This is a genomic window from Sporosarcina luteola, from assembly GCF_007991495.1.
In the GTDB taxonomy this organism is placed as follows: Bacteria; Bacillota; Bacilli; order Bacillales_A; family Planococcaceae; genus Sporosarcina; species Sporosarcina luteola.
Genome location: NZ_BJYL01000024.1, coordinates 1 through 55,924, shown reverse-complemented (window position 1 = coordinate 55,924; position 55,924 = coordinate 1). Strand labels below are relative to the sequence as shown.

Here is a 55,924-nt window from a genome sequence, read left to right as displayed (position 1 = left end):
AATCGACTCGGGAGCATTTTCAAAATCCTTCGCAGGATGAAGTAATTCATTTTTTACGGAAGGTGCTATTGGTTTTTCGGGATAAACATATTTTTTAGTGTAATTCACTAGTTGTTCGAACTCATCCATTTCTTGCATATCCTCAGCACCGTATTCTCGTAAAAAGGCATTAGTGTCACAACCTAAACATTGTGTAATAAAATAGTCTTCGAACCATTGATAATCCCATTCTCCAAAATCAAGATTGGACCTTGAGTGTTTATATATATACTTATGATTCGTTTCCTGCTTGCACATCCTACAGTACAATTTTTGACCGATTTTTTTATCTGACATTAATATCCCCCCTCATATTTCCATAATTCGACAAAGAGGAAGGATATCCTTCTATAGGCAAAAAAATACACCTACTCAGCAGGTGTTTCGAAGTCTTTTCCAGTAATCTGTTTGAATTGTGCAGGAGAAATTTCCCCGAATGGATTTGAATCAGTTTTCACAACCAATCTTAATTGATCAACTGTTACCCATTTTTGGTTAAATGCAAGTTGCCAGAATGCCATTATTAAGCGCCTCCTTTCAGTTGAAGGATATCAATTTTAAGCAGTGCTACTTGTTGGCCGAGGCTATTAATCAATAAGTCTTTTTGCACGTTCTTGATTTTTTCTTGGGCTAGTTCTATTCCCAGTGCATCCAGTGAAACGGGTATGATCTCTTGGTTTTCCCTCTCTTCTTTAATCTTACTAAGAGGTTTTTCGTTTACGATTTTCAATCAAACGCACCTCCAAATCCTTCTAGCCGCACTTGTTGGGAAGCTGTGCCTTTTTCAAGCGTGAACCGGATGTTGATTCCCCACTCTTCTGCCGTCTTTTCAGTGTTTGTAAATGTGTAACCACGCTTATTCATAGCCATGCCTGTAATGTCTTCCCACGTCGGTTCGGAGTCAAAAGCATTATTACAAGCTTCGATTTTGATTGTTGACCCGATCGGTACGTATACATCGGGAGTGACTAAAATTCGAGATGCAGCAATATCCGTGACAAATGGATTTTTTAATTCCAATAGAATCGTATCTTCATTTCTTGTAAACGTGAAAGTCCGGATTGATTTAGCTCCGATCGTATCAACTGCTTCGATAGTTAACGAGTGCTGCTGAAGCTGTAACGGAATCCACATTTCGATTGGGATTTCTAGTGTGTAATCAGTATTTGGAGTGGCTTCAAACGTTCGGATAACTTGGCCATTTATTTTTTCGGTGACTGTGATTGCTTGTCCTTCTAAATCATTAACTTGATATGGGATTGAAGGAGATTCCATCAATGTACCAAGATCACGGTCGTTATCAGAAATGACAGGTGGTCGATTGTGAATGACTCTGAATTTGCGTTCTGCAACGGTTGAAATACCGCCTTGTCCATCCTCAGCCCAGACTTTTAACGTGTGATCAACATGTTCTGCCAATTCAACAGTTAGTGGTGTATCGCCATCAAATATTTTCTTGTCGCTGTAGGTAAACAGTTTAGAAAATGGAATTGGCATTGAACCGTTTGAAATAGCAGAATTTAGATTCCTGATAGTCCCATTATTGAATTGGGCTTTAATGGTGACGGTATTATTCGATTCAGTATCTAGTGCGCTACCATCAACAAGGATTTCATTTTGCCCTACGGCTTCTGATAAGGTTAAATTATTTGCTGTGTTCAGTGTTAGAGTTGGGATTGTGTTATGCCCTATTGTAAAGACGAGAGAATCACGATAACTGGAATACGAAGTCCCATCGAAAGCACGGACCCTGAATTCAATTTTGTCTATTGTTTTATCTGTGGTTAAAGTGAGTGCTCTAGTCAGGCTATTATTATTAGCTATAGACACCCAAGACTGCGCTACACCGTTTTGATAATATCGATACTCGGGATAGTAAGTAATTAAATTTCCTTCCGCATCAGTGGATGCACCCCAAGTCACCGTAATGTTAGCGCCGCCCTTTAATACTCCAATTGGTTGCGTGAAGCTGCCTGGTGTCGTGGGTGCCGTGTTTATTATCTCAGCTTCCAAAAAGACATTAACATTAGTACTCACACTAAAGTTTGCAGACCCTGCTTCCCTATCAGTTCCGATAAAGGGGTTGAATTCTACGTATCCTAGATGAGCGCCGGTTGTACGTTCTACCTTGACCCTGTACCTATACTTATCGCTGTATTGTGATACATTGCTTCTCGAAGGTAGCCCGCTGAAGGCTGCGCTAGAGTGTTGGCTACCGTCGGACCAGTAAAAGCCTACACTAAGATTGCCCGAAGCTGATATGTTTACAGCGGTTCTGACTGTTGTTGTTACAATGGTTACATTTGAAGCTAGCTGTCCTAATCGTTCCCATGCCATAAATCAAGTCACCCCCTTATATAATCTCTACGCTGTAGGTCTTGAAGTCACCGAGTCGTACTTTGGTTTTCTCTAATGTTCTATTCATCTCAAACCACCAACCTTTTATTCAAACTGTCATAAACCCCACGACTAACAACCACATCAACTAACGTGTTTAGATCCTCGGTAAATTGGTTCGACGTGAAATTGTTCGAATAGGACTGTTCCAAGTTCGTCAACCGCAACCCGATTTTAGAAATATCCTCCGAGTTTTTTTCGGTCCTCTCACTTGTCACATTAAAACGAAGGACGAACTCATTAAATTCCTCACGGGACACATAGCCGGTGTTTGAAATGTTCGCAGTTATGTTAGCCGCATTCGCAACGATGACAATAATCTCAAATTCATTATTAATTACTGTGGTTCCACCGTCAGCTGGTAGAAAGTCCGCTTCTCTCGCCAAAGCAATTGCAAAGAGGATTTCTCCTAAGTCCGGATCTTGTGCAAATAATCCAATTTCCCGCACATAAAAGCCTTCATCTAGACCTTCATTCGTGATAGCCGAGTGAACCTTACATTGCCCCGATTCGACTTGAATACCAGTTATCCATAAGTCTTGAATAGGATTAAGCAAGGACTCAATATCCTCAAGGTTTTGCTCTCCGTGGTTGCCGTCCCCTATAGCCACTTTCGTAAAATTGAGGACGACTCCACTTTCAGCCTTCGCCTGCAGGTCACGACCTTTCTTGGTCAGGACCATGCCTGTAAACTCCGCCATTGTCACACCTCCGATTTGATAATTGTTCTTGTACGCATAGAAATAAATCCAGCATAGTATTTGGTCTGCTGGATGGATGGCATTTTAAACGCCGCTGGACGTATTTGGATTTTGTTTCGGGTTGAGATGATGCCGCCGAAGTATAGATTGGATTCTAAGGAGCGCTTGATAAGTATTTCTTCTAATGTAGATCGTCTATTTTTTGTGGAGTTTACAATATCTACAATTTTATTTAAGTCCTTTTCTGTCTTGAAGGATTCGTTAATTTCGATACGGAAGAAGAAAGGGTTACCCCCGTATTCAAACCATTCCGAGACGCGGCCTTCCAAACCCACATTAGCCAATGCTTTCTCGACAGCGCCTGCAGTACCTTTTACCATGTGCAGCAACATTGAGCTGTCGATGATTTCTTGTTTCAATTCAGGAGGTAGATTTTTATCATAGAAGTCAACATGCAAATCAACAGCAAGAGCATCCAAAACTTCATTGTCCTGAATGCCACTGCTACTATGGAAAACCAGCTTATCTGCTAGTGAATAAATTGAGTGCGTTGATTTATCTACAGCCTGTGCTGCAGCTTTAATATCCTCGTCATCCCTCAAATTAATTGGTAGGAGTTGATGCAATTCGGAGTTTGAAAGATTAATCATCTTCCATCCCTCCAAATACAAGATTTACGTTCTTATCTCTTGCGACCTGGCTATCGGTAATAACTGTATCGATTGGCAACGTGACGTCCACGCGCTTCGCCCCAGCTTTTCGTAATTTGAATACGAGCTCAGATGGGTTAATGTCTCTCCCTATCTTTGATTTCTGCCAAAAAAGATATTCATTGAAAGCTACTTCGATTTCGTCTCGAACTGTGGAAGGATCCGTCACCGAGCTTGGAATGTAATAGGTAGCATGAGCGTCATATTCAACAATTGACGGTGCTTGAGGTTTTACAAAGTCGGTCAACGGACGAATATCTTTTGTGAAGTAATTGTATAAGCCATCTAAAAAGGATTTTGTAGGAAGTTCGCCGTTTTCCAGCAATACTATTAGATTGACTACCCCCGTACCTTTTTCGCTGTAGACTTTAATGTCGCTAATCAATGAGCTGTAAGCTAAAGCGTGATAAATATACGCCGCTTCGGGACCGGCCACGCTAAATCCTTCCGGGGCCATGTGAACCCGTTCCCGGAAACTATCATCATCCTCACGATCTACTCCCCCCTGAGAAGTATCGATATTGACCGCTGATATTAAAAATGGCTGTTGCTCGACCATACTATTGATTTGACCAGGTGCGTAGCCATTTCCTACAGATCCCGGAACTTCGCAAACTGCTGGCACGATAATTTCCGTTTCACCGGGCGCCATCACATGATCAGTCTCTGTACGGAAGAAAATACCGTCAGGAGGCATGAATCTTTGTCCCGCTGAAATGATACGGGCAACCGGGGAGCTCAATGACGCAGTCACTTTCATACGTGTCCGTGCGGGCTTATCCTCTTCGCGATACGTTTTCACTTTTGCGCCCAAATGGTCCAGCTTTTCATTCCTCGCATATTTGACGAAGTTTTGTTTGGCCGTGTCGTTGATTTTCTGCCTCAGCTGAATTTCCCTCAATGCCTGGGTGTATAAAAAAATGCGTATTTTGTCTCCTGGATAGAGTTTTTTAACCTCGCCAGTATCCTCAAAATACGCCCTTTGATAATCTTCTACTATTTCATTGATAATTTGTTCCGGATTAATCTCTACAAAATCAAAATCCGGCAATTCACTCAGCTTCAATTCGTAACACCACCCTCGGGATAAGCTTGCCTTCCTCATTTCCGCTAAAATCTACATGATCAACAACTGCACGGGGCTCGTACTTCCTTACCTTTGTTACTGCTTCGACTACATACATGCTTTTCGCCTCATCCATTGGCATATCAAGCAAATCAACGGACATTCCAAACGATCTGTCGAAAGGGACGCTTCCTTCGGGTGTCGTCAAAATGACGTTCACGTTGTCCAACACCTCTTTCACGTCTACATCAGTCGAGCCATCGGCGATGGCGATCTGTACATTACTAAGATTCAACACTGAGCTACAACTCCTCGATGTATTCTTCGAGCGTGATATCGACCTTACAGCTGTAAAGTTCACCACGATTAAATACGACATCCCACGCTTGCGATACGGATTCAACTGTCCACTTATCCATACCTAACGCTCTTGTCCCAATAACAAGAGGAAAAGCAAGTCCAGCTCGCGACATACGCAGCCACTTTTCAGCTTCTTCTCTCGGCTTTACACCGTGTGCTGCTGAAAGTTGGATTGTAAATGAAATGGTGTCTAATTCAGCACCAAGAAATTCTTTTGCAGGCTTTTTCCCGATGATTGCATGCTTTTCTGACCGCACAGTAGAATCCCTTTTAAAGTCTTGGAATGTGAGAATTCTTTTATCATTCGTTACGAATTTTACTTTTCCAAAATAACCAATCATGACGATTCACCGCTCGTAATTACGCCGCCAACATACAAGTCGCCACGAATAACAACATTTTTTGCATTTACAATCGTCAGCTCCTTGTTCCGATAATCGTATTGAACAGAAAGGTCCTCATCAAATTTTTTCACGTAAACTTCCTGATCTGGAATGGGAGGCGTGTTCCCGTCATGATAATACCGGCCCAGACAAAAACCTTGTTCTGTCCCGTTCGGCAAAAATAAAAAGAGCGCACTATCCCCTACTCTGGGGAAGTTTTGCTCCGCACACATTAACGCTATGTCAGTCGATACGTCGTCGTCACGATCGGGGAAAGTTGCTCGAACTGTTCCCTCATGCGCATTAATTCCATCGATAATGCCTGTGCGGATCACATCGTTAATATCCATTTAATAACCCCCTGTCAGCACCTTGTGCAGTTCCAAGGTAGTTTTATAGCCCGATAAAGAATGAGATGCCTTCTCGACATAATATTTCCCGCTGAAACTGCCGAAGCCTTCCAACTCAATCGTGGAAGAAGCCAATATCCTTGTATCTCCTACAATTTCAAGCGTCGCTTTCATTTCCTTACGATTTAGCTTGCGCAATGTTGCTTTGGCAAGCCTTTGTGCTTCGTCAAGGTTCGCAACACGTTTATTGATTTTATAAATACGGTCTTCGTCTTTATTGATATTTTTTGGAGCAAATAAGTATTGAATCGTTTTCTTTTTCTTTGCGTCGAAATATTTAAGCTGGACGCCAGCATATGCAGTATTCGTTTCAGTCGATTTGAATGAATAGTTGAGAACCGTGCTGTCACTTTCATGAAAGGTTGCAATTGGCTTTTTTTGCTCGTATTCAGATTCCTTGAATATGATTATTTTCATGTCAGTAACTTTTAAGGAGAAACCTTCATCCCCACAGGCTTTCTGTAAAAATGCAGAGTCTTCTTCATCCTTCTGTTGTCGGTCCTTGAAAACCGGATTATCTTTGCTGTCATAAAAAAGTTGAAGTCCATATCGCTTAGCAATGTCTGCTCCCATCGCTTTAAGGGTGATCCCCTTCCAGGACTTACTACGTTTTAAGTCCATGAAATTCCGATTCTTGGGGATGGAAATACCCTTTAAACTAATGACAGACGGACGGCCACGGTATTCAGGTTCATCCACCACGAAAAAACCGCAAGGCAATTTCTTTTTCTCGCCATCTTTTCTCCAATTCACCGTGATAATGCTTGCTACAAAAGTATCGCCCTTTTGAAACATCCAGTTCGAAATCCACTTTCTTTTGACGTCGGAAATTTCTACAGCCACATCATCGGCGCTTCCGCCTGCATTGTCCGTATAAGTAAAAGACAGAAGATCCTTGCCAAGATCTTCTGTAATGTCAACGCCGTTATATTCCAATGCAATATAAGCTCTTCTCGCCTTCAATTCGACACCCTCTTCCAGGGTGGTAGGCTGTCAAATTGTTCAACGGTATCTATTTCTGGAACTAGCAATAGCACACCGGAGGAAAACATGATTACGTCCACTACATCAGGGTTAGCCTTCATCAACATATCCGTATGAAACTCAGAGCCGTAAACTTTTTTTGACAAGATATCCCATGTATCTCCTTGAACAGTCGCATACGTCATGAAACCACTCCTTTACGCGAACGATAATCTATCATTATCTTCCTCTTTTTCACGGATCAAGCGATTGAAATCTCGCTTACTATCACTATCTACCTTTTCGACTTCTTCTTTGGATGTGCTTCCATGGAAATGATAAGAAGGGCTGTACACATATTGATTGCTGGAATTTCCATTGCCCTTTTGCGGATTATGCAAAGCATTTAATTTAGACAAAGGAAGTACTGCTTCCTGCTCAGCACCCTCACCGATCATAGCAAGAGTAGGGCCTGTGGTTATTCCACCCTTTGCTAACATCGGGATTTTGGATAAGTTAAAGCCGAACGACTCTCCACCAATTAACGGAACCCAATCGGGAACTTTGAAACTCAGTTTGTTCACGCCGCCTATCATCGCGTTAGCAGCTGCAACCAAACCATTAATCGCTCCGCGTCCAGCTGCAGTAACGCCATCGAATAAGCCCTTTACAAGACCAGTGGCTCCGGACACTACATTTTGTACGATGGTCTTCAAGTAATTGAAGGGTGTAGCCATGACTGTTTGCAGATTCATAAAAATAGAATAAATGTTAGTCTGCAAAGTTAATATAAATCCTTTGACAGAAGTTATAAACCCGCTTATTCTACTGACTGTTCCGCTTACAACGGTCGAAATGATATTACTTATATAGCCAAAAACATTGGAAAACAAGTTTCTGACAGCCGAAACAATCGACATGAAAATATTGACTCCGAATGTCCTTGCCGTTTGAAAAACCGTTATAAAGTTGGTAACGGCATTACGCGCGACTCCAACTATTTTGCCGATTGAACTAGCAATCGTACGGAGTATTCCAATACCGATTTGATAAAACTTGTCCATGAATAGGTGGTAATAATATTGGACATTCGTTGCCAATTTGGGACCAAGACCTTTGAAGAAGCCTATAATGGACTTAACGACTGTAGCAACGCCTTTCACGAGTCGCCCCATCATCAGGAGGTTCCATAGATTCCAAAGGAATTCAATCGCCCCTCCTAAGAGTCTTTTTACCCCTTCCCAAAGCCCTTTCCAGTTTCCGGTAAAAAGCGAAGAGAAAATTTTCACGAGCCCCAAGATGATATTTAGTCCACCACGAATGACACCCTTCACGTTCTCCCAAATCATTTTCACTATAAAAAGCACAACCGGAGCTAAAAACTTAAAAAAGCCACCGATTACTTTGGCGACATTCTTTACTGCCTGTATAATTTCCGCTCCGTTTTCATTCCAGAATTCAGCTATTCTGCCTACTACATCCTTCACAACGCCGATTACTGCACTTAATCCCGCTTTTATATATGGAGCAACTAACGTTGATATTTCTCGTACCTTGTCGCTATATGCCTTAAAGCCGTCTGCCGCTTTCGAAACGAATGGACCGACTTTCGAAAAAACGTTTCGAATTGAAGTAAACACAATGGGTGCATATTCTGCGATTTGGGAAAAGGCGAGCTTGAAGTTTTGTTTGACTGTTTGAATCAATTTGATGACAGTATCAGTCTGTTCTTTTGAAAGCCCCATGCTTCGGAATGAAAGAATCCCTTTGATTGTACCGGCGCCACCCTTGAACGTATTAAATATTCCACTAATGGCTTTTCCAGTTGTTTTAGCTGCTTTTACAATTCCAGAGAATGCTGGCTTTGCCATTTCAACTGCCTTAAAAACAACTGGAGGGAGCTTTGAAAAGGTCTTGCCAAACCATGCCATAGCTGCCTGAATGTGAGGCTTTGCAGGCTCCATGATCGTTGCCATTGTAGAGGATATTGAAGATTTCAAACTGTCGACGGATCCTGTCCAGTTCTTTTTTGTTTGTTCCATAATTCCAGACATTGCAGCAGTCTCTCCCGCAATGCCTTTTGTCCCCTCTTGCATGCCTTTTACGAGCATATCAATGGCTTGTCCGGATTCAAACATTCCTTTAGATATTTGCTTCTTTAATTTATCAACAGAAGTCCCGGTCTGATTGGCCATAATCTTTAACGCTGGTATTCCAGCATCCATCAACCGATTTATTTCTCCAAGGCTTAGAGTTCCAGATACTTGCATTGCACCAAAGGCACTCGCGATCTGTCTAAGCCCCTCAGACCCTTTACCACTAGCTGCTGCCGCATCTCCAATAGCCTGCATCGTTGGAACGACTTTTTTTGCATCCATACCGAAGGCAATCAAGTTCCTCGCTGTTTCAGCCAAGTCAGGAAAAGCAAAAGGTGTTGTCTTGGCGAATGCCAGAACCTCATCCAAAAATACTTTCGCCTTTTTTGCATCGCCCATCATAACGGTCAAAGAAGTTTGAGCATTTTCAATAGCGGATAATCGATTCATACCAGATGCCGCGAGTGCTCCACCTGATAATAAACCGAGTGCCCCAGCGTATTGTTTTACCATTCCTATCGCACTCTGAAATGGAGCAATTATTCCAGAAGCTACATTGCGTGAAACGCTTCTCGTCATATTACCAACCGCAGGTGCAACGCTTCCCACAGCACCAGTTAGTGAACCCATCGTTCGTGTAAGAGTACCGGTGGTCCGTGTTAGGGTGCCGGAATTACGATTCAGTTGATTCATATTTTTGTTCGCACTGGCAAAAGCAGTTCGAAGGGAAGAGTCCATTTTAGCGCCAAGTCGAAACGCTATTTCATAGCTTTTTTGATTCATGGGACTTGTTCACCTCCGCGATTTCGTCAATGACCATCCGCAAATCTTTTGGCATCAATCTTTCGAAATAGTCGATGCTCGTAAAGGTAGACACAGAAAGACGGACGCACACTTTTCGCAGTGTACGTCCGTCCGTTTGTTTGAGATATTTATTGTTTTCTCGTTTTATTGTGCCTACGCGTTGAAGAAACCCATAACGACACGCTTCACTTTTACACCTTCCACTGCAGGCAACTGCTGGAAGAATTCAACGGGCTTGCCAGTTGCCTTAGCCGCCAAGATACATGCATATCCTGTTGTCATCTCATTCATGACTGCGAATTGGCCAGATTCGCCAAACTGACCATCAGCTCGAATTAAGTCGCCTGTTGTCAAATTTTCTAAATTCGAGAGGTCGACCTCTGTATGCTCGTTTCCTTCAAATGTATATGGCTTTTTAAATTGGATTAAATACTCATTAGATTGTGGCATCTGAATTCCTCCTGTTAAATGGCATTTCGGACGTCTTCAAGTAGATCGTCACCATCGACGATATAAATCGAGTTCAATTTATCCAACTCAAGCAACGTCCTGCCACTTTCTTCGATTTTGATATATAGAATTTCAATAGTTGCTGCTGTTTCTGTTGGCGTACCGACGCCGACTTTTCCCAGACTTAACGATTTAGGGATTCCTCGAATCGTAATTTTCAAGGGGCGAATACTTGTCTTTCCTCCCGTAACGTCATAACTTTGTTGAGCAGCACGCAAGACAATGGTTTGCCCGCGATTTTTCAAGAACTGGAATGACGAATCACTTATCGTTCTGAAAGATACTTCGATTGTTTGCGAGCTGAAATGACCAGGGGTTGTTGATTCGTATTCCCCTGCAATTCCAGCCCCTGACACTGTTTCTGTCATCGCTTCAAAGTCGGGAAGAGTAATTTCATTTGATACCCCTACTAACTTATCGGCATCATTATAGACGTTGAAGTTAACTACTTTTTCTGGAATAGTACCGGTCAAATTACTCACCTCCAAATAGTGCATTTGTTAAGATTGTTGGGTCGAATTCCAAGACGTTCACGATATATTCAGCAGGCGTAAAGAACGCTACCTTTTGAATGAATTGAATGCGTCCGTTCAAAAGGTCGGTCACTGGGTTGTCTTCTTGTCGGAACTCGATTACCGCCCCCGCAATTTGCCCCCGCGCTTTAAATCCATTTGCTCTGATATTTTCGCTATCAACGATGGATTCAATCAATCTGAAGTTTGTTGGGTCATCTACTTTGTTAAAGTACGTTTGAATGAAGGTATTTCCCCACCAGTTGAACATGCGCCGAATCGGAATGAAACGATCCTTCACGTCTGACGTGCTTGGATATGCAGCTGTATTATTGCCCCATAACCTCCAACCATTAATGTTAATGGCCGTCACAATCCCTGAACCATTCAGGAAGTTCCCTTGAGGCTGATCTAGGTAGAGACTAGTTCCGTCTGCTAACACCGTACCGGTGATTGGAAGACGTTTATTCGATGGCGACACAAACGGCACATCGTCGTTTTGGGCATCAGTAAAAGCCATCAATGCCGCAGTTAAAGCGCTCAGCCAGTATGTTTTATCACCGATTTTCGCTTTCGGGAAGCATACAGTAGAATCTTTGCTTGTGTAGCTGTTTTCGCTTTTCCACGAAGGCGCGTCTTGATAACTTTTCACTTCGCTACTATCAATGTCTAAGACATTATGAGCATTGAAGCTAGAATTGATAGAACGCGTTTTTGCGTCAATAACTGCGCCGATAACCGGCTTATGCGACCATCCTGGGGCCAAGATCAATCCCGGAACAATATTTAACATAGGGTACACTTGATTAATAACTTCAAGACCCTCATACGTACCTGAAGAAATGTCATACCCACCGATAATGTCATTTTCCGTCACCATTGATGAGTCGATTTTCTTGTAAGAGACAGTGATAGATCCAGTAGAAAGATTCTCTCTCAACATCGTAATGGCAACATAGCCGTCACGATCAAAGCCAGTCAGGTAGTCACTACCAAATACTAGGTCCTCAGAAGCCGATTTCACGGTGATCGTTTTAAGCAAGATTCCTTTTTCTTTTATGAGGGCTTCACTGTTTACAATCGACACAGAAGCGTCAGGTACTTCTGTGAAGTGTCTTGAAGGATCCAACACGTTAATCAAAATGATGGGTGCAATGTTGAAAACACGGAAGGATGCATCCATCGACTGACAAAGTGTGAATTTTTCCCAATCATCGTCATATCCCATTTTCTCTACTGCTTCTTTCCAGTTGTAAATGATTACTGGTTTGTTTACAGCTGCAGAAGGATTCTCGGTTAAATTGACTGGAGCCGTGCCAACAATAACCTGGACACCGGCATCAGATTGGATCGGAGGGATAATGGATGTTGCGTTTTCTTGTATATTAATACCATGGTTATAACTCATAGCCTATTCCCCCTTTCTTGAAAATAATTTGTTACTGATTGATATAACTGAAAGTCTCTGGAACCAACTTTACCGAGGTTCACACGAGTTTCTGCCAATTTGGAAACCGGTTTAAATAAATGCATCAGCGCAGGGCAATCCTTTCCAGCTTCCTTGGCCTGTTTTGGGATGCCGTTTTTAAAAACAGCATACTGTGGTAAGGAGCCTGCTGGAAAAGACGGTCCACAATACACCAAAGGCTCTTCAGGAACTTTTTGTTCCGTCAGAGCCTTTTCGACCATTTCTTTTGTTACTTTTTCACTCATTTTCATATCATTGCCTCCACATCATCACGCTCAACGCGTGGAATAGTCCAATACGTTTCTCCCCAAGCGAAGAAAAAGGGGTAATTCTCTTGATCGCTATAATGCCATTTGGGGGTGTCTTGCAATTCAAAACGTTCATCGATCATAGGATTTCTTACGAGTTCCTGATTGACCCTCTCCGCAATATTGACAGCATCCTTATAGCCTTGGTTATCGTCACTATCGTCATGGGTAGCAACGATAAAGAGGATTTTTGCTTGTCCTGATTCCCATTCATCCAGATAGACAACTACACATGGATAATTCGTGTTGTCTGGATTACGGGATGTGGATTTCACTTTCCTTGGTAGATGCTGCTCAAATACAGGAATTTTTTTCAGCTTCTCTTCTTGCGACGATAGTAGTCTTCCATCGAGCACCGATTCAATTTTCGCTTTTAAAGCCGACTGCAAAAACAAAGGAATCATCGTTTATTCCTCCCCATGTCCAAAATGCGACTGATTTCATGCTGTAGGCGCCGTTCAAATGTGTCACGGCCATCCTGTTCGATTTTGTCGCGAATGTCTTTACGACCGAGCATTTGTGGCACTGAGGGACCGAATAATCGACGAATCGGGAGTCTCGACTTCTTGATTCTCATAAATAACTTAGGCCCACTGATATCAGCCATGAACGCCCCAGGCACTTTGCTACCACCACTCTTTTTCACCGCTACAGTTAAAGGTGTTTTTCTGTTTGGATTGATTGTCCTAGGTGATACCTTGAATTTATCGAGTCCGATCAAGCTGCCTTTAGAAACGACTCCCGAGCTAAGGGATCCTCTTGTGGCCCGAATTTTGGATAACGTGGCATTGATATCCCCTGCCTTAATGTGATAATCTTTTCGAATCTCTTTTCTCACATTCGTATTGATATTGGACATACCACGATTCAGAGCATTAGAAATCGCGTTAGGAGCTCGCTTGTCGAATTCGCCAAGACGCAATTGCACATAACGGACTGTTGCTTGATCTATTTCAACGACAACTCTCATCCGCTAATCAACTCCACAGTGATCGTAAATAGTCCGGCATCTTCTTGGACATCTGTAATACGCCACTTAACGCCATCAATAACAGCTGTGTTGTCTGGCCGAGGATAAAATGACAACTGTGATTTTTCTACATAAAAAAGGAGCTCCTCGTTATGAAGCTCCCCTTCCAATCCTTTTGCTAATTGTCGCTCTTTCATTTTATCGGCATCTGGGACAACTATGACCGATTCTCCCTCAATAATGGCTGGTTCACCAAATTCATCTGGATTGACGAATGTTTTAAGGTCGTCCTCAATCAAGTCCTTGAAATTCATATCACTCACCATCTTCGAGCAATAATTCTACCTTGCCCTGTTTAATAACAGCTTCCATGACCTTTTCTTTTGTATCCTTAGCGTCAAACTGGACGCCTGCATTCTTGGCTGCTCGTTTCAGTTCGTCGGCATTATAGTTCGCATCAAGGTCGTCACGCAGCTCCTTGAAAAGTTCCGGATCCACATCAACTTCCTGAACTACTTCAACGACATCAGAAAAGGTTTCAACCCGTTCAGCTGATTTCAAGAGTAATAGTCTCTCTTTCTCGCTATCAGAAAGACCATTGACGATGTCGCCAGGCTTATACACCATTCCGCTATGACGGATTGTTTCTAATGCTCTAATCGGCATATTCATTCACCTCACAACACCTTTGCAACAAACCACGAATCAACTTCACGTGGAATTGGCAAAGGACGGGATTGTAAAGCTAAAAACTGACGGTCGGGACGTTTTTCGACCCATTGATCTGGAACACGCTTCGCTTCATATGTTACGAAAGCACCGCTATCTTTATCAATGAGAGTAATAGCACCGTACGCCATAGTGTAATTTGCGCGAGAAGACAACAATGTTACTGTCCCTTCCGGAACTATTGGCTTTGTGACAGGGTTGTTCTCATCAGTAAAATCATCCAAGAAATACTCATTGTATTCGTAGATATCGAGTCCTAACCCCGTTAATGTACCGATATACGAAACGCCATCAGGTAATTCACGTGCTGTTCGGACTTCCCCGACTGTCAGGTTTCGAATGTTCAACAACTTTTGAACTGTTTCATTTCTAATAAAAGCATCAGATACGTCCGAAGACATGACAACCATATCCGGATTCAGCATACCTTTGATCTGAACTTGTCGAATCCAACGCTTCAAATCTTTAATAGGATCGGCCGACGGGTCATTCCATCTATCTGTCCCGGAAAGTGTTTCCTTGTTTGAAAAGCCGAATTCGATTACATGATCAAGTCCTTCGCCAATTACTTCAATTTGGCCTGTAAAGAGCGCCTGAGCACACATAGCCTCTTCTCTCCGCGTAATCATGTCATCAAGTTCCGCAAGATCACGGACAAGTTTCTCCCCGGCTCGCTGTTGCGGAGTTTTACCAGAATAGATATGTTCGCCTGCAGTTCTTTTCATAAGATCAAATGCCGTCGTCACTTTGTCCGGAGCGACAAGTGGAGGCTTGAACGTCATCGTTTGATAGCCTGAATTCTCTACGACCTTTCCTCCGATTTTCGGGTGCACGAAAGGAGCAAGTTTTCGGTTCCCCTTTACGAAATCCACATCAACCAAATCAGTTGTAGATATTTCTGTATTCTTGAAAAAAGTATCCCGTAGGAATGTTTTAGGTGTAACCATCCGCTCTACGAGAGCGAGCATAGTACGTGGTTCTTGAAGATTAATAGCCATCAGTATGCCTCCTCAGCTTTAACAACATCATTTAAATAGATTCCGATTTTTCCAAGTGATTGATCGTACGCATTAAAATCTGCATCGTCTGGGAGAATCACTTTGTGCTTGTTAAACTCTCCAGCTGCATAGTAAACTGACTTTTTCGCAGTCCCCCCGGTAGCAATGGCATCTGCCATAATACCAAACGCTTTAGATGCGTCCGATGGTTCTGTAGGCGCTACCGCTTGCCCCTGAGCATTCAGTTCAAATACTTGCCCAAGAGACAACTCTTGATTTGGAGCAACAACGATTTCCCGAGTCACTACATGCGACTGAAATCCCGCCAATAAGTTTTCATACGGTTGTACAATTTCCATTTCACTTACCTCCCATTCCCATGCTATTTAGTAGATTGTCAGCAAAATCCTCGACTGTTTCACCAGCTGCAGGAGTTGCTTCCGGTGTAGGTGTGATATTTCCTAGATTTGCAGCATCTTTTCGGATGGCATTTTGCATCTGAGCGCCCTTTTCTTTTTGCGCTTTAAGAATTTCCATTGCAGTATCCGCAGCTGTTGCACCCGTTTCAAATTTGGCTTTATTGATAATTTCTTCATTGCCCGGCGAAGAGATATCCTCAATTTCTTGAATTCGTTTCCGCTCAGCTGATACTCCATCTTCTTTTCCAAGATTAAAAACCTGATTGTATAAATCAGGGTTTTGGGCTTTCAATTCTTCAATAGTCATTTTGCTCTTCACTTCACTTTCATCTTTTTTGTTTTGTTGAGTCGCACTGTTTACGACAGCAGTCGTTTTATCATTCGCCAACTGTTCGCGAACCTTGTTAATTACCTCCTGTGGAAGTACGCCGTTAATTAATTCTGGGCGTTCGGTGCTAGCAACAGCGCCTACTTCGTTTTCAAACATGATTGAGTCAATGAAGCCTGACTCTTTAGCTTCCTGAGCAGTCATCCATGTTTCAGCATCCATCAACATTTTCAATTCATCAGATCTTTTCCCAGTCTTTACGGTATAGGCATTCATAATGGACTGGTTAACCTTCTGGAGAAAGTCGCTTGTGTGGTCCATTTCACGATAATCTCCCCAAGTGGAGGTAGACGCGTTGTGGATCATTAACTGACCAGTTGGCGACATTTCAATTGTTGAACCGGCCATTGCAATAACACTGGCCGCACTTGCCGCTACGCCAACAATTTCAACTTTTACTTTCCCTGAGAACTTTTTCAGCTCTGTGTAAATTTCCGAGGCACTAAATACTGATCCGCCTCCACTATTTATGACAACTGTCAATTCATTCACATTGTTACGAATTGCACTGTCGATGGTCTTTGATACTTTATCAGGACTTGTTGCAGGAATGCCGAACCAGTCATAAACCCTTTGGTCGCCATCTGAAATTATTGGTCCTTTAATCGCTATTTTCATCTGTTTCCACCTCCTCTCCAATGTCAGTTGGACCCTCTTTACTTGGTTTACCTAAGCCGCTTTCCCTGCGTGCATTTTCTTCACGGATCCGTTGAGGATGATTACGCCAAAAATCCCCGCCGGTCAATTCAGAAGTTTCACGAGCACGAGTTGAGAAACCTTCATCGACTCTCATAACTGCCGCTTTAACTTCCTTCAATGGATCCAGCTGTCCTTGAGAAGGTCCGTTCCATTCAGCACCCGTATATGCTTTCCTGATAATCGGATCATCAAAAAAGCCCGGCGCATCGATGCGTCCGAGCAATATGGCTTCCGTGAGCCATTCTTCATATACAGGTTGGCAAAAGCGAGCAGCCATCCACGCCCGTCGCTTTCGGAACATCTTCCACGCTTCGAGAAGTGCTGCACGAGACGCCGAGTAACTTGCTGTGAAGTGTTTGAGCAATAATTCATAAGGAACTTCCAAGGCCGAACCGATTTGACGACAAACCGCCTTAACGAATCCATCGAATGATGAATTATTCCGCATAGGATTTGCCTGTTCTATCGATTCGTTTTCCCCTAATGAGATAATTGCACCCGCTGCCAACTCATAGCTGTTTTCATCTTCGTCATCGACACGTTGTCCATCCGGAATCACTTCGCCATATGGAGGTTCGTTAGGGTTTTCGCTTTTAATGAAAACCGTGTACATGCTTGAAACAAGTGCTGCCATTAGTTCGGCTTCTGAATACCTTCCAAGCTGTTTTACAGATTCGATGACCGGTGATAACAACGGAACTCCACGGCGCTGTTCTGGGCGTTCTGCCTCCATCAGGTGTAATACATTTTGCCTTCCCGATTCCTTGCCGAATTTTTCAACTCGCATCCATTTCTTTTCCCCAAAAGTTTTGGCTAAAGGGTGAAATTGGGCAATATGATAATGCGTTACCTCACCGTAGGCGCCAACCTCTACACCGTTGATAATCTTATCGGTGGTGTTCCCCTGGGGACTGCACACTCTATCAGCTTCCAAGAGGCTTATGCTAAGTTGATACGGCATATTCGGCTTTTCCATAAAAGGAAGGGTAACAAACGTTTCTCCTGACATTAAAAAAGAGAGGAATGCAATTTGTTGAAGATCATAAAAATTATTCATTCGCATTGCGTCACAGAATATGGATTCTGACCACAACTCAAATTCTCGCTCCACTTGCGTTTCCCATGCATCTGCTTCCAGCTGACTCATACCTAACACTTCATAATCAATTTGTGCATTTAGACGTAGGCCAGCACCGACAACGTTTGTGTTAATCGTTTTCAAAGCACCTGTAGCAATCGGGGTGTTCATGTACAGGTCACGAGAACGCTCACGTAAAACCGTCAGATTGTCGTCGATATCTTCCTTGGTTGAACCACCACTAAACATCCAACCGACCATACTTTTCTTCGTCCGGCTTGCCCCGCTATTCGAATATCCCGAGTTGATTATGTTCAGTTTTTGCCTTGCGACATGTCGCTTTAATGCCCTCTCCGGTGAAAATACCGAAACAAGGCGATCTGATAGATTCAATCCTTAAGCACCTCACAAGTCACGCGGAACGATTCTCGTTACGCGCCTTTGTCGTTTGCCTTGCACCTTCAAAAGTTCTTTTTGCCAAAATCGTATCTGTTCACGTATTTGATATAAATTGGCCCGATCAAGGCGACGGGAACCGATTTGATATGCCTGTCCTGTGGCAACTGCTGCTTCCGCGTCCAACCACAATTTAAGCCGTTCCTTTACAAATTCTTCGGTGAACAAGACCATCCCTCATTTCTAAATTCCCTTTGATACGACTCTTCGCCGTCTTGGTTTGCGTATCGGAGCCTGAGTTTTCGTGAAGGAAGCACCCGCCTTCCGCTTTTCATGCAATGCGTCCATCATCGGGTTGAGTATTCGAACCGCTGCCATTGCATAGTTCCTCAAGTCTAACGGCTCGTTTCGGACACTATTTTTCTTCACCCATTCAATCTTTGGTTGACCTCTGACATATCGGATACGACGTTTCTCTGAGGTCAATCCTTTGAAATACATTTCATCGTATCCCCGGTCTTCGTTCGTTGGGAAATGACAGTAGCCCGGCTTCCCTTCAAAATCAACCTTTAACCGAGATATGATCGTTTCTTTCCCATCGTCTACACCGATACTAAAAAGTGCTGCACGCTCCCTGTTATTCCGAGTCGCCTTTCCTATGAATGGGACGCCCGTTCCACCCTTACCTTTAATGGCAAAGATGCGACGATGCTCTCGCGCTTTACAGAAACGATAGACTTCTTGAGTGTAATGTCCCCCGGAGTCAACGCAAACGGCTGATATGATAACTCTACCGCCATCTTCGTACTCCCATTCCTTCTGTAAAAACTCGTCCAATGTCTCCCATACTTCACTTTGTCCTGGGTCCCCATAAAACGTTTGGTAGGTGATTCCGTATGAAATGTCATCCATACCCCATCCAACCACTTCAACCTCAAGACGATCATTCTGGACGTCCACACCTGCCGTCAATACGAGTACATCATCAGGCACGTCGGCGTGATAACGAATCCGTCGTTTGAGCAGCGCTCCAATATCCTCTTCTTCGTGCTGCTCTTCCCAAGTTTCGCCAAGCGTTGTATTTGTCCAAGTTTTAAGCATTTCAGGACCTTTTTTCTTAGCTTCTTTAAATTCACGGATAATATTTGCCCAAGATTCCCACGGGGAAGCGAGAGCATTCAAATGAAACCCACGTTTGTTGGATTCTTGTCTTGCTGTCCATTTGCCTGGACGTGCTTTCCATTCCCGTTCTTCATGTAGTTCTCTACAGTGGATGCATTCCATCCCTATCGGTTCGAATTTAATTCGGGCCCATTCGTATGGTTGGAATAACCCGCAGGAAGGGCAGGAAACGAACCACTGCTCCTTCGTACTATCTTCATACTCGGCTTCGATTCGCGAAGCATCCTTGACTGTAGGCGTTGAAACTGAGACCTTCTTACGATTCCAGAATGTCTTCGTCCGTTTATGAGCTAGGGATAGAGGATCTCCTTCCGCACCGGCTGAAATTGGGAACCTATCGACCTCATCCGCCAGCACCACCCTCACCGGACGACTCGCCAATCCAGCTGGCGAGTTGGCGCCAACAATCGTTATATGTCCCCCAGGAAACTTTTTGTGGAGGAGTGTGTTATCCCCATGCCTTGACCTAGCATCACTGATTTTATTCGTCAGTGCCGGAGTGTCACGAATCATTGGCGCGATTCGGTCTTTGGAATACGCTTGCGCCATCTCCAAAGTAGGTTGCAGTAGAAGCATCGGATAAGGGTCATGATCTATGAAATAGCCAATTATATTGTTGATGATCTCTGATTTGCCGACCTGCGCAGACGACATGACGACGACACTTTCAACATCCGGGTCATTCACCGAATCCATAATCTCACGCTGGTATGGGGCACGATCCGTTCTCCATTGCCCAGGTTCTGCCGATGACTCTTGGGAAAGCTTCCTGTATTTATCGGCCCATTCACTGACTTTCAGCTTGGGAGGAGGGGCAAGTATTTTTACGATTTTTGAAAATAACTTCGCAGTCTTCTTACGACTTTCAAGCAACTCTTCAAGACCATAGAGCTCCAAGTCCAAGCCATCAAGATTCTTGGTCATCCCCCTCCACCTCTTCTGCTACTTCCTTGAATGAGGAAGGTTCATAATTGGAAAGTTCGATCAACGCCTCATGCACTTGAGCTTCAATAATCTTTTCGATATCGGCAACCTCCAGATCAGCCAAAGTGGGAGCAATTTTAGATGGTAATGAAAGCATGCGAGCTCGAAAGGAGGCGAGCATGTTGTTCATGACTTTCTCCACTTCAACCGCGCTATGCATCATGCCTTTAATATGAGCAAGCTCAATTTCAGCTTTTTCCCGTTTGGCTTTTTCGTGCAGGTACCTTTCATATTCGAGCGATTCCGTTACATCGTTTTCATCCATTTGACTCTGGGCCATTCTGAGATGCGTGATGTACTTATTGACTGTATCAACAACGTCAAATCTTCCATGTCCAACACGGCCGATAATCCCCTCTTCAACAAATTGACGGACACGGCGATCCGTAACGCCGAACATTTTAGCAACAGCCTGCGTATTCACCACAACACCGTCAATTTTTTTGCTCATTCAACCGCATCCTTTCATTCGTTTGGAAGGAAGATGCCTTCCGTGCAAATTTGTGACTAGACTAACCTCGGGGTCGTATGCACCCGCAAGACTAAATTGCGTCTCAGAAGGACCCAATTCAGACAGTTGTATTTGTGTGAACAATTTAAACAATTCATTGATACCGCGCTTGTTGCTTGTCGCGTCAGCGTTTACAACAAAGAAGAGACGAACTGATCATGTCAGCTCGCCTCTCATGTACCTACTCATAACACACTATCATCATACCACCTTGAAACGAACATAGACTCCCAGAATCCTCCCAAGATACTCCCAAAATCCTCCCACGTCGTCCGTATCCTCACCCCCTATGGGCTTAACATAATACATATTGTGTTACTCCTACTTTTTGTCCGCGAAGCTATGCTGTGCATGGTTTGGTTGGCTATATTGTTTTTGAGCTTTACGTTACCTCATTATGTAAATGTCTTTATTCAACTAAAGCGTTTTTTAAATGGTCCGCGAAAAAACTAACCCCAAATTTCCGATATACATTAAAACGCCCATAAAAAGTGGTAGCCGAAAAAAAGATGCCATAAAAAAGACCCCTCATTTTTCAATGGGGGTAAATTTAGTAATCGATATTTTTCATTGTCTTGTCTATCGCATCTTGATTAACGCCAATATATTTCAATGTTATATATGGGGATGAGTGGCCGAAAATATCCTGCAGCATGGCCACGTCTTTTTCTTTCTGGTAAATGTGATACCCGAAAGTCTTTCGCATCGTATGAGTCCCGACCTCTTTTATACCCAGCTCGCCAGCAGCTTCCTTCAATATTTCATATGCGCGTACACGAGTGATTGGTTTGTTTCTTCCTTCACGTGATTTGAATAAATAGTCATTATCCTTTTTGCCTTCGATATACTTGTCCAATGCACGGCGCAGTTTAGGATGGATAAGAATTCGTTTTGTCTTATCTGTCTTTTGCTCTTTAAGAGAGATGTATTGCGTACCTCTTACGTGCTTGACTCTAAGGGTCAGGATGTCGCTTATACGAAGACCGGTATATATCCCGGTAAGCCACATAATCTTATCTCTCTCGTTTTTCTCCTCAAGGTACTCGGTGAGGTCGTGTATTTTTTCTTTATCACGAACGGGTTGAACGAATTTCATTGCCTCTCCTCCGAATCGATATACTTTTCAATTCGAAGGGAAAGGGCCAATTTATAAAGAGCTTGATTGCGGATTCGATAGAAGCTGCTCTCGCTAATATTCAACACTGAGCAAATATCATAATTGTACATAGGCTCCATCTGTAAATATTTAAAGGCTATCAATTTACGTTCCATTTTGGTTAGTCTACGCATCCCCATTGCAATCCAGTTGAAAAACTTCTCTCTTTTTACATCTGCATCAACGTTTTCAATTGCTGCATCCTCGACTACAGATTTCTTCACATTCGAGTAATTGGGCATTTCCAATGTGTAATGAGCAGTTAAAGATGGCATTTTCTCCTCTGGAACTGTCAACATATATGTTCGATATTGCCTTAGTTTTTCTTCAACAGCTTTTTGCGTTGCAACGCTATCGATCTGCGATAAATTGTCTTGAACTGCCATAATCATCTACCCCTCCCGATTTGGCGAATAGCTCCACCCTTTTTTCTTCCGTAAGTCGGCCGATTCGTACCCATCAATTCTCTCAGATCCCGGTCTGACAACTTCTCAGGTTTTCTTCTCCAAGACTTCCCACTTTCCAGTTTCACTTCTGTGTTATGATCCTTGAAAAAACCTTTTTCTTTTAGTTGATCTTGTAACGTCCTCATTTCATCACTCCTTTTTTGAAATAAAAAAGAGGACAACAAATGACACAGCGTATTGCTGTTATCAAATGCTGTCCTCTGGTTGGCCAGTGGGACAATTTTATAGTTGTTTTAATTCTTGAATTTTATTTTGTAATATCTTAATCATATATTCATTCTTGTAGATTTGCTCTCTTATTTCTTTATCATTCCCAAAAAAAGGTATAAGAGTTTGCCATAATATAAATCCAAATAAGACTACTAAAATTAGTATAATAAACACCAAAACAATATAATAGACTGCCATTTCAAATACAGAGCTTAAATCGTTAATCCTATACAAAAAATCATACATTATTGGTAATCCTTGATTTGTAAAAAAACTTGTAAGTATTACAACAACAACCCCAATAAAAATTCCTCTATACCCAAAGTATGTTAATTCCTTTTGCTCAGCCTCAAGGTGAAACATTGCCTCTTTTAGTACTTTTTGTTCACATTCTGTTTCTTTAGATAATAAATTGATTAATATATCCAATTCTTTCACAGCTTGATGCCTCAAGTGTAGTTTCTGTTCATGTTTTTTTATGTGGCGTTTAAATTCCTTTTTTCGTATTTTATTTTCTTTTTTCTTTTTCAACTTATTTCTCCTATGCATTACAATCAATTGTTGTCCTCCGGTTATCGAGTGGATGGTTATTTATTTAACTTTTGGGCATCTTTTGATCTGCTGTGATAATCCTCTTTGTGGGCGTCCCAATCGTTCATTAATATATACATGTAGTGGTCTACATCTATTCCATCATTTTCGAATCCTAGATCTCTTCTCATTTCTAAAACTAACTCAGCTAATATAAATTGAAATCTTGCTTGCTCATTCGGGCCACCAGCCTGAACGAGTTTAGAATATCTCCTGTACTCAACAAACTTATCTAACGTTCTTTCGCTTGCAAAAAAGATTAAATCCTTAGTGAATGCCTCCATAGCTTTTGTTGCATCTCTCTCTATCTTTGCAGCACCTTTTTGGTACTTTACGCTGTTTAACAAGTTATAAAGAATTCCTGTAAACTCTGTGAATTTTTCTATCTTTCTAAGATGTAGATTTCCTTCTGTTATCTTTAATTTCTCTACCTCTTTACTAAGCTCACTTTTATATAACTCCAAATTTTTACTATGCACCTGTTCAGGTATTTTCTTAACATAAGATATCAATAAGCCAACAAATAACAAAAATAATATTTGCAAGAACGCAATTAAATACGTCAAAATGCCTCCCCCTATTCCCGTCGCATGCGCCAACTTCCCTTGTGTATAAAATATTCTTCATAATTCCTCGATAAATCTTTCACTAAAAGAACTTGATTCTTTTTTCGTCAAGTATATAAATACTTTAAACAACTTTGTGAAATATTCGCGATTGGTTTCCAAGTCTGCGTTATCTTCATATTCGCCTTTATCATTAGTAACTTTGAAACTTATTTCTGGAACTGGTTTCCTATTAAATTCAATTTTTATCGAATCAGTATCGTCCAGAATGCCATCTTCCATGCCTGAAACAGTCCCTGAAATATATATAGTATTTTCGATTTGCGCGTTTAAGATGCTGATCAAGTCGAAATACACTTCCACATCATCTATATCAGGAATCCTATATTGGTGTTCTATTTTATTTCTAATCTTATTAAACCTGTTAATAACTCTTGATTTGATAATTCCAGTATCTTTTAAAAAACTTAATTGTTTGTCTAAACCAAGATTATTTTTTTGAACATATTTAGTAAATCCAAATATATGAAAAAAAATATCCAATTGACAATTTAAAGCTCTTTTCAGATGCAATATACAATTTATTTTCACCCTTACATTTGAAGGGTCTTTTAATACAAGTTCTAACTCTTGTTCTGCAAAACTTAAATAGTCAGCAGGGAACAGTTCGAATTTTGGTAGCGCATCTTTAAAGTTTATAGCTTCTAAATAGTCTTTCTCTCTTTCTAATCTAGACTGCAGGTGTCCCTTTAATACCTGTAGTTTCTCATTCAAAAATCTTCCCCTTCTTCCTTTTTCATTCTTTTTACTTGGCCTTGGTGAGTTACTATTCTGTATTCACCATACTCTGGAAGTGCTCGAATTTTCGCCTTTCCATCACATATGACTACAACGCATCGTTTAGGTAAGTCTATTATACCTAATCCTAATAATGTTGCATCTGAACTAATCATAATATCTTTATCCACCAGGACCCCTCCTATGGTATGATGTATGTGTGCTGGCAGGAGGAATCCTGTCTTTTTTTATTTTATGCCGTTTAAGTAATTGAAACGTGCGGCTGCATCATCACGATTAGCATGATCGCTATCCGTCATAAAACTACCATCTGGAGTATAAAACCCGACTGTAAACAATCCCGGTTCTGACTGAATATAAACCCATACTGTACTCACTACCCCTCTCCCCTTTCGTTGACTTCTTCCCAAGTCATTATTTTTACCAATCCATCAAAAAGATTCAGTATTTCATTCTTGCCTTGTGTATTTTCATACAGATAATCAAATCCATGGAGCGAAAAGTGAACACGACTCATAAGTTCCGACGGAGTATGCCCGCTGGTGATCCGCAGCCAATGAAACCCCGGACTCAGCTGGCAAAGGATCAACTCTTTCTTGTCATCTAATAAATCATCAAAGGATAATTGATTCAAAATCAGTCCTCCTCCGCATTTTGGACGTACTGTTGATTAATCACTTTCCAAAATATAGTCTTCGTAAGTGTCGTAATAGTTCTGCATGCTTGCGCCAAGTACATAATCATGTAGGCAGTCAATATGAACCAAATCTTTAGACCCGAAGGCGTCCGTGATAACAACTTCATCCTTCTTTTTGAAATTTTTATTACAGCTCATGCATTTCTCCATTTTGCATCCTCCTTGTTCAACCGTTCTTGTCAACTCTTCTCTTCACTCCATGATTTAACAATTCGCATACTCAGCTCCATGTCCGACACCTTGCGTCTTTCCTCTTTCAATCGCTCTTCGGCTCGCTGTGCCCTATCGTTCAATGAGCGTATAGTTTGGACGTTCCTTTGTAAGGCTTCCTCTTGCCATGCGACCTTTTCCAATATAGGTTCTACTAAATTTTTTAACCGAGTAGTCCTAATTGATTTCTGTGCCTTTATCAAGTCACGAATATTATCCTCTGGCCGTTTATGAATCATTCCCGACCTTCGCACATCGACTCCTCCAACTCTTTCAATTTTCTAAGATAGAAATCTGCCTTATTCAAGTCCTCCACGCCGTTCTTCTTATGGAAGCGACTGATGTATTTCAGTACATTCATACGGTAGAATCCCCGACGTTCTTCCTTCGAAAAATTTTCCTCAGCATATTTGATTACATCAATGTTACCGGTGTGGTAGTAGGATGGGCGAATGGCATTTTCTTTTGGCGTGACAATTGGTTTTGGCATCGGTGGTCCATACTCAAAGTTTGGTTTCGTCATGATCTCCTCTCCACTCCTCCATGTAGAAAGGGGGATTCCCTCCCCCTTTCACTTAAGCTACAATCATAACCTTCTTCGTTTCTACCAAATCGGCAAGGTGTTCAGCGAAGTATTCCTTTATGCTGTGCATCGCATTCAATTCCCACGCGCCTCCATCTGCCTCGAATAAACCGACTTGTCCACCTTCTTTTAATCGTAAAATGAAGTTGGATTCGGGCTGGGTAACTTCTACAAATGTTCTGAACGGTTTGAGTGAAACGGGATTCGGTACGTTTTCAATTCCAACCGTCGCGATTCCTTGCTTCGCTGTTACGCGCTGTGTAACACCGTCGTCACTTTGAGCAATAGAATTTTCTTCGACGATTGAGCTGATTACTTTTAAAACTTTTTCTCTCCATTCATTCGGTACGAAACAGGCCTGCAGCATGATGTTAAAGGCTTCTCTGGACATGAAACGTTCGAAAGTAATTTCAGGCAACATTGCTTTTGCCTCGATGTAAGTCCGGCGATCATTAACGTCATTCAGAGCGTCAAACACATTTACACGCGTAGGAGATTCAACATGGATCATAACTGGGCGCTCGTGGTCGAAATTGGAGCGAATGTAATCTACCAACCCTGAAAGACTTTGAATTCGGATTGATTTAACGTCCTCTTCGACATTTAGACGGTGCAAGCTTCGGGTGGAATATGTATTCCCGTTCGCCTCCACAATTTCCGGTCTCTTTAGATCGAGTAAATACTGAACAAATTCTTTTAACATTTTCACTACCTCTTCCTATGTTTTATTTAAAGTTAACGACTTTATTGTCGGTAGCTTTTGGTGTTGGTGTTTCTTCAACTTTTTGCCCTCGATCGTCTAACGCTTCACCGTTTTCGCCCATATACATTTGACCAGGGATGCCACTTTTCAGCTCGGCGCCAGTTGCTTTCCCGTCTGTATCCGTGTCGATAATGAGCGATGTGCCGATTGGTTGAGATGGAACGATTGTCGATTTGATTTCCACGGACACGTCTGCCAGATTACGATGTTCATTTGGCTTCAAGGAAACTACCATTGACACTTTCCGAACTTTTTTAGCGTCCGTATTAGGATCGGCAATGTTTTCGAGAACTTTTTGCAGCTCGATATTGAATTTTTCCGCTGGCCCACCTTGTGCAAAACTGTTAAAGTCGATGATTTTTTTCATGGTATTCACTCCTCCGTTTATTGTGCTGCAGCTCTTTTGATTGCAAGCATTGATTTCAAAGTTTCATAGTTTAATTGTTCAATAGGTCGGTTTTCCGAATTGTTGTGGATGTTCATTTTCTTCAATTGCTCGATCAAATATCTCTCACGTGCTTTCAAGTAATCCCGCCCTTTCGGTATTTATTTCAATGTGTGATATTCATATAGTTCGATTAGCTGCTTGTCCGATAAACTATCAAAATAAGACGGTGGATATTTAGTCTTTTGATTGATTACAGCGATAAGTTTCTCACGCTCTTCGTCGCTCATGCACTCACCCCCATTCGGTAAAGCACTTTTGTGTTCGCCTCGGCATGTCCAACATAAGCTGGAAATTGCACGACGTTCTTTCGATATTCATACAAGTTTGTCTGTTGCCCTGTATCGGCTATATCCATAGTCGGAATCATGAGCCGATCAGACCGAGTGACCTTCCGGGGTTTTTCGCGGAACAAATCGGCATACAGCCGATAGGCATCCAATGAATTCTCAGCAAGTATGAAGGAGTACCATTTTTCGTTGCTCGTCTGAATGACAAACAGTTTGATACGCCCGATGCTAAGCACATTCCTCTCCACCATGCTATAGATAGCGGATTCGTCATAGTGGATTGCATCCAGCTTCTCGCTATCGTCTTCCAGCTGCACCAAGTTTTCGCTGAGCGCCCAATAAATACGGTGGGCAAGATTCAAACCATCAGTTTCAATGGCAAAGTCGAACATTTCCCGAACTGTGACCATCATGATTGGCTGGTCCTTGCGTTCCAATCGATGTCATACAACTTGCCGGTTTCTTTTACATAGGCAACTGTCACCGTTCCAGTCGGTCCGTTTCGATGCTTTGCAATAATGATTTCCAGCATGTTCTGATTTTCGGTTTCTTTGTCGTAGTAATCATCCCGATATAGAAAAGCAACAACGTCAGCATCTTGTTCGATATTTCCTGAATCCCGTAAATCTGAAAGCAAAGGACGCTTATCTTGACGACTTTCTACTCCGCGATTGAGTTGAGAAAGACAAATGACAGGACAACCAAATTCTTTCGCCATCCCTTTAAGGTCATAGCTAATTTGCCCAATCTGCTGTGTCGAATTTTCCCGTGGGTTATCAGGTCGAATCAACTGCAGGTAGTCGATGAAGATGATCGGTTTTTTTCCGGGATTAGCATGAATGATTTTCCGAGCTTGTGCCTTTATCTGTCCCACGCTGAGGGCGCTCCGGTCATCAATATGTATATCCGCATCCCCTAAAATACCAATCGATGTCGGCCAGTCCTTTTTCTGCTTATCATCAAAGTATCTATACGGATCACGCATCCTCAGCCGGTTATAACCACCGGAAGATGCAATCAGTCTTCGAATCATCAGCTTTCTACTCATTTCAAGCGAGAAGATGATTGGCAAGTAACCGGACCAACCGGCGCTTAAAGCCATGTGATTCAGCGTATCGGTCTTACCCATCGATGGCCTAGCAGCCAAAATGGTCATTTCCGATGGCTGAAAGCCGTTAAGCATTTGGTCAAGATCTTTAAGTCCAGCAGGGACTCCAGGTTCAATTGCTGTAGGCTGAAATGGCATTTCAAACAATTCGACTAAATCGTCTTTTATAGATGTATTAAGCTCTGAGGTGTTTTCGGTTTGTAGCTCATCGAATGTCTTTTGGATATCTGCAATGGACCAACCTTCTACTTGCGCCTGTTGGAGCACTCGCCCCTTCTCCCTTTCCTTCCAAGCGTTTACAACAATTTCCCGGTATTCATCGAACCGTACCGGACTAGCGAAATTTCGTAAATCTGCTAAGTAGTTCGCTCCACCAAGCTCGCTCGGTTCGGCTATCGTCATGATCGTTATGTAATCGACCGGACGGTTCTCAGCAATTAGGCGTTTCATCCCTGAAAATATGTTCTTGTGAATTCTTGAATCAAAGAAGTCCTCTCGGATGCCACTATCGCCAATCAAGTAGTTTTCTTTCAGCATCGTGCCGATCAGGCTTTTTTCCGCAAGTTCTATTCCGCTCAATTGAATTCCCCTTTCTCAAAGTCCAGCACCGGAGGCTGGTATGTTGCTGGTTTAGGAACAGGTTTAGCTGCCGGTACTTCGTTAAGATAGTTTTCAAAATTCGTAGGCGAAAACAATGTTGACGGACGCAGATAACTGCTCATTTGTTGGTCGTTCAGCCATTGCTTTGCCTTTACGTCGATGACTGTCTTGAAGTCTTCCAGCGCATGTCCTTCTGACAGTCGGGCATTGATTAGCCGTTGTGTCGCCTTCGAACGTGATGAAAAGTTCTTTCCTGTTTTGAAATTCAGGTGATTGATAATTTGAGAAGCAGTGTCGAGAGCCTTATCGACATTATCTGTCTTAACTCTCTTAATCTCTTTGGTTATTGCTGGGGGCATTTTGCCCTCATCACACGGTGCATTTTGCCCCTCTCCATCGGTGCGTTTTGCGCCCATCGACGGTGCATTTTGCCCTGTCGGTACATGGCATTTAGAATAATCGATTCGATACCATTTGGTCTTGTCCATTTTCATCTTGTTAAAGGCTGACGTCGAAATGACGTAACCCTCTTTTTCCAGTTTCCTGATGGCTCTTTTGATAGTGTCTGCTGACCAGAAAGGAAACTCTTCTTGCCATTCGTCATACGTTTTATAAATCCATTTATGACCATCTTTCATATTGTTTGATATAAGAGAGCGAAAGTGCAGTTGTTGTAGAATAATTGCCTCATTCAGCCCGATTCTCTTCGCCAAAGACGGCAATACTTGCAACGGTGGTTCATTGATTAATAGATTCATTGTTAATACCTCCCCATGATGAAACGAAGGTCAAGGCATCCTGCAACTGGGACTGCTTAATGTCACGATAGGAATCAACCTCGTATCGCTCACGGATCTCCGAATAGATAGCCCGAAACATAACAGGTCTTGCTCCAGCTTCTCGTTTGGACAACTGGTAAACCCGTTCGCCGACCGCGTTACGAAGTCGTCGCTGTTCTCCTGAGTGTAATGTTGCGTTTTGTAGTTGCTTCTCCAAAACAATCAACCTACTTTCAAATTGATTGAATACCTTTACGATATGGGGTGGTATAAGGGCAGGCGTCATATTGTCGTCTGCCTGCATTCCCCTCACACGTTCTGCAAGACTGTAATAATTGTCAATGAGTAGTCGATAGGCATCCCATGCCCGATCTGTGTTGAGCGATTTAGCATGCATCCATGCCCCTTGTTCTGTCCAGAGATATAAGACGGATACATATTTAAGGTTGGCGTCTTCCGGACGTCCAGCTTTGAATGCTCTCAATTCATCACCTGCAAGAACGTAATAATGGCTGCCGAGCTGATATCGCTCCTGATTACGTTGGAAATTACGCGTAAGTATCTTGTTGTTCGTATCGAATGAATCAGCAAGCTGACTCGTAGTGAGTACACGCTTAGCATCGTGCTCGATCACTTGCAGCTGTTGCATTCTTCTCTCTCCTTCCCTTGACTTTTCTCCTCTGATCACGGATAATCAGAGGAGAACATTTGTTTTATTGTTGACTCATTCGCATGCCAGTGCGGATGGGTTTTTTATTTGCCCTAGATCAACCTGTATAAATTCAACTGGAACAGGAATTGGTCGGAACCACCCCTCAGGTAAATAATCTTCGATGAGATGCAAATCCTCCCTTTTTACGAATGTGTGAAAATGAACCCCTTCTATTTCCGTTTTTAATTCAAGCGGACGATCATCACTTTGGCGTTTAAGAACATCAAAAGTTGAGAAGTTCTTAAGGAAAAACTCAAGCCTGCAAAGGTTTTCCACTTCACCTCCAACCGGGAAAATACGAGTTGATATTATCCCGCCCTCCATGTCATCCATAACCGATACGAGTTGCTGTGTTAGATCGATAAGCTCGTCTAAGTGATTCATTCGAATCTCTCCTTTGAATATTTATTGATGGAATCCCATCCAGAAGCCCAGGATGCCGTGGGGTGATGAACGAAAAGGAGAAATGCGGTTTGGTAATGGAATCGTTCACTCCTGGACTTCTGGACGGAATCCGATTCCGTCCTTTATTCAGTTGGTATTATTATTATTTTGTGGTATGATTGTTCTAACGTGTTATCTCTCAGCTGATTGACAGGCCAATGTCATTCGGCTTTTTTTATTGCCTTCTTTCATTCAAATCCCTCCAAGTAAATAACTGATAAAACCTCCAACTGCTTTTGTTAACATGTCTACTAATAATGAGATATCGACTCCATTGATAAATGCCAGGCCTGCTTCTAAAGAGGTTGTATTTGACATTTTTATCTGTATGACTTGGAGCCACCGGATAAAGTCCTCCGTTGCCAAGGTCATTTCGTTGCGTTCGACTTTTGATATGGTGCTTCTTGAGATATTGACTAACGGGGACATTTCCTCTTGTGTGAGTCCAGCGTTTTTTCGCGTTGCCCGCAAGAGTTGTCCAACATTCACGCTTATCCCCCCTAAATGTTCAAAATCTGAACATGTTCAAACAATGAACAGTATTTTTCTAATAAGCTGGTAAAATAGTTAATAGAAGATAGATGACTTCCTTCTATAAAGCCCCGTTACGAAACCCTTCCAACCTGATAGGATTTTCTCCGGATCTTGTCATTAACGATCTTCAACTCTCCACCTAGCTTTGCCAGCAGTCCAATACGGAATTTTTCAACATCTGTGGATGGACTGTTGGTAATTGCCTTCATTTCAATGTTCATTCTTGCAACCAACAGTCTTCTTTCTTCTCTATCTTTTGCGAGCATCTTCTCACTACCTTTCAAAGTTTTACGAACTGATACGGACTTCATATGGAGCCAACGCGTCAGTGACCTCTTTCCAAAGCACACGCAATGTTTTTGTCCCATCCCCCCACGCCTTCAGTAGCTCCAGCGCAGTATCTGGTTCCGATTTCGCTAACTCCGCTAATTTGACTGGTAAATAGGCGTTCATTTCAAGCAACTCTCTCTGAATCACCGGCTTCCCCTCCCTTCTATCCTCCCTTCCTATGAATGTGGTACGATTTTCATAGGAAGGAGGTGGAATCATGCTAAAAGTACAAGAATTACAAGCCATGGATTATTTGTTGAAGTGGTTGCTAGACCAAGACCGGTTTCCTTACAATGACAAAATGCTCAAATTAGTTATTGAATTGAATGGTACTTACTGGTACGGAGACTTCATCACTTATTCAAATGGTGTTGTGAAACAACCATTCATCGATAATGCTGGTGATGTTGAACCGGTGCACTTGTATGCAACCTCTCAAAATGCTACAAGTGTCTTAAAGAAAATTAGAGATACCTTTCAGTTAGAAGCCTCAAGATACTCTTGGACAAATCCATTTACAAAAATTGATGACCTGTCATTACTATTCAACACCTTGGTAAAACTCGTGAAAATGGCAGAAATTGAACAAGATGACTCACCAATTTATCCGTGCCTTCTAAACGCTAAATCATTAGAAGGAAGATTGGAGCTGCCCTTCATCAATCTAGATAATGAAACAATCAAAGTCGTTTCAATTATCGAATTGTAAGTGGAGAGATGAGGCTCATTACAACTTCATTCGTTCGGATCGATAATCCAGATCCATCCGAATGAAACCTAACATGGCGTATGCGTCTGTATACGTCATGTCCTTCTCCTTGAAAAGTTCAATGATTTGGTCTGAAATTTTCTGGGCCTCCTCAAAACTGCATTCACTCCAAAGACCTGCATTCTCATAAGCATTTTCCAAGCATGCAACATTTGGTGGAAATTTCTTTGCAAGAAACTCTTTTACTGATTGCTTTTCCATCCCTCTCACCTCCTATCCAACCTGCATATTTACCTTTTCGGTAACTTTGTTTGTAAAAAAAAGCTCTTGGATTGGAATATCAAGTAGGTCAGATACTTTGGCTATATCTTCAACACTGAATTTCCTATCCCCTTTTTCTTTTCGAAAGTAAGCATTCGGGGCTTCGTATCCGAGTAAATTAGACATTTCTTCTGTAGAAATACCTCTTTTGATTCTCGTATTTCGAATCAACTCAATGTTGACGATGTTTGTCTTTTTCATTTTTCTAACCCCCTCACAATTACCGTTCCGGTAACTTTAATCTCAATATACATTACCTTTTCGGTAATGTCAACAATTATAATTACCTTTTTGGTAACTATGTAGTTTTACCATTTTGGTAATGCTAAAATACAGATAAATTCCATATGTAAAGGTGGAAGCTATGAGTATATTAGGCGAAAGAATTAAAAAACTAAGAGAACGTGAAGGTATACAACAAATCGATTTTGCTAAGAAAATCGGCGTTTCCAATGTTGTGCTTTCCAGATACGAATCTGGCGAGAGGAAACCTGACTATGATATCTTGCAAAAAATCGCAGACTTCTTTTGTGTGACAACAGATTATTTATTAGGTAGAACTGATGCGCCTAATATCAAACCAGTTTTTGTCGCTGGTCAAGAGATAAATTTATCCGAAGATGAACTAATTCTTTTCAATGAACTAAAAAAACACCCGATCATGTTTCATGATTTGGCGTCAGATCCGGAGAAGAAGGTTAAGGAACTGATTAAGCTATATAAGATGAAGCAGATGTTTTTGGAAGATGATGAAGAAGAGTACGGGGATGGGTTTGGTGAGTTGGAAGATTGATAAGAGCTTTAGGAAGTTGGTGAGGTATTGACTATTCCAGTCAAAGAATTTTATTTGTATGGTTCTGATATACAAAACATCGGTTCGAACGTTTCATCTGCTCGTTTAAAGAAGGAGTTCACTCAATTACAACTTGCGCAACGCCTTGGCTATAAATCGGCTAGCTTCATATCGAGGCTTGAACTATGGGAAACGGAAAAATTAAGCCACAAACAACTCGAACAAATAGCCGACTGTCTTGACGTTCCAGTAAGGGATTTGCTGCAAGTTAGATATTAAAAAAATTCGCGGTAAAAGCCGCGTTTGTTTTTACCAATAACATAGTCGTATTTCACTAAGTGTAGTTCATGAGACAAAAATAACAGGGGGTTTTAATGACTACAAATTTACAAGTTGAACAGCATTCGCAACCATTGGAAGTGCGCAAAGGGAAAGTATCGTATTTTGATGGTGGCCTTCTGCAGTTCATCGGTTGGACTATTTTAGCTGGCTTGTCACGGTTTGTACATTAGGCATTTGCTATCCGTGGGCAATTACGATGATTTATGGTTGGAAAATCAATCATACCGTTATTGAGGACCAGAGAATGAAGTTTAGTGGATCTGCTATTGGTTTATTTGGAAATTGGATTAAATGATGGTTCTTTACTGTAATCACTCTTGGAATCTATGGTTTTTGGGTTTTTATCAAGCTGGAAGACTGGAAAGCGCGTAATACTTCATTTGTAAAATAACCAGAACTATCAAGGCTGTGACAACATGCAACTAAGACAAATACATACAGACTATTGGGAGGAACGGGCCGAGAAGGTCCTCTCCCATTTTGACTATACATATCCGGATGATATCGACATCTTTCAAATTTGCTGGAGATATGGAATCAAAGTGCTACCTTTAGACAAACCATTTCTTGAAAGCCACGGTCTGGAATTTGAGGATATCGAGGGATTGAAGGCCTACTCTGTGCCCAAGGAGAAAGCTCGTCGAGGAACCATATACCTTAAAGAACATCTGCCCCACGTGGAAAGAAAGCTGCTTGTCGCAGAGGAGTTCTGTCATCTATATGCACATCACTCCCCTCAACTTAGTGTGAATGAGTACGTTTTGGCTAAGAATGAACAGCAAGCGAAAAGAATGGCTGCCTACCTACTGATGCCACAATGGTTCATTGATAAAGTCTATGACTTTGCTGAAGACGAAGCTGTAACTATCAGCGATATTGCAGACTACTTTATGGTGACTGAAGATTTCGCGCATTATCGGTTGGAGTTGATATTTCGTCACAAGGTGGATGCATTTACTGCCTTACGTGGGAAGTTGGGGACGCTGGAGTGGATTAAATGATAATTTAACTAATTAACAGGGATAATAAGATTAGTTGATGAGAGATTTATTATAGGAGGGATATGATGTATAGTGTTTTTAGAAGTGTTGAAGAAATAGAGTTAATCAGAATTACGTTACATGTGGTCAATAACAGAGATAAAGTTTTAAAGTTGAATGATGGAGAAATTAACCTTGGGAGTTTGGACCCTAAGTTACACGAATATATTATTACACATATTACCAAGTCATTAAAAGAAGAACGTGCAAGAGTAGGTAGATTTCTAAATCCTGATTCCAAAGTTCAAAAATGGTCACACCAGATCATTAGCGACCATAATACTAATTTTATTGATAACTCGAAAAAGATAGCGAGAGCACTTTATAATTCTATGGAAGAGGATAATAGAATTATTCCAGGCGACTTATTAGTAATTCTTTATAAAAATAAAGGTACAGGAGCACTTTCTTTATCTTTAATGAAGATGGATTATAACGATACAGTTACCAGGAAAATTAGAGAAGATGATGATACAGGTAAGGTATACATAGAATTAATTCTAGCTGGCGAAAATTTTCCTAACTTGAATCAAAAACTACAAAAAGTTGCATTTATCATAGATCCTACTTTAATTACAGAAGAGAAACCAGCAGCTGTTTTAGTTTTAGATAGACAACAAGGTAATGAAGGAAAAATTGCAGACTTCTTCCAAAGTGATTTTCTAGCGACAGAATTATTATTAACGGACGAAATCAGAACGACACAACTTTTTAAAAGCGTAACATCTTGGATTAACGCAAGCGAAGATCCACGCTCCGTTCAAAATAGACGTATTGAATCTAAGATTAGGGATGATATATCTAATGAAAGAAATATCAATCTTTATTCTATAGCTAATTCATTATTCGGAGAAGACCAAGATATTGAACACGATGAGGAATCATCAAGTTTAAAGAAAAGCTTTATTGACCACATACTTCCTAAAATAGGTGATCCACAATTTAAAGCTGTGAAAACAGGCGCATTAAATAAGTTACTGGAAAAGAAATCAATTTCTACTTCTACCGGCATTATTATAAGTGCTCCTACTGGTGAGTTTGATGAGAAGGTTAAGGTTACACCTATCGGAAGAACTGAAGATCAAGAAGAAAGAGTGAATATAACAATTGAAGATGTTATATTAAAAGTATAAAAAAGGAGGTGCGCATATTGATTTGTGAGCTTAAAGCGTTATTAAGTGAATTGAACTTTAAATATTCGCACGAATCACATGAAAGTGCGCACTATAACTCCGAAATAAAGCATACAACTTTTAAAACTTTCTTACAAAAAAATGAAACGAAAGATTTATTTCTATTGTTTAAAAGTTCTTTTTCTTTTGTTGTAGAGAATAGAGACCCCATTAATCTACGATATAATGACAATGTTTCTGACTTTATAGATGCATTAGAATTAATATTCTCTGATAATGATTTATTAAAAGTAACATTCAATATTTATAAGAAAACTTTAGAAGAAGAAGTTAAAAGCCATTATAATATTTATGATGAAAAACTGATATTGTCTTTCTCCTTTTCTACAGAATTTATAAAAGAATGCTTGATTGGAAATTTCACTGATATAGAAACGATTTTTTTAAAAAGTGAATTTAAAACGTGTATTGTTTTATTTGATGTAATTAATTTTCATGATAGTAACGAGTTAGTCCTAATTATGGGAATGAATTTTGATAAAGATATTGATATAGTTAAAAAATGGGCTTCCCTAGACCTACATTCAGAGTTAAAAATCTCAGATAAAATTGATAATCGAAATATCAATTGTCATTGGGTAAACCCATCAACAATACTTACTCCTGATTTTTTTTGGTTCCAGAAGTCATTCAATATGCTTATCACTAGTCGATTCGAGTATGAACAATACGTAGATCTATATGATTTAATTGACATTCTAGCATCTAGATATATAGAACTCGTCTTTATCTCAATTGCCAATTATACGGACGATGAAAAAATAAAAATTATCGGTCATAAAACAATTGAATTTCATCGAAGTAATATATCTACAAGCTCACTTACATTTATGTCACTTACCACATTGAAGGCAATTTATGAGTTTATTTATTCGAGTCAAACATTAGATAAATTAATTCTAACACGGAATGCAATAAGCTTGAATTCCATGGATAATTCTAGTTTGAATTTTATTATAGGTAATATAGAGCAAACATATAACTCCGTTCAAAATAATTTTAATCATTTTATTAATAATAGCATCGAGGAGTTTATTGATAAAAAGCTAGATCTTGAGAAACATGCAAGGGATACCGCTAGAGATTTATCAGATGAAATATCAGGTGGTATTACATTAATTACAAGAAACCTATTAACATTAATAGGTGCAACAATTATCGGTTATGCTGGTGCAATGCTTAGAGTTGATAAAAAATTGTTATTTTATTCAGCTGCTCTTTATATAGCGTTCGTTTTAATTTCTTCAACAGTATTTTTACTTTACTCTCAACAAAAAAAGAACCACTCACTTAATGTTTATCAATATTACTCTAAAATTAATATTTACGCTGATAGTGAATCAAAATCGAACTTTTTGAAGCTAATTATTCAGCCGAAAATAAAGAGCTTTGATTCCTATTGGAAGGCAAGTGTTTTATTAAATATAGCTTTTATTGTGGTTATTATAATCACGACATATTACCTTTCAACTATAATGTAAAGTTATAATAGTTCACTTTTCGTAACTCACCTTCTGTAGGTGGGTTTTCTCTAAACTAACAATAGAACATACATTCTGGAAAGGAGGCTATTTTATTTGAGAGTGGCAATCTATATTCGCGTTTCAACAAAACTCCAAGAAGATCGCTATAGTCTTAAAGCCCAAACAACTGAATTGACTAGGTATGCTGAATCGCAAAACTGGAAGATCATCGATATTTTTAAAGACGTTGACAGTGGAACAAAATTAGATAAAGACGGTCTGGAGGCTATGCTTGACCAAGTCGAAGATGGCAAGATTGACATCGTACTTTGCATTGAACAGGACCGGCTTTCTCGTCTTGACACGATTAAATGGGAATATCTAAAAGGCGTGTTGCGTGATAATAGGGTTAAGATTGCTGAGCCAGGAAATATAGTAGATCTCTCCAATGAAGATGATGAGTTTATATCCGATTTAAAGAATCTACTTGCCCAAAGATCAAGACGTGATTTACTTCGAAAGATGATGCGCGGTAAGCGTCAGAAAACGCGTGAAGGTAAAGTATGGGGTAAGCAGCCAGAAGAATATCACTACAACAAAGAGACTGAAGAAGTAACAGTGAATGAGGAACGATCTTGGATTATCCCATTCATCGATTCCCTTTATATCGAAAAAGGGCTGGGAGCTAATGCAATCGCAAAAGAGCTCAACAAGATCAGCAAGACGGCCGAGGGCAAATTGTGGACGAATCAACAGGTACTAGGCAAACTGAAGAACCCGGCTTATCATGGTGTACTGCAGAAGACTTTTAGCAATGGTGAGACGATTACGGTACCTGGCGTCTACCCTCCCCTTCGGTCTGAACTCATGTATGCTCGCATTCAAAATATCTTAAAGAAAAGATACCGACGTAAACCGGCAGAACCTCACTTTCTCCGAGATGTAACAATCATGTGCTCAACCTGTCAAAGGGAAATCAGTGTAAAAAAACACTACACGTATAGCAGAGATAAAACGAAAAAATACGGCATTTTCCTGTTAACTCATACTAATGAAATTACTCAGAGCAAATGTATTGCTAAACCGGTCATCAATGATAAGCGTGTGAAGTACCGTATCGCCAAAGCAGTAAAAGACATCTTGACCGATACGAATAAAATCACCGAGTACATTGATTCGGATTTTGATGAAACTGAGCTATTTCGCATCGATGCTGATGTAAAAAAACTGCAAAAATTGGATGCTGATGTGCGTACTAAAATGGATAAGCTATTGGATTTGTATTTAGACGACAAGTGGCCAAAAGAAAAACTGGATGAACGGTATCGAATGTTAGAAGAACAAGCGAAACGTATTGAAGCTGACTTAAAAGAAAAAAACCGTAAGCGCGCCTTAATTCAAAGTGACAAATTGAATTACGATACAGTCACTGAGTTTTTTAGCATCGCTAGTCGATTTGAGGAACTGCTCGAACCCGCTGATCAGCAACGTCTCATAGGCAGCCTCTTTCCTACTGCTACACTTGATACAGAAAAAAATAGATTGACGCTTCATGCACTCTTGCCTCAGCAAGTAACAGTCGATGTAAACATTCCAATTGAATCTATAGAAGAAGTAACTGAGCGAGAAATTATGGAACAAGCGAAGATCCGTTATATCAAAGCACAGCAAATCCTGAACGAACAAAAAGGGTTATCTCTGGAAGCGCTCAGTCGTTTGATCGGGAGCCAGCCTACTACACTTAAATGGGATCAGGAACGCTTTGGAGCGTTCAAGCACCTTGCCCCTAATAAGCAGTCCTCTGCCGTCAGACAACAACGTGTAGCCCTGCTGAAGGAAGAATTAAGAAGGGATCCAGCTATTAGTGGTCGGCAATTGGAGAATAAGACGGGAATCAATCGTAAAATGATCTACAAATTAATTGAAGAAGAGGGATTGAAGCAGTGATAATAGAGCTGCAATCCCTCTTTTTTATTTCGCTAATTCATGTAATAATGCGCTTACGTGCTTTTTGGCAGTTTTCACGCCAGCTTCTTGGGCACCAATACAAACCGGGCAGCCAAATTCACAGACACAATCTTCTACATGTTTAGCCGATAGATTCAGCAGATCCCTCCATCTCCCATACAGCTTTTCACTCAAACCGATACCTCCAGGATAACTATCATGGATGAAGATCGTCGGTTTGCCTGTATGAACGGCTTTCACTTGAGGGATAACGTGGATGTCACTCCTATCACATCTGATCATCAAAGGAATTAATGACCTGATTGCATATGCTGCACCTGTCATGGCATCCGTCAGGTCAGCCTCCTTCCATCCATCGGGTAAATCAAACGCGAGCCAAGTCGCATTCGTATGCAATTCTTCAGCTGGTAAGTTGATTGGACCCGAACCAATATTGTCTTGTTTATTATGGAGCTTTATCTTTTTGAATATCGTCGGAATCGCAAGGACGGCAATATCGCCGAAAGCAATCAGAGCGTCTCCCAAACTATTCCTTTCATCCTCGCTGATCACTTTCAGTTCCACCGCCAAGTTGGCATCTGTGTAATAATCGACGTCGACTTCTGTGACGTATGCTTTCTTTTCTTCCCAATCGAGCGTCTCTACTTGGTACTGTTTCCCTTGATGGATATAGATCGCCTCTTCATGAAGAAGTGTCATTGCACTATAGCGGTCCATTTCCCCGATGACGACTGTCCCTTTCGGAATCGTTTGGTCGATGATGACGACATTTTCCTGAGAAGCGGAACGTAGGCTGATTTCGCTTGCCGGAAAACGATCGGTCATCCAGTGCCATTTATCGGTTGTCCGAACAAGGACCCCTTCACTTTCTAAAAAAGCAAGAAGTTCTTGTACTTCGAATTCCCCATATAGTTCGGTCATCGTAAAAGGCAATTCGAATGAAGCGCATTTTAAATGGTCCATCAGGATCAGCATGTTGTCAGGGTGGATACGCGCTTCTTCCGGTGTTTGACTCAATAGGTAATCAGGATGTTGAATAATGTATTGATCAAGCGCAATCGATTGAGCGACATAGATGATCAGTGCATCATCCTGCCGTCTTCCTGCCCTTCCCGCCTGTTGGAATGCACTCGCGATATTCCCTGGGTACCCTGTCATGATGCACGCTTGCAGTTGGCCGATGTCGATGCCAAGCTCTAAGGCATTCGTACTGACAACCGTTTTAATCTCGCCGTCCCGCAAGCTTTTTTCGATTTTCCGTCGTTCAGATGGCAAATAGCCACCTCGATAGCCCATAATTGTTTGGTCAAATAGTTTTTTCTTTGTCAATTCCTTCATATACGTTACAAGCATTTCCACTCGCACTCGGCTTTTTGCAAAAATGATCGTTTGAATGGCTTCCCTATAAAGGAAGGAAGCGATATCCCTCACTTCAAGTATTGCGCTTCGACGAATGCCAAATGTTTTATGAACGACCGGTGGATTATAGAAGATGAAATGCTTTACACCGGCAGGAGCACCATTGTCCGAGACGAGTTCCATCTCGGAATTTGTCAATATTTCAGCCAGTTCTTTCGGATTCGCAATTGTCGCGGACGTGCAAATGAATGTAGGGTTGCAGCCATAATAATTGCAAATCCGCTTCAACCTTCTTAAGACATGAGCGACGTGGCTGCCAAACACCCCTTTATACGTATGCAACTCGTCAATGATGATATACTTCAAGTTTTCGAATAAAGATACCCATTTCGTGTGATGCGGTAAAATTCCGGAATGCAGCATATCGGGATTCGTTAAAACGATATGCCCCGATTTACGGACTTTCGTTCGTAAGCCGGGAGCTGTATCCCCGTCATACGTATAACTGAGGATCGTTTCTCCGCTCGCTTCAATCAACCCGTGCAGATCCGCTAATTGGTCTTGGGCAAGTGCTTTTGTCGGAAACAAATAAAGAGCGCGGGATGAATCATCTTCCAAAATACTTTGCAACACAGGCAAATGGTAACAAAGCGATTTACCGGATGCAGTCGGTGTCACTGCGGTGATTGAATGGCCAGCACTCGCCAAATCAAATGATTCCCTTTGATGGCTGTACAAGCGGTCGATCCCTTTCTCGGCTAGCGCTTTTACAATCGACGGATGAAGCTGTTCCGGAAACGGTACATATTTAGCGGGCTTTCCAGGGATCTTTTGATAATGACTAATATTAGGCGACAACTCGGGATCAGAAAGTAACAGGTCTACTACTTCCCTAACGCTTCCCTGTTTCACTATCATTCGTCACTTTCCTTCCCTAAAGCCTCTAAAACCGTTTTAAAGGTATATGTAGCTGAATTGATGGATAGAATGAACCGTTTCTTCCCCGTCTTTGCATAAAAGGATTGGACGATGAATTGTTTCATGGAATCGTTCAATGAATCGATCTGATGGAAATGGACATACTTCGGTTTTTCATGACGAATCCATGATTTTACTTCCTCGGTCCATTCGTCTAGCAATTTATGGTTTGTATCTGCATAGGGCTTCACTTCTGTAAAAAAATCGGGCTCTCGATCTAATTCGCGCATGGCTGGGAGTCTATTCAAGCACTCCTCACATACAGAAAGGAGCCGTTCCGTTTTTTCTATCAAGTTTAACAAACTGATCTATCCCCTCTGAAGTCTTTTCTATAGTCTATCAAAAACTTCAGCAGGACACCAATAGTTAACGAACATGCATTCCTTGGAAAGTTGGATTTTCGAGCATAACCGGAACTTTTAGAGGGCTAATCCGTCCAATCATTATGGTATGATAGTTACGCGAGGTGGTAGGAGTGACAATACGATATCCGAATGGGAAAAAATATGTGCCTGCACAACAGACCGGAAACCGGCAAAAAACTAATCTGTCGTTCAGCAACCGAGGGAAAACGCTTGAAGATGAATTAAATGAAACGAATGATTATTATTTAGCAAACGATCTGGCAGTCATCCATAAAAAACCGGTTCCTATCCAAATCGTACATGTAAAATACCCAGCAAGAAGTGCTGCTGTCATTACTGAAGCTTATTTCAGATCACCTTCAACAACGGACTATAATGGTGTGTGGAATGGGAAATATATAGATTTTGAAGCGAAAGAAACAAAGAATCGGACGTCATTCCCTCTGCAAAACATTCACGAACATCAAGTCGATCATATGAAGAAAGTGACCGAACAGGACGGCATCGCATTTTTATTATTAAAATTCACGTCACTGGACCGGTATTTTATGCTTTCCTTCGAGTACTTCGAAAAAAAGTGGGAAAGAATGTTAGCAGGAGGAAGAAAATCTATAACACTTTCTGAGGTGGAAGAGCTATCCATAGAAATCAGTCCAGGTTTTAATCCAAGGCTTGACTATTTGGCAGCATTGGACTCATTATTAAAAAAACCTGAAACAGAAACAATTGAAAGGCAGGAAAATCTATGAGTGAACAAACAAACTCCCGTTCAGCGCGCCGCCAACAGATGGAAGCGGAACGCAAACGCGGGAAAAATAAAAAGCCAACTAAGAAAGGCAATCTATTCAAGAAAATCCTTCTTGGCATTGTCGCCCTCGGTGTTGCAATACTAGTCGGCGGAGCGGGCCTATTCGCTTTTTATGCGAGCAGCGCACCTGATCTTGATGAAAGTCTCTTGAAAGATCCGCTTACTTCTAACTTCGCCGACCGTAACGGAGATATCTTCATGAAATTCGGGGCAGAAAAACGGGAATTCGTCCCATATGATGATATTCCGAAAGAGATGGAAAGTGCAATTCTCGCAACAGAGGATGTGCGTTTCTACAAACATCACGGGATGGACTTTTGGAGGCTTGGCGGAGCGGTAGTGGCAAACTTCCGAAGCGGTTTCGGTTCGCAAGGCGCCTCGACGTTAACACAACAAGTTATCAAGAACTCATTTCTATCTCATGATAAGACGTTAAAGCGGAAAGCCCAAGAAGCATGGCTTGCCTTTAAATTGGAAAGAGAATACGACAAAGAAGAGATCTTCGAAATGTATTTCAATAAAGTGCTGATGTCCGGAAGGGTACATGGTTTTGGAACAGCAGCAAATTATTTTTACGGCAAAGATTTGGATGAACTTGAACTGCATGAAATGGCAATGCTAGCTGGCTTGCCGCAATCACCGAATGGCTATAACCCATTCAAAAATCCAGAACGAGCGGAAAAACGCCGCAATACGGTTCTAAATCTTATGTACAAACATGAGAAAATCACGAAAGAACAAATGGAAGAAGCGAAAGCAATTCCTGTAACGAAAACACTACTACCAGAAGATCAACGCGACGAGAATACAATTTCAAAATATCTAGCCTATGTGGATATCGTTTTAGATGAATTAGAAGCTGCGGGAATGATGGATGTCCTTTCGGAAGGTGTTACAATCCAAACCAACCTGGATCCGAAAGCACAGGAGGCAGTTGAAAAAGCGATCAATTCCAATATTTACGAGTCAGATGAAATGCAAGCTGGGATGACCGTATTGGATACAAAAACAGGTGAAATTGTAGCAATTGGTGGTGGCCGTAACTTCACTGGACGAAATTTGAACTTTGCTTCCGGTGACAACCGCAGACAGCCCGGTTCAGTTATTAAACCAATCCTGTCATACGGTCCGATCATCGACAATGAAAGCTGGTCCACAGCCCATATCGTCAATGACGAGCCTTATAAATACAAAGGTACTGACGTATCAATCCGCAATGTCGATGGAAAATATCTCGGTCCGATTACAGCAAGAGAAGCTCTATACAAATCCAGGAACATCCCTGCTGTCAAAGTATTTGAAGAGGTCGGAACGAAGCGTGCGGGTCAATTCGCGAATAAATTAGGTCTCTCCTACGATAAATTGGATTCTTCTAACTCAATCGGAGGAGGAAAATATGAGTTTTCAACAATCGAGATGGCGGGTGCATACTCTGCTTTCGGTAACGGCGGACTTTACACAAAGCCTCATGCCGTAAATAAAGTGATCATGCGGGATGGAAAAACAGAAAGAAATCTCGCACCTGACACAGTGACAGTAATGAAAGACTCAACCGCGTATATGGTAACTGATATTTTGCGTGACGTTATTACTTTAGGGACTGGTAAAACTGCATCTGTCTCCGGATTAGATATGGCTGGTAAAACCGGTACGACGAATTATTCATCCGAAACAAAAAGTAAACACGGACTAAAAGATTCGGATGTACCTGACAGCTGGTTCACTGGCTATACGACTGAATATACGATTGCGGTTTGGGGAGGATATAAAGATTATACAACACCGATCAAAACATACGATCGTGGTCGTTATGTTCCCCAAATTCTTTTCAAGTCTGTCATGACAGACCTTGTATCTGGAAAGAATACACCAAGATTTAAAAAGCCAAGCTCCGTTGAAGAGGCTACCATTGTAAAAGGGTCGAACCCCCCTATACTTGCTAGCAATTCGACACCCGATGCATTGAAGAGCACCGAATTGTTTGTGAGAGGAACGGTTCCAACCGAAATGGATGAAGAAGTATTGACCGAATTGGAAGCACCAGGTGATTTGTCAGCGCAATATGATGCTGAAACAAATTCCGTCGTGCTTAACTGGTCTTATGACAATCCAGCAATCGATGTACTTGTCGAACCTATACAGTTCAATGTTTCTGTCGCTGTTGACGGCGGCGAGGCGCAAAACATGACGATGACATCAGATCATACCGTGTCGTTTTCCGGAGTCGAGATGGGTCGTACGTATGTGTTCTATGTCTCTGCAGTAGCTGCAGATATCGAAAGCAGTCCAGCTTCAACCTCCCTTCTCATCGAAGGTCAGGACGAAGATGATTCTAACATTGATGATGGATTCTGGAACGGAGACGACGAGGAAGACGACGATCATAATAATGGCCAGCCTAATAACGGAAACAACAATGGTAATAATAATGGAAACAATAACAATGGAAATAATGGACACAACGGCAATGGCAACAACGGCAATGGCAACAACAATGGGAATGACGGAAGCAATGACGGTTCTAACGATGGTTCCACTGATCCTGGCAACGATGATGGTTCCCCAGGCACGGACAGTGATGGAGGAAGCGACGGTTGGACCGATAGCGAGGATAATTAAATAACAGCATTAAAAAGCCGGTAGAGTTTATAAAATCCTCTACCGGCTTTTTCTAGTTTTGATGATTTAGCCAACATGTTTCATCCGCTTCTTCCCTTCCCTACATAAAGGCAGAAGTGGACATTCGCCACATGCTGGATTTTGCGCTTTGCAATGGTATCTTCCGAAGAAGATAATTTGATGATGCGTGTCTGTCCATCTTTCCCTTAGCGTCCATCTCATAATTTTCTCTTCAACCATTAATGGTGAATCTTTCCACCTATTCATGCCAAGACGCTTTGCTACTCTTTCCACATGTGTATCGACTGCCATCGCAGGAATTCCAAACGCATTTGAAACCACAACGTTTGCTGTTTTCCTACCCACTCCAGGGAATGTCGTAAGCAAATCCCGGTCAGCAGGGACTTCGCCGCCGAACTCCTCAATCAAGAGAGCACTTAAGGCTTGAATATTTTTCGCTTTATTACGATAGAGACCGATTGATCGTATATCCGTTTGCAATTCTTCAATATCAACGGCTAGATAATCTTCTGGTTTTTTATACTTTTGGAAAAGATCTGCTGTCACCCGATTAACAAGTACATCCGTACATTGAGCAGACAGCAACGTAGCAACTAGAAGCTCAAAAGGATTACTATGCACTAATTCGCAATGCGCATCGGGAAACATCTTTCCGATTTCATCAAGACAGAATTCCCATTGTTTTTTCGTTAACATCCACTCACCTATTCCCGTTCTTCCAACCAGTTATAAAAAGGCACTTTCTTTACGGTTGTTTCTTGTTTTTGTACTGGCCGTATCATAGCAGTCCGGAATGTTCTAGATTGCTTTTCAACGTCAGTCAACGTCTTCACTTTCTTTTTCTTCCATTCAAATAAAATTCGATCGATGTACCGCAAACTCATTTTTTGAGCAAGAACCGCTTCTTTTAATGCGGCTCGAATGATTTGTACAGAATGACCGTCATCGTCCAACCACATCGTGATCGTCTCACATTCCATTGGAGAAAGGAGCCGGCCGAACTCCATTTCGAACAACGTGAAGATTTCACCTTCATCTTCCTTGGATAACTGCTCTTCGCCCGCCTTCTTTTTTGTCAGCACTACATCCAACAGTCTGCTCCATAAAGGTTGCATGGAAAATTGTTCGTAGAGCACACCATTTTTATCATGGTTCTGGCTAATCTCCAGTAATCCGCGTTGCATAAGCCGTTGCAAAATTTCGGAGACTTGGTTTTCATTCAAATGCATGCGTGATGCTAAATCAGACGGAGTTGGAAACTGTGAACCGCTCTCAAGATAAGCAAACATATGCAATAAAAGCATCGCATCGATGTCTTTGATATCCAATGATTTATAGTGCTGAAAAAAAAGCTGGGAAATGGTTACATTTCCCTGCTCAATCCAAATTCGAAGCCGTTCATCGTCTTGCATGTCGAACACCTCGCTGTTATCTATATATCCAAAATCAAGGGTAAAGTCTGTTCAATAGGCGTGGGAATGGGATTGTCTCTCTGACATGTTCCACACCGGAAATCCAAGCGACTGTCCGTTCCAAACCTAAGCCGAATCCAGAATGCGGCACTGCGCCAAATTTACAAATATCCAGATACCATTCATACGCGGATTCATCCAAATTATGCTCCTGAATCCGTTGCTTCATCATTTCGTAATCATAAATTCTCTCAGAACCGCCGATGATTTCTCCATAGCCTTCCGGAGCAATCAAGTCTGCACACAATACGACATCGTCCCTATCAGGATGCGGTTGCATATAGAATGGCTTGATGCCAGTCGGATAGTGAGTAATGAAAACAGGCATGTCATAGTTTTCGGCTATCGCAGTTTCATGCGGCGCTCCGAAATCATCACCCCAAACGATGTCATCAAAGCCTTTTTCGTGAAGGAATTTGATGGCGTCATCATATGTGATGCGAGGGAATGGGGCTTGGATTTTTTCCAGTTTTGATAGGTCGCGGCCAAGTCGTTCCAATTCCAACGGGCAATTTTGCAATACGGATTGTACGATATGTGCCACGTATTGTTCTTGGACTTCCAAACTTTCTGCATGTTGGACGAATGCCATTTCAGGCTCGATCATCCAGAATTCGATCAAATGGCGACGTGTTTTGGATTTTTCGGCACGGAATGTCGGCCCGAATGAAAACACTTTTCCGAGTGCCATCGCCGCTGCTTCTAAATAAAGCTGTCCCGATTGTGACAAGTATGCATCTTCGTCGAAATACTTCGTATGGAACAGTTCTGAAGTGCCTTCAGGCGATGATCCTGTCAATATAGGAGGATCGATTTTCACAAATCCGTTTATATGGAAAAACTCATATGTAGAACGGATGATTTCATCACGAATTTTCATGATTGCGTGTTGTTTACGTGAACGTAACCAAAGATGGCGATGGTCCATGAGGAATTCAGTACCGTGCTCTTTAGGTGTGATCGGATAATCTACAGCTTCATGGATAATTTCAATATCCTTCACTTGCAGTTCTACTCCGAATGAAGAACGTTCGTCTTCTGTCACTTCTGCTGTTACATATAGCGATGTTTCTTGGTGGATGGATTTTGCTTTGGCAAAAATTTCTTCTCCGACGACTTCTTTGACGACTACGCCTTGAACGAATCCTGACCCGTCGCGCAGTTGAAGGAATGCAATTTTACCGCTTGATCTTTTATTTGCTATCCATGCCCCAATACGGACTGTTTCCCCTACGTGATCTGGCATTTCGTGAATCATAATTGTTTTCATAACTACCTCCGAAAGTATGACATGTTTTATTATTTCCAGTTTTGCTCTACATATGAACGGATTCTTTTTACTGCTTCTTCTAGCAGGTCGATTGATGTTGCGTAGGAGAGGCGGATTGTGTCCGGTGAGCCGAAGCCCGATCCCGGAATGACTGCCACTTTCGCTTCTGTCAATAAAGCAGATGCAAATTCATCCACATTTGAAAATCCAGTCCTTTTGGCGGCTTCTGTAACTTCTGGCAGCAAATAAAAAGCGCCTTGAGGTTTGATTACACGGAAGCCTGGAATGGAAGCTAGCTGCGGGTAGATTCGCTCTAGTCTTGATTCGAAATCCTGACGCATGTTTTCCACTGCGTCTTGTGGGCCATTGTAAGCTTCGATCGCCGCGTATTGAGATGTCGTTGTTGGATTGGATGTCGAATGGCTGGCCAAATTCGTCATCGCACTTACAACTTCTTTGTCACCTGCAATATAGCCGATTCTCCATCCCGTCATGGAGTGTGATTTTGACACTCCGTTAATGATAAATGTCCGTTTTTTGGCATCATCCGATAACTGTGCAATGGAAACATGCTTTTCCTCGCCGTAAATCAGTTTTTCATAGATTTCATCTGAAATGATCCAAATGTCCTTCTCTTTACAGACTTCAGCTATTTGTTGAAGTTCTTCTTTCGAATAAATCATTCCTGTCGGGTTGCCGGGCGAGTTGATGATAACCGCTTTTGTTTTGGAAGAGATTGCTGAACGAATTTGATCGGCGGTCACCTTGAACTCGGAATCCGAAGTACTTTCAACAAATACGGGAACGCCTCCCGCCAGTTTCACCTGTTCTGGATAGCTTACCCAGTATGGAGTCGGTATGATCACTTCATCGGCAGGATCTAAAATAACTTGGAATAACGTATAAAGAACATGCTTAGCACCAATGCCGATCATGATCTCTTGGCGAGTATATTCAAGTTGCTGATCCACTTTCAGTTTGGCGATGACCGCATCTTTTAATGCTGGAAGGCCTCCTGAAGGTGTATATTTCGTCTTTCCTTCTTTCATGGAGTCATAAGCGGCTTCCAAAATGTTTTCCGGAGTATTGTAGTCAGGTTCGCCAGCACCTAAGCCGATTACGTCAATTCCGGATTCCTTCATTTCTTTTGCTTTTGCCGTAATGGCAAGAGTTGTTGATGGTGATAATGTGCTCACCCTTGCCGCTAATGTCTTTGTCAATTGAATCGCTCCCTCTTGTATCTTGTTGAATGAACACTTGAAACAATCCTATAAATTTAAAATCCGTTTCCACCATTCGCCATTCTTAAAAAATACATACACATAGTTCAATTTGCCATTATCGCCTTTAAATGCGACTTCCCATACAGGATGGCCCTCTTCGAAGCCCAGAACTACGTGCAGGATTTTATCCACTTGCAATTCGGCTTTGACCGTTTCTATCGCGGCTTGTGCGTCGATTCCGTCTTTCAATACCACTTCATCAAGAATTTCTTCCGTTTTCTCGTCTATGAAAATCGCTTTTTCATTGCCCTCTTCATCCGACCCAAATACAGTTACCATCGAAATGGCACCGTTGTAAATCTCTGTCCTCTTTACGGATGACAATTTACCGGATTCCAGCGCGATAGTTTCCGCATTGTTTTGGATAGTGGAAAAAGGCTTATTCGCGTTATACAAAACGACGATAATGATGGTAAGCGATAATGCAAGAAGGAACGCCACGATAAATTTGACCCAATTCATCATAAAGCATCACTTCCTATATACGAAACGATCAAATTCGAATACCTTCCCATCCTAATTTCTGTTGGATTCCTATTCATTATAACAATCTTCGAGCTCATTCACCATATGTTCTAGCGAGACTTTATTGACGGAAACAGGAGGTAGACTATCTAAAAAACGTTTTCCATACGATTTTGTTTCAATACGCCTATCCAAAATGATGAAAAAGCCCCGGTCTTCCGAAGAACGGATGAGTCTTCCAAAACCTTGTCGAAAACGCAATATCGCTTCAGGCAATGCCAAGTCCGTAAATGGATTGTAACCAGTCGCTGTCAATTTAGCCGCTCTCGCCTTGAATACAACTTCATCCGGCGAGGAGAATGGCAATCGGACGATAATAACGGCGGACAATGCTTCACCCGGAACGTCGACACCCTCCCAAAAACTATTTGTGCCAAAAAGGACAGATTTCCCGAACTGGCGGAATGACTTCAATAATTTCATTCGGCTGCCTGAACTGACTCCTTGCGCAATTAACGCATATTCACTTAATAATTCGCTCTCCAAAATCAACTCATACGTCTTCCGAAGCATATCTTGAGAGGTGAATAGGACGAATAATCTTCCCCCGGTTGCAATGACCGTTTGTACGATGGCATCTGCAACCGCTTCGATGTAGTCGCTTTGTGAGACGTGTTGAATGGATGGCATATCCTCGACAATAAAAATTTCCGCCTTATCATAAAAATGCTTTGGCGCTTCAAACGTCTTTATCGGAACGTTCTCGGAAATTCCTAACTGATTTGCAACAAAACGTTCATTCTGTTTAATGGTCATCGTGCCAGACGTCCAAACAACTCCGATTTTTTCATCTTTCAACAAAGTGATGAAATGTTTTATCAAAACTGAAGCTTCAATTGGGCTTTTAACGATATTCAGGCTGCCGGGAAGACTTCGTCTGTCCTTTTCAATCCAAACAGTGAAATTCTCTTCCCCGTTGTCCAAAAATATGTCGACCCATTCACCAGCTTTGATTTGCAATTCGCGCAACCAATACGTCCATTCAGCTACAAAAGCTTGCTCTTTCTCGGACATTTTTGGGGTGTGCACTTCCAATTGCAAGAGAATCCTTTCCACATTCTGAATATATGCGGACATTTTGTCTGCAACGCGGGCAAAAAGCGCTTCCTTCCCAACTAATTCCTTCAAATCGAAAATTACGCGATTCCCTTGCTGACCACCGCGACTTTGCGGACGATGATTCGACAATAGTCCCGCCACTTCGTCAAACGCATGGATGAATTGCTCATAAGAGGTTGTAAGCTCTGCAAATGCTTGGCGCCCATAATTGCTGAAACGATGATGAAGTTTCATCATGTGATGAAGCATTTGACCTTCAGCATCTGAGCCAAGTTGACCGAGTACGTACTTCCAGTTCATATAGGACAGTACTGTTTCATTGGTGTGAGATGCTGTATGGATGAATTGATGGGCTTCGTCAATGATTAAACCGGAAAAAGAATGAAAAATCTTTTGCTCGCGATTTAAGTCTGACAATAACATGGAGTGGTTCGTGATGATGAGATTGGAATGATTGCATGCATCAATCATCTTTAGATGATAATCAGCCGTTCTTTCATCTGTCGCCAATCTATTTGTCCGTTTACGGATGCGATCTACGAATAGTTGACCGCCGCCTGAAACGTTCAATTCATTGACATCTCCAGTGAGCGTCTCGGTGAGCCATACGAGAATTTGCATGGTTGTAAACGTTTCATCATAAGATTCATCGGTAATTTGCAGCAATTCTTCAAACTTACCGAGCGATATATACTGCTCCCTTCCTTTCATAACAGTGGCAGTACAGTCGATATCCAACACTTTCTGAATGCGTTCAACTTCATCTTCCAAAATCTTATCAACGAGATGATTTGTATACGTACTAATGACGACCGGTTTACCCGTTTGATAGGAATGGATGACTGCTGGCAATAAATAACTTACTGTCTTTCCAACACCAGTAGGCACTTCTGCAATAAGTTCAGAATGAGTTTGAAGCGTCTCCCACACCGTATCCATGAAGGACAGTTGGGTTTTCCGATATTCAAATGCAGGATAACCTTGTCTTAATAAACGGATTTTTTCATTTTCATTTTCCGGAAAAGTACAATATGCTGTTCCGGAAACAATTGACTTTTTCGTTTCCCGATAAGGAATCCCTCTAAATAAGGGCATTTTTACGCGAGAAGAGTCTTGTCGAACATATTTTAAGGCTTCATAAAAAAGCGAAGAAATATTCGTCCGTAAAGAAAATGATCTTCTGTGTAAAAGGTTCAGCGTCTCTTCCGGCAATGTTTTCAATTTGGACAACGCAGCCAATAGTAAATGTGCAGTTGCTTCCGCATCATCGTCAGCCCTATGGGCAGTCGGCAATGGAATATCCAAATCCTCGGCGAGATCCTGCAACCGATAGCTCGCGGAGGAAGGATAAAGAATCTTTGATAATTCTACTGTATCAATTTTCTTGCCGGACCAAGTCGCTACGTTGCAACGTTTAAATTCACTTTGCAGGAATGATAAATCGAAATCCGTATTATGGGCGACAAAAACAGTCCCTTGAATCATGTCGGAAACTTCTTGCGCGATTTCTTCAAAAGTAGGAGCGGAAACTACCTCATCATCCGTAATCGATGTCAATTGCTGGATGAAAGCAGGGATTTCACGTCCTGGGTTGACAAAACGGGCGTATCTCCCCGAGATGACACCATTTTCAATGAAAACAATTGCAATTTGAATGATCCTGTCACCCTTCGATGGAGAGTGTCCAGTCGTTTCCAAATCGACAACTGCATATGTAAGATTATCCATTCAATCATCAACTTCCTGTATCGGATACTAAAGGAGATTGTATCATATTCCGGGGCCTGATTGCGCAAATAGATGCCTTCCCGTACAATTCCACATAAAAAAGCTGATGATAAGAAAAGTCTCCCGTCATCAGCTGGATTTTTTTATACACTTACTCCCGGTAATTCTTTAATGACTTCTTTTATCCCGTTCTTTTCATCCATCAGTAGGACGGTAGGTTCATGTGTTTTCGCTTCCTCGTCCGATACATATACATATGAGATGATAATGACAATATCACCTTGTTGGACGAGTCTAGCTGCGGCGCCATTCACGCAAATGACACCGCTGCCGGGCTCTCCTGCAATAATGTACGTTTCAAACCGGGCTCCATTGTTGTTATTGACAATATGGACTTTTTCATTCGGCAACATGCCGGCGGCTTTCAACAGGTCACTGTCGATTGTAATACTCCCTACGTAATTCAAATTTGCTTCTGTGACAGTAGCTCTGTGCAATTTACTGTTCATCATCATTCGAAACATAAGAACCATCCTTTGTTGACATAATAATATTATCTATCAATCTTGCTTTAGAAAATTGTACCGCGACAGCAAGAATCACTTCAGTACGATCATTTGTGACTTCCTGTAACTCGGGATAGGAAAGCATTTTTACATAATCGATTTTCCCTGAACTGTTTGCAGTAATGAAATTCATCACTTCATGTTCAATTTGATTAGGTGCTCGACCTTCAGTATGCAACTTTTCCCCTTTTTGCAATGCCTGATGAATAATAGGGGCTTCTTTGCGTTCAACCTCAGTCAGATTGACATTTCGCGAGCTTTTCGCCAAGCCGTCTTTCTCACGCACAATCGGGACGCGGATAATGACTGTTTTCAAGTTGAAGTCCCGGACAAACGTTTCAATAATTGCAAGTTGTTGTGCGTCCTTCATCCCGAAATAAGAACGATCGGGGTCAACGATATTGAACAGCTTCAGAACGACCTTCAAAACGCCATCAAAATGTCCAGGCCGAGATGCTCCGCAAAGCACATCCGCTTGAGGTCCGGGCAGAATTCGGATGCCGCCTTCAGCAGGATACATCTCTTGCACAGCAGGCATGAATACGATATCGACTCCGCCTTCTGCAGCTAGTTTCAGATCCCTTTCCCGGTCACGCGGGTAAGATTCGAAATCTTCACCAGGACCAAATTGAGCCGGATTTACAAAGATGCTCATCACTACAATGTCATTTTGCTCTTTCGCATGCTTCACTAGGGAAAGATGCCCTTCATGCAAAAAGCCCATTGTTGGGACAAAGCCGACAGTTGCACCCTTTCGTTCATTCCGGCTTAGCAGCTGTTGCAGTTCTTCAATTGTTTCGATGACGCGAACAGCATGTAACTTATCGATCTTCATCCTTCATTCCTCCGTATAATGCCACCAATTCATCTTCCTTCATCGTGAAACGGTGTTTTTCAGCGGGAAAAGCGCCCGTCTTAACTGATTGTACGTAATTCGACAGTCCTTCTCGGATGTCTGTCCCCACGTCTGCAAACGTTTCAACGAATTTTGGGATGTGATGATTTCCGTATTTGACTGTGTCATGGAAAACAAGCACTTGCCCATCCGTCTCAGCACCAGCCCCTATGCCGATCGTAGGAATGGAGAGCGCCTTTGAGACTTGTTCTCCTAACTGGTAGGGAATGCATTCTAAAACAATCATGCAAGCCCCCGCGGCTTCAGAAGCAACTGCGTCATGGATGAGTTGTTCCGCCGCTTCTGCGGTCTTTCCTTGCACTTTGTAGCCGCCTCCTACTGCAGCTGACTGCGGAAGAAGCCCAAGGTGAGAAACTACTGGAATGCCCATCCCCGTCAGAAGCCGGGTTGTATCGATCACTTTCCCTGAACCTTCCAGTTTTAGTGCGTTTGCACCGGTTTCCTGAAAGATACGTACAGCGGCATCCAACGTCCTGTCTGCCGATCCGTGATACGAACCGAAAGGCATGTCGACGACGACAAATGTTTCTTTCGCTCCCCTTCTTACCGCTTTGCCGTGATGGATCATATCATCGACTGTTACAGCTGCCGTCGTGTCATAGCCCAGTACGACCATTCCTAGTGAGTCGCCTACTAGGATGACGTCGACTCCTGCTTGTTCCGCTAATTGTGCGGATGGATGGTCATAGGCGGTTACCATGACGATTTTTTCGTTTTGACGTTTCATTTTCTTGAAATCAGATGTGCTTTTCATTTCTACCC

General features: G+C 41.8%; 73 protein-coding genes and 1 pseudogene (1 of these 74 cut by a window edge). 10 read left to right on the top strand and 64 right to left on the bottom strand.

The annotated features are described in order from the left end of the window. The 51 genes from SLU01_RS09745 to SLU01_RS09515 all read right to left on the bottom strand — a co-directional run. Positions 1-336: the 5' portion of a DUF4145 domain-containing protein gene (locus SLU01_RS09745; protein WP_147057744.1), read on the bottom strand. Its footprint begins 387 nt before the window's first position; 336 of the gene's 723 nt are visible here — the first part of the coding sequence; it begins with the start codon at positions 334-336; the stop codon falls past the left edge of the window. A 71-nt stretch (positions 337-407) separates the two neighbouring features. Then, entirely contained in the window at positions 408-560 is a 153-nt protein-coding gene (locus tag SLU01_RS09740; protein WP_147057742.1) for an XkdX family protein, read from the bottom strand. Positions 561-562: 2 nt separating this feature from the next. Beyond that, positions 563-769: an XkdW family protein gene (locus tag SLU01_RS09735; RefSeq protein WP_147057739.1), complete on the bottom strand. Its 207-nt coding sequence runs from the start codon at positions 767-769 to the stop codon at positions 563-565. Further along, entirely contained in the window at positions 766-2,376 is a 1,611-nt protein-coding gene (locus SLU01_RS18135; RefSeq protein WP_218029699.1) for a hypothetical protein, read from the bottom strand. The genes SLU01_RS09735 and SLU01_RS18135 overlap by 4 nt, the downstream gene beginning before the upstream one ends. Positions 2,377-2,465: 89 nt before the next feature. Beyond that, positions 2,466-3,137: a phage tail-collar fiber domain-containing protein gene (locus SLU01_RS09725; protein WP_147057737.1), complete on the bottom strand. Its 672-nt coding sequence runs from the start codon at positions 3,135-3,137 to the stop codon at positions 2,466-2,468. A gap of 2 nt (positions 3,138-3,139) precedes the next feature. Further along, on the bottom strand, positions 3,140-3,787 hold the full coding sequence (locus SLU01_RS09720; RefSeq protein WP_147057735.1) for a phage tail protein I: 648 nt from the start codon (positions 3,785-3,787) through the stop codon (positions 3,140-3,142). Continuing rightward, complete coding sequence (locus SLU01_RS09715) at positions 3,780-4,913, bottom strand: baseplate assembly protein (protein WP_170232663.1); 1,134 nt, start codon at positions 4,911-4,913, stop codon at positions 3,780-3,782. The genes SLU01_RS09720 and SLU01_RS09715 overlap by 8 nt, the downstream gene beginning before the upstream one ends. After that, the gene (locus tag SLU01_RS09710) at positions 4,900-5,211 is read right to left on the bottom strand and encodes a GPW/gp25 family protein (protein WP_147057731.1); all 312 of its coding nucleotides are present in this window, start codon (positions 5,209-5,211) and stop codon (positions 4,900-4,902) included. The genes SLU01_RS09715 and SLU01_RS09710 overlap by 14 nt, the downstream gene beginning before the upstream one ends. Positions 5,212-5,215: 4 nt before the next feature. Next, the gene (locus SLU01_RS09705; RefSeq protein WP_147057729.1) at positions 5,216-5,614 is read right to left on the bottom strand and encodes a phage tail protein; all 399 of its coding nucleotides are present in this window, start codon (positions 5,612-5,614) and stop codon (positions 5,216-5,218) included. Then, positions 5,611-6,006 carry a hypothetical protein gene (locus tag SLU01_RS09700; protein WP_147057727.1) on the bottom strand — a complete coding sequence of 132 codons (396 nt, stop codon included), beginning with the start codon at positions 6,004-6,006 and terminating at the stop codon, positions 5,611-5,613. Before SLU01_RS09700 ends, SLU01_RS09705 begins: the two co-directional genes overlap by 4 nt. Continuing rightward, a complete protein-coding gene (locus SLU01_RS09695) occupies positions 6,007-7,029 on the bottom strand; it encodes a phage late control D family protein (RefSeq protein ID WP_147057726.1) in 1,023 nt (340 codons plus the stop codon). Continuing rightward, a complete protein-coding gene (locus SLU01_RS09690; RefSeq protein WP_147057724.1) occupies positions 7,026-7,235 on the bottom strand; it encodes a tail protein X in 210 nt (69 codons plus the stop codon). Before SLU01_RS09690 ends, SLU01_RS09695 begins: the two co-directional genes overlap by 4 nt. A gap of 12 nt (positions 7,236-7,247) precedes the next feature. Next, entirely contained in the window at positions 7,248-9,908 is a 2,661-nt protein-coding gene (locus SLU01_RS09685) for a tape measure protein (protein ID WP_147057722.1), read from the bottom strand. A 174-nt stretch (positions 9,909-10,082) separates the two neighbouring features. Then, positions 10,083-10,379 carry a phage tail assembly protein gene (locus SLU01_RS09680; RefSeq protein ID WP_147057720.1) on the bottom strand — a complete coding sequence of 99 codons (297 nt, stop codon included), beginning with the start codon at positions 10,377-10,379 and terminating at the stop codon, positions 10,083-10,085. A 14-nt stretch (positions 10,380-10,393) separates the two neighbouring features. Beyond that, complete coding sequence (locus tag SLU01_RS09675; RefSeq protein ID WP_170232662.1) at positions 10,394-10,912, bottom strand: phage major tail tube protein; 519 nt, start codon at positions 10,910-10,912, stop codon at positions 10,394-10,396. Position 10,913: 1 nt separating this feature from the next. Next, positions 10,914-12,359, bottom strand: a complete 1,446-nt coding sequence (locus SLU01_RS09670; protein WP_147057716.1) for a phage tail sheath family protein — start codon at positions 12,357-12,359, stop codon at positions 10,914-10,916. Further along, on the bottom strand, positions 12,356-12,670 hold the full coding sequence (locus tag SLU01_RS09665; protein WP_147057714.1) for a hypothetical protein: 315 nt from the start codon (positions 12,668-12,670) through the stop codon (positions 12,356-12,358). Before SLU01_RS09665 ends, SLU01_RS09670 begins: the two co-directional genes overlap by 4 nt. Beyond that, on the bottom strand, positions 12,667-13,131 hold the full coding sequence (locus SLU01_RS09660) for a hypothetical protein (protein WP_147057711.1): 465 nt from the start codon (positions 13,129-13,131) through the stop codon (positions 12,667-12,669). The genes SLU01_RS09665 and SLU01_RS09660 overlap by 4 nt, the downstream gene beginning before the upstream one ends. Then, entirely contained in the window at positions 13,128-13,697 is a 570-nt protein-coding gene (locus tag SLU01_RS09655; RefSeq protein WP_147057709.1) for a hypothetical protein, read from the bottom strand. The genes SLU01_RS09660 and SLU01_RS09655 overlap by 4 nt, the downstream gene beginning before the upstream one ends. Then, the gene (locus SLU01_RS09650) at positions 13,694-14,011 is read right to left on the bottom strand and encodes a head-tail joining protein (RefSeq protein ID WP_147057708.1); all 318 of its coding nucleotides are present in this window, start codon (positions 14,009-14,011) and stop codon (positions 13,694-13,696) included. Before SLU01_RS09650 ends, SLU01_RS09655 begins: the two co-directional genes overlap by 4 nt. Position 14,012: 1 nt before the next feature. Next, positions 14,013-14,369, bottom strand: coding sequence for a hypothetical protein (locus SLU01_RS09645; protein WP_170232661.1), 357 nt, complete (start codon positions 14,367-14,369; stop codon positions 14,013-14,015). Between the two features lie 5 nt (positions 14,370-14,374). Then, positions 14,375-15,424 carry a major capsid protein gene (locus SLU01_RS09640; protein ID WP_147057703.1) on the bottom strand — a complete coding sequence of 350 codons (1,050 nt, stop codon included), beginning with the start codon at positions 15,422-15,424 and terminating at the stop codon, positions 14,375-14,377. After that, the gene (locus tag SLU01_RS09635; protein WP_147057701.1) at positions 15,424-15,783 is read right to left on the bottom strand and encodes a head decoration protein; all 360 of its coding nucleotides are present in this window, start codon (positions 15,781-15,783) and stop codon (positions 15,424-15,426) included. The genes SLU01_RS09640 and SLU01_RS09635 overlap by 1 nt, the downstream gene beginning before the upstream one ends. A 1-nt stretch (position 15,784) precedes the next feature. After that, on the bottom strand, positions 15,785-16,849 hold the full coding sequence (locus tag SLU01_RS09630; protein WP_147057699.1) for a head maturation protease, ClpP-related: 1,065 nt from the start codon (positions 16,847-16,849) through the stop codon (positions 15,785-15,787). After that, complete coding sequence (locus SLU01_RS09625; RefSeq protein WP_147057697.1) at positions 16,833-18,401, bottom strand: phage portal protein; 1,569 nt, start codon at positions 18,399-18,401, stop codon at positions 16,833-16,835. The genes SLU01_RS09630 and SLU01_RS09625 overlap by 17 nt, the downstream gene beginning before the upstream one ends. A gap of 12 nt (positions 18,402-18,413) precedes the next feature. Continuing rightward, a complete protein-coding gene (locus SLU01_RS09620; RefSeq protein ID WP_246110944.1) occupies positions 18,414-18,632 on the bottom strand; it encodes a DUF6148 family protein in 219 nt (72 codons plus the stop codon). Positions 18,633-18,647: 15 nt separating this feature from the next. Further along, positions 18,648-20,510, bottom strand: a complete 1,863-nt coding sequence (locus tag SLU01_RS09615) for a phage terminase large subunit family protein (RefSeq protein WP_147057695.1) — start codon at positions 20,508-20,510, stop codon at positions 18,648-18,650. Next, positions 20,494-21,021, bottom strand: coding sequence for a terminase small subunit (locus SLU01_RS09610; protein WP_147057694.1), 528 nt, complete (start codon positions 21,019-21,021; stop codon positions 20,494-20,496). The genes SLU01_RS09615 and SLU01_RS09610 overlap by 17 nt, the downstream gene beginning before the upstream one ends. Before the next feature lie 610 nt (positions 21,022-21,631). Further along, positions 21,632-22,177, bottom strand: a complete 546-nt coding sequence (locus tag SLU01_RS09605) for a site-specific integrase (protein ID WP_147057692.1) — start codon at positions 22,175-22,177, stop codon at positions 21,632-21,634. Continuing rightward, positions 22,174-22,623 (bottom strand): ArpU family phage packaging/lysis transcriptional regulator, encoded by a 450-nt coding sequence (locus tag SLU01_RS09600; RefSeq protein WP_170232659.1) that lies wholly within the window; start codon positions 22,621-22,623, stop codon positions 22,174-22,176. Before SLU01_RS09600 ends, SLU01_RS09605 begins: the two co-directional genes overlap by 4 nt. A 2-nt stretch (positions 22,624-22,625) precedes the next feature. After that, positions 22,626-22,829 carry a hypothetical protein gene (locus tag SLU01_RS09595; RefSeq protein WP_147057688.1) on the bottom strand — a complete coding sequence of 68 codons (204 nt, stop codon included), beginning with the start codon at positions 22,827-22,829 and terminating at the stop codon, positions 22,626-22,628. Between the two features lie 97 nt (positions 22,830-22,926). Then, positions 22,927-23,445 carry a hypothetical protein gene (locus tag SLU01_RS09590; RefSeq protein WP_147057685.1) on the bottom strand — a complete coding sequence of 173 codons (519 nt, stop codon included), beginning with the start codon at positions 23,443-23,445 and terminating at the stop codon, positions 22,927-22,929. 56 nt (positions 23,446-23,501) lie between these two features. Further along, on the bottom strand, positions 23,502-24,071 hold the full coding sequence (locus tag SLU01_RS09585) for a hypothetical protein (protein ID WP_147057683.1): 570 nt from the start codon (positions 24,069-24,071) through the stop codon (positions 23,502-23,504). Between the two features lie 57 nt (positions 24,072-24,128). Beyond that, complete coding sequence (locus SLU01_RS09580; protein WP_147057681.1) at positions 24,129-24,845, bottom strand: hypothetical protein; 717 nt, start codon at positions 24,843-24,845, stop codon at positions 24,129-24,131. Next, a complete protein-coding gene (locus SLU01_RS09575) occupies positions 24,842-25,024 on the bottom strand; it encodes an XtrA/YqaO family protein (RefSeq protein ID WP_147057812.1) in 183 nt (60 codons plus the stop codon). The genes SLU01_RS09580 and SLU01_RS09575 overlap by 4 nt, the downstream gene beginning before the upstream one ends. A 72-nt stretch (positions 25,025-25,096) precedes the next feature. Then, on the bottom strand, positions 25,097-25,246 hold the full coding sequence (locus SLU01_RS17980) for a hypothetical protein (protein WP_170232658.1): 150 nt from the start codon (positions 25,244-25,246) through the stop codon (positions 25,097-25,099). Continuing rightward, positions 25,246-25,503 (bottom strand): hypothetical protein, encoded by a 258-nt coding sequence (locus SLU01_RS09570; RefSeq protein ID WP_147057679.1) that lies wholly within the window; start codon positions 25,501-25,503, stop codon positions 25,246-25,248. Before SLU01_RS09570 ends, SLU01_RS17980 begins: the two co-directional genes overlap by 1 nt. Positions 25,504-25,539: 36 nt before the next feature. Further along, the gene (locus SLU01_RS17975; protein WP_170232657.1) at positions 25,540-25,716 is read right to left on the bottom strand and encodes a hypothetical protein; all 177 of its coding nucleotides are present in this window, start codon (positions 25,714-25,716) and stop codon (positions 25,540-25,542) included. 295 nt (positions 25,717-26,011) lie between these two features. Next, the gene (locus tag SLU01_RS09565) at positions 26,012-26,299 is read right to left on the bottom strand and encodes a DUF3310 domain-containing protein (protein ID WP_147057677.1); all 288 of its coding nucleotides are present in this window, start codon (positions 26,297-26,299) and stop codon (positions 26,012-26,014) included. A 52-nt stretch (positions 26,300-26,351) separates the two neighbouring features. Continuing rightward, positions 26,352-27,062 carry a hypothetical protein gene (locus SLU01_RS09560; protein ID WP_147057675.1) on the bottom strand — a complete coding sequence of 237 codons (711 nt, stop codon included), beginning with the start codon at positions 27,060-27,062 and terminating at the stop codon, positions 26,352-26,354. A gap of 22 nt (positions 27,063-27,084) precedes the next feature. Then, the gene (locus tag SLU01_RS09555; protein WP_147057673.1) at positions 27,085-27,489 is read right to left on the bottom strand and encodes a replication terminator protein; all 405 of its coding nucleotides are present in this window, start codon (positions 27,487-27,489) and stop codon (positions 27,085-27,087) included. A gap of 17 nt (positions 27,490-27,506) precedes the next feature. Beyond that, positions 27,507-27,647 carry a hypothetical protein gene (locus SLU01_RS17970; protein ID WP_170232656.1) on the bottom strand — a complete coding sequence of 47 codons (141 nt, stop codon included), beginning with the start codon at positions 27,645-27,647 and terminating at the stop codon, positions 27,507-27,509. Between the two features lie 21 nt (positions 27,648-27,668). Beyond that, positions 27,669-27,797 carry a hypothetical protein gene (locus tag SLU01_RS18350; protein WP_281288382.1) on the bottom strand — a complete coding sequence of 43 codons (129 nt, stop codon included), beginning with the start codon at positions 27,795-27,797 and terminating at the stop codon, positions 27,669-27,671. After that, the gene (locus SLU01_RS09550) at positions 27,794-28,270 is read right to left on the bottom strand and encodes a hypothetical protein (protein ID WP_170232655.1); all 477 of its coding nucleotides are present in this window, start codon (positions 28,268-28,270) and stop codon (positions 27,794-27,796) included. Before SLU01_RS09550 ends, SLU01_RS18350 begins: the two co-directional genes overlap by 4 nt. Then, positions 28,267-29,544, bottom strand: a complete 1,278-nt coding sequence (locus SLU01_RS09545) for a replicative DNA helicase (RefSeq protein WP_147057669.1) — start codon at positions 29,542-29,544, stop codon at positions 28,267-28,269. Before SLU01_RS09545 ends, SLU01_RS09550 begins: the two co-directional genes overlap by 4 nt. Continuing rightward, positions 29,541-30,323: a conserved phage C-terminal domain-containing protein gene (locus SLU01_RS09540; RefSeq protein WP_147057667.1), complete on the bottom strand. Its 783-nt coding sequence runs from the start codon at positions 30,321-30,323 to the stop codon at positions 29,541-29,543. Before SLU01_RS09540 ends, SLU01_RS09545 begins: the two co-directional genes overlap by 4 nt. Beyond that, on the bottom strand, positions 30,304-30,993 hold the full coding sequence (locus SLU01_RS09535) for an ORF6N domain-containing protein (RefSeq protein WP_147057665.1): 690 nt from the start codon (positions 30,991-30,993) through the stop codon (positions 30,304-30,306). Before SLU01_RS09535 ends, SLU01_RS09540 begins: the two co-directional genes overlap by 20 nt. A 75-nt stretch (positions 30,994-31,068) precedes the next feature. After that, positions 31,069-31,440 (bottom strand): hypothetical protein, encoded by a 372-nt coding sequence (locus SLU01_RS09530; protein WP_147057663.1) that lies wholly within the window; start codon positions 31,438-31,440, stop codon positions 31,069-31,071. 252 nt (positions 31,441-31,692) lie between these two features. After that, positions 31,693-31,989, bottom strand: a complete 297-nt coding sequence (locus SLU01_RS09525; RefSeq protein WP_170232654.1) for a helix-turn-helix domain-containing protein — start codon at positions 31,987-31,989, stop codon at positions 31,693-31,695. A 116-nt stretch (positions 31,990-32,105) separates the two neighbouring features. Then, complete coding sequence (locus tag SLU01_RS09520) at positions 32,106-32,300, bottom strand: hypothetical protein (RefSeq protein WP_170232653.1); 195 nt, start codon at positions 32,298-32,300, stop codon at positions 32,106-32,108. Between the two features lie 22 nt (positions 32,301-32,322). Beyond that, positions 32,323-32,511, bottom strand: a complete 189-nt coding sequence (locus SLU01_RS09515) for a hypothetical protein (RefSeq protein ID WP_147057657.1) — start codon at positions 32,509-32,511, stop codon at positions 32,323-32,325. A gap of 70 nt (positions 32,512-32,581) precedes the next feature. Between SLU01_RS09515 and SLU01_RS09510 the strand changes: the two genes are divergently transcribed. Next, the gene (locus tag SLU01_RS09510) at positions 32,582-33,073 is read left to right on the top strand and encodes a hypothetical protein (protein WP_147057655.1); all 492 of its coding nucleotides are present in this window, start codon (positions 32,582-32,584) and stop codon (positions 33,071-33,073) included. An 18-nt stretch (positions 33,074-33,091) separates the two neighbouring features. Here SLU01_RS09510 and SLU01_RS09505 read toward each other — a convergent pair whose 3' ends face one another. Both SLU01_RS09505 and SLU01_RS09500 read right to left on the bottom strand, forming a co-directional pair. Next, the gene (locus SLU01_RS09505; RefSeq protein ID WP_147057653.1) at positions 33,092-33,334 is read right to left on the bottom strand and encodes a hypothetical protein; all 243 of its coding nucleotides are present in this window, start codon (positions 33,332-33,334) and stop codon (positions 33,092-33,094) included. A 12-nt stretch (positions 33,335-33,346) separates the two neighbouring features. Further along, positions 33,347-33,595, bottom strand: a complete 249-nt coding sequence (locus SLU01_RS09500; RefSeq protein WP_147057651.1) for a helix-turn-helix domain-containing protein — start codon at positions 33,593-33,595, stop codon at positions 33,347-33,349. Positions 33,596-33,758: 163 nt separating this feature from the next. Here SLU01_RS09500 and SLU01_RS09495 point away from each other — a divergent pair, with 163 nt between their 5' ends. The 7 genes and pseudogenes from SLU01_RS09495 to SLU01_RS09465 all read left to right on the top strand — a co-directional run bounded on the left by SLU01_RS09495 (position 33,759) and on the right by SLU01_RS09465 (position 40,172). Further along, a complete protein-coding gene (locus tag SLU01_RS09495; protein WP_147057649.1) occupies positions 33,759-34,187 on the top strand; it encodes a helix-turn-helix domain-containing protein in 429 nt (142 codons plus the stop codon). 27 nt (positions 34,188-34,214) lie between these two features. Next, positions 34,215-34,466 (top strand): helix-turn-helix domain-containing protein, encoded by a 252-nt coding sequence (locus SLU01_RS09490; RefSeq protein ID WP_147057647.1) that lies wholly within the window; start codon positions 34,215-34,217, stop codon positions 34,464-34,466. 95 nt (positions 34,467-34,561) lie between these two features. After that, positions 34,562-34,920 (top strand): annotated as a pseudogene (locus SLU01_RS18130) (hypothetical protein). Positions 34,921-34,945: 25 nt separating this feature from the next. After that, positions 34,946-35,530, top strand: a complete 585-nt coding sequence (locus tag SLU01_RS09480; protein WP_147057645.1) for an ImmA/IrrE family metallo-endopeptidase — start codon at positions 34,946-34,948, stop codon at positions 35,528-35,530. Between the two features lie 65 nt (positions 35,531-35,595). Then, positions 35,596-36,702: a nucleoid-associated protein gene (locus SLU01_RS09475; RefSeq protein WP_170232651.1), complete on the top strand. Its 1,107-nt coding sequence runs from the start codon at positions 35,596-35,598 to the stop codon at positions 36,700-36,702. 17 nt (positions 36,703-36,719) lie between these two features. Continuing rightward, complete coding sequence (locus SLU01_RS09470; RefSeq protein WP_147057641.1) at positions 36,720-38,243, top strand: hypothetical protein; 1,524 nt, start codon at positions 36,720-36,722, stop codon at positions 38,241-38,243. Between the two features lie 102 nt (positions 38,244-38,345). Continuing rightward, positions 38,346-40,172 carry a recombinase family protein gene (locus tag SLU01_RS09465; RefSeq protein WP_246110945.1) on the top strand — a complete coding sequence of 609 codons (1,827 nt, stop codon included), beginning with the start codon at positions 38,346-38,348 and terminating at the stop codon, positions 40,170-40,172. Between the two features lie 24 nt (positions 40,173-40,196). Here the strand turns inward: SLU01_RS09465 and SLU01_RS09460 are convergent, their stop codons facing one another. Together SLU01_RS09460 and SLU01_RS09455 are read right to left on the bottom strand one after the other, a co-directional pair. Next, positions 40,197-42,470 (bottom strand): DEAD/DEAH box helicase, encoded by a 2,274-nt coding sequence (locus tag SLU01_RS09460; RefSeq protein WP_147057637.1) that lies wholly within the window; start codon positions 42,468-42,470, stop codon positions 40,197-40,199. Further along, positions 42,467-42,832 carry a YppE family protein gene (locus tag SLU01_RS09455; RefSeq protein ID WP_147057635.1) on the bottom strand — a complete coding sequence of 122 codons (366 nt, stop codon included), beginning with the start codon at positions 42,830-42,832 and terminating at the stop codon, positions 42,467-42,469. The genes SLU01_RS09460 and SLU01_RS09455 overlap by 4 nt, the downstream gene beginning before the upstream one ends. A 173-nt stretch (positions 42,833-43,005) precedes the next feature. Between SLU01_RS09455 and recU the strand changes: the two genes are divergently transcribed. Continuing rightward, on the top strand, positions 43,006-43,644 hold the full coding sequence (recU, locus tag SLU01_RS09450) for a Holliday junction resolvase RecU (protein ID WP_147057633.1): 639 nt from the start codon (positions 43,006-43,008) through the stop codon (positions 43,642-43,644). Then, positions 43,641-46,322 (top strand): penicillin-binding protein 1A, encoded by a 2,682-nt coding sequence (locus tag SLU01_RS09445; RefSeq protein WP_147057631.1) that lies wholly within the window; start codon positions 43,641-43,643, stop codon positions 46,320-46,322. Before recU ends, SLU01_RS09445 begins: the two co-directional genes overlap by 4 nt. A 66-nt stretch (positions 46,323-46,388) precedes the next feature. Here SLU01_RS09445 and nth read toward each other — a convergent pair whose 3' ends face one another. The 9 genes from nth to panB form a co-directional block, all read right to left on the bottom strand. Next, positions 46,389-47,039: an endonuclease III gene (gene nth / locus SLU01_RS09440; RefSeq protein WP_147057629.1), complete on the bottom strand. Its 651-nt coding sequence runs from the start codon at positions 47,037-47,039 to the stop codon at positions 46,389-46,391. A gap of 8 nt (positions 47,040-47,047) precedes the next feature. After that, positions 47,048-47,755 carry a DnaD domain-containing protein gene (locus SLU01_RS09435; RefSeq protein WP_147057627.1) on the bottom strand — a complete coding sequence of 236 codons (708 nt, stop codon included), beginning with the start codon at positions 47,753-47,755 and terminating at the stop codon, positions 47,048-47,050. Positions 47,756-47,789: 34 nt separating this feature from the next. After that, positions 47,790-49,085, bottom strand: coding sequence for an asparagine--tRNA ligase (gene asnS, locus SLU01_RS09430; RefSeq protein ID WP_147057625.1), 1,296 nt, complete (start codon positions 49,083-49,085; stop codon positions 47,790-47,792). A gap of 29 nt (positions 49,086-49,114) precedes the next feature. Next, the gene (locus tag SLU01_RS09425) at positions 49,115-50,305 is read right to left on the bottom strand and encodes a pyridoxal phosphate-dependent aminotransferase (protein WP_246110943.1); all 1,191 of its coding nucleotides are present in this window, start codon (positions 50,303-50,305) and stop codon (positions 49,115-49,117) included. 48 nt (positions 50,306-50,353) lie between these two features. Next, entirely contained in the window at positions 50,354-50,833 is a 480-nt protein-coding gene (locus SLU01_RS09420) for a cell wall elongation regulator TseB-like domain-containing protein (RefSeq protein WP_170232650.1), read from the bottom strand. Between the two features lie 69 nt (positions 50,834-50,902). Next, the gene (dinG, locus tag SLU01_RS09415; protein ID WP_147057621.1) at positions 50,903-53,680 is read right to left on the bottom strand and encodes an ATP-dependent DNA helicase DinG; all 2,778 of its coding nucleotides are present in this window, start codon (positions 53,678-53,680) and stop codon (positions 50,903-50,905) included. A 143-nt stretch (positions 53,681-53,823) separates the two neighbouring features. Continuing rightward, entirely contained in the window at positions 53,824-54,204 is a 381-nt protein-coding gene (gene panD / locus SLU01_RS09410; RefSeq protein ID WP_147057619.1) for an aspartate 1-decarboxylase, read from the bottom strand. Next, entirely contained in the window at positions 54,179-55,081 is a 903-nt protein-coding gene (panC, locus tag SLU01_RS09405) for a pantoate--beta-alanine ligase (RefSeq protein ID WP_147057618.1), read from the bottom strand. Before panC ends, panD begins: the two co-directional genes overlap by 26 nt. After that, a complete protein-coding gene (panB, locus tag SLU01_RS09400) occupies positions 55,068-55,916 on the bottom strand; it encodes a 3-methyl-2-oxobutanoate hydroxymethyltransferase (protein ID WP_147057808.1) in 849 nt (282 codons plus the stop codon). Before panB ends, panC begins: the two co-directional genes overlap by 14 nt. Positions 55,917-55,924 lie beyond the last annotated feature (8 nt).

Excerpts from the sequence above, each read along its gene's own strand:
- SLU01_RS09520 (WP_170232653.1), bottom strand. The coding sequence starts at position 32,300 with ATGCTCGCAAAAGATAGAGAAGAAAGAAGACTGTTGGTTGCAAGAATG.
- panB (WP_147057808.1), bottom strand. The coding sequence starts at position 55,916 with ATGAAAAGCACATCTGATTTCAAGAAAATGAAACGTCAAAACGAAAAA.
- SLU01_RS09550 (WP_170232655.1), bottom strand. The coding sequence starts at position 28,270 with ATGATGGTCACAGTTCGGGAAATGTTCGACTTTGCCATTGAAACTGAT.
- SLU01_RS09630 (WP_147057699.1), bottom strand. The coding sequence starts at position 16,849 with ATGAAAATAGCGATTAAAGGACCAATAATTTCAGATGGCGACCAAAGG.
- SLU01_RS09605 (WP_147057692.1), bottom strand. The coding sequence starts at position 22,177 with ATGAAATTCGTTCAACCCGTTCGTGATAAAGAAAAAATACACGACCTC.
- SLU01_RS09720 (WP_147057735.1), bottom strand. The coding sequence starts at position 3,787 with ATGATTAATCTTTCAAACTCCGAATTGCATCAACTCCTACCAATTAAT.
- SLU01_RS09700 (WP_147057727.1), bottom strand. The coding sequence starts at position 6,006 with ATGGATATTAACGATGTGATCCGCACAGGCATTATCGATGGAATTAAT.
- SLU01_RS09640 (WP_147057703.1), bottom strand. The coding sequence starts at position 15,424 with ATGGCTATTAATCTTCAAGAACCACGTACTATGCTCGCTCTCGTAGAG.
- panD (WP_147057619.1), bottom strand. The coding sequence starts at position 54,204 with ATGTTTCGAATGATGATGAACAGTAAATTGCACAGAGCTACTGTCACA.
- SLU01_RS09740 (WP_147057742.1), bottom strand. The coding sequence starts at position 560 with ATGGCATTCTGGCAACTTGCATTTAACCAAAAATGGGTAACAGTTGAT.
- SLU01_RS09505 (WP_147057653.1), bottom strand. The coding sequence starts at position 33,334 with ATGGAAAAGCAATCAGTAAAAGAGTTTCTTGCAAAGAAATTTCCACCA.
- SLU01_RS09575 (WP_147057812.1), bottom strand. The coding sequence starts at position 25,024 with ATGATTAGTTCAGATGCAACATTATTAGGATTAGGTATAATAGACTTA.
- SLU01_RS09445 (WP_147057631.1), top strand. The coding sequence starts at position 43,641 with ATGAGTGAACAAACAAACTCCCGTTCAGCGCGCCGCCAACAGATGGAA.
- SLU01_RS09595 (WP_147057688.1), bottom strand. The coding sequence starts at position 22,829 with ATGAGGACGTTACAAGATCAACTAAAAGAAAAAGGTTTTTTCAAGGAT.
- SLU01_RS09615 (WP_147057695.1), bottom strand. The coding sequence starts at position 20,510 with ATGACCAAGAATCTTGATGGCTTGGACTTGGAGCTCTATGGTCTTGAA.
- SLU01_RS18350 (WP_281288382.1), bottom strand. The coding sequence starts at position 27,797 with ATGAGCGACGAAGAGCGTGAGAAACTTATCGCTGTAATCAATCAAAAG.
- SLU01_RS09535 (WP_147057665.1), bottom strand. The coding sequence starts at position 30,993 with ATGCAACAGCTGCAAGTGATCGAGCACGATGCTAAGCGTGTACTCACT.
- SLU01_RS09660 (WP_147057711.1), bottom strand. The coding sequence starts at position 13,131 with ATGATTCCTTTGTTTTTGCAGTCGGCTTTAAAAGCGAAAATTGAATCG.
- SLU01_RS09495 (WP_147057649.1), top strand. The coding sequence starts at position 33,759 with ATGAGTATATTAGGCGAAAGAATTAAAAAACTAAGAGAACGTGAAGGT.
- SLU01_RS09420 (WP_170232650.1), bottom strand. The coding sequence starts at position 50,833 with ATGATGAATTGGGTCAAATTTATCGTGGCGTTCCTTCTTGCATTATCG.
- SLU01_RS09540 (WP_147057667.1), bottom strand. The coding sequence starts at position 30,323 with ATGAATCTATTAATCAATGAACCACCGTTGCAAGTATTGCCGTCTTTG.
- SLU01_RS09560 (WP_147057675.1), bottom strand. The coding sequence starts at position 27,062 with ATGTTAAAAGAATTTGTTCAGTATTTACTCGATCTAAAGAGACCGGAA.
- SLU01_RS09435 (WP_147057627.1), bottom strand. The coding sequence starts at position 47,755 with ATGCAAGACGATGAACGGCTTCGAATTTGGATTGAGCAGGGAAATGTA.
- SLU01_RS09565 (WP_147057677.1), bottom strand. The coding sequence starts at position 26,299 with ATGACGAAACCAAACTTTGAGTATGGACCACCGATGCCAAAACCAATT.
- dinG (WP_147057621.1), bottom strand. The coding sequence starts at position 53,680 with ATGGATAATCTTACATATGCAGTTGTCGATTTGGAAACGACTGGACAC.
- SLU01_RS09475 (WP_170232651.1), top strand. The coding sequence starts at position 35,596 with ATGTATAGTGTTTTTAGAAGTGTTGAAGAAATAGAGTTAATCAGAATT.
- SLU01_RS09655 (WP_147057709.1), bottom strand. The coding sequence starts at position 13,697 with ATGAGAGTTGTCGTTGAAATAGATCAAGCAACAGTCCGTTATGTGCAA.
- SLU01_RS09725 (WP_147057737.1), bottom strand. The coding sequence starts at position 3,137 with ATGGCGGAGTTTACAGGCATGGTCCTGACCAAGAAAGGTCGTGACCTG.
- SLU01_RS09555 (WP_147057673.1), bottom strand. The coding sequence starts at position 27,489 with ATGAAAAAAATCATCGACTTTAACAGTTTTGCACAAGGTGGGCCAGCG.
- SLU01_RS09670 (WP_147057716.1), bottom strand. The coding sequence starts at position 12,359 with ATGAGTTATAACCATGGTATTAATATACAAGAAAACGCAACATCCATT.
- SLU01_RS09460 (WP_147057637.1), bottom strand. The coding sequence starts at position 42,470 with ATGATAGTGAAACAGGGAAGCGTTAGGGAAGTAGTAGACCTGTTACTT.
- nth (WP_147057629.1), bottom strand. The coding sequence starts at position 47,039 with ATGTTAACGAAAAAACAATGGGAATTCTGTCTTGATGAAATCGGAAAG.
- SLU01_RS09500 (WP_147057651.1), bottom strand. The coding sequence starts at position 33,595 with ATGAAAAAGACAAACATCGTCAACATTGAGTTGATTCGAAATACGAGA.
- SLU01_RS18135 (WP_218029699.1), bottom strand. The coding sequence starts at position 2,376 with ATGGCATGGGAACGATTAGGACAGCTAGCTTCAAATGTAACCATTGTA.
- SLU01_RS09645 (WP_170232661.1), bottom strand. The coding sequence starts at position 14,369 with ATGAATATGCCGATTAGAGCATTAGAAACAATCCGTCATAGCGGAATG.
- SLU01_RS09610 (WP_147057694.1), bottom strand. The coding sequence starts at position 21,021 with ATGAGCAAAAAAATTGACGGTGTTGTGGTGAATACGCAGGCTGTTGCT.
- SLU01_RS09600 (WP_170232659.1), bottom strand. The coding sequence starts at position 22,623 with ATGGCAGTTCAAGACAATTTATCGCAGATCGATAGCGTTGCAACGCAA.
- SLU01_RS09650 (WP_147057708.1), bottom strand. The coding sequence starts at position 14,011 with ATGAATTTCAAGGACTTGATTGAGGACGACCTTAAAACATTCGTCAAT.
- SLU01_RS09635 (WP_147057701.1), bottom strand. The coding sequence starts at position 15,783 with ATGGAAATTGTACAACCGTATGAAAACTTATTGGCGGGATTTCAGTCG.
- SLU01_RS09665 (WP_147057714.1), bottom strand. The coding sequence starts at position 12,670 with ATGAAAATGAGTGAAAAAGTAACAAAAGAAATGGTCGAAAAGGCTCTG.
- SLU01_RS09705 (WP_147057729.1), bottom strand. The coding sequence starts at position 5,614 with ATGATTGGTTATTTTGGAAAAGTAAAATTCGTAACGAATGATAAAAGA.
- SLU01_RS09690 (WP_147057724.1), bottom strand. The coding sequence starts at position 7,235 with ATGACGTATGCGACTGTTCAAGGAGATACATGGGATATCTTGTCAAAA.
- SLU01_RS09685 (WP_147057722.1), bottom strand. The coding sequence starts at position 9,908 with ATGAATCAAAAAAGCTATGAAATAGCGTTTCGACTTGGCGCTAAAATG.
- panC (WP_147057618.1), bottom strand. The coding sequence starts at position 55,081 with ATGAAGATCGATAAGTTACATGCTGTTCGCGTCATCGAAACAATTGAA.
- SLU01_RS09530 (WP_147057663.1), bottom strand. The coding sequence starts at position 31,440 with ATGAATCACTTAGACGAGCTTATCGATCTAACACAGCAACTCGTATCG.
- SLU01_RS09680 (WP_147057720.1), bottom strand. The coding sequence starts at position 10,379 with ATGCCACAATCTAATGAGTATTTAATCCAATTTAAAAAGCCATATACA.
- SLU01_RS09480 (WP_147057645.1), top strand. The coding sequence starts at position 34,946 with ATGCAACTAAGACAAATACATACAGACTATTGGGAGGAACGGGCCGAG.
- SLU01_RS17975 (WP_170232657.1), bottom strand. The coding sequence starts at position 25,716 with ATGGAGAAATGCATGAGCTGTAATAAAAATTTCAAAAAGAAGGATGAA.
- asnS (WP_147057625.1), bottom strand. The coding sequence starts at position 49,085 with ATGAAAACAATTATGATTCACGAAATGCCAGATCACGTAGGGGAAACA.
- SLU01_RS09510 (WP_147057655.1), top strand. The coding sequence starts at position 32,582 with ATGCTAAAAGTACAAGAATTACAAGCCATGGATTATTTGTTGAAGTGG.